Raw genomic sequence first — 57,671 nt, forward strand, 5'->3', positions numbered from 1 at the left:
ATGACTCTGAAGGCCATAATGCGGCACTGAGCGAAGGATTGGGCCGGTTTCCCCGCGTTTCAGACCTGGCTGCCGCCGGGCGGAATGTTTTTTTGCGGGGGAAAGATTTCATGGCTCTTGACGGGTGTCCCTTTTGATTTTCCACCGTGTGCCCCGCCTCTCCTCCGGTGCTTTCTTCTTCCCCGGGACATGGTCTCGCAGAAACTCCTCTACTTCCCTGTGCCTTTCAAAGGCTTCCCGCATACCCCGGCAATCCATCATATTCGCCGCCATGCCAGGGATCGGGAGCAGAAAGAGTTTGATAGCATCGACCGGGAGCCCGATTGAATAAAAGAGCGGTTATCTTGGTATCATCTTATAGTGATTATGCAGGAGAGAGATGTGAAGAACAGTTTTTTGTGCTGAAGCAATTAATCGAGAAGTATGCGAATGAGGTGCAAAATGGAAGATAACAGGACAGGAGTAGCAAGCATAGTATGGACTGTGGCTCTTTTTGTCATTCTCGTGATGTTTGCCGGCTGCGGATGCTGAGGAGGAGGCGTATAGATCTCATTGCGGGAGGCTCATTTTCAGGAGGAGTCGCAGGGGTAACGGGGAGCGACGGCCTTTCCCGGCATGACGCGCTGCCGTAATGTGAACAGAGCAGTTTATGGAAGGCATTTCCTTCATAGAGGTGGAATGATATATCGCCGGTACTGATACCGGCGATATATGCATTAAAGGGGGAAACTGCAATGAAAACCATGAAAGCAGTGCTTCATGTAAACGAGAAGCCCATAGAGCTCAACGAGTTCGCCGGGCATTTCCTCGAGAACATCGTGCTCTCTGCCGCTGCTTCACTCAAGGGCCCCGAGGATATCAAGACCCTTGAGTTTCACTACAAGGGAGGGAATTTGACCCTCACTGTCAACGGGGCTCCCATCCCGCTCTCTGCCTTTCCGGAGAAAGTCATTACCGGTACGCTGCTTGGCCTCATCAGCTCCTACAAAGGAGTGGAGAAAATAGAGCATTTCACGGTGGCTATGAAGCAGGGGAAAGGGTCTGTTCCTGCCTGCAAGGGATCATGCAAGTGAGGCTCCCTTTCTCCTGCCGCCTGCCTCAAGCCACTCAGTGGTAATACTGCTTCATCTTGGCATAGTTGGGCTTCTGCTTCCACGAGTCCACGGGGAACTTGCCATTGCTGGGATTGATGCCGCCAGCCACGTCGATCTTGTTGCAGCCGAAAGTGGCCTCGGTCCCGCTTTTCCAGTGGGCGTTCACCGCCTGGTGGACACAGGTCCCCATGAAGGGTCCCAGGTCATCGTTTCCATGGGCGAAAGGCATCACGGCCTTGAGCTGCTCCTCGTACTTCGCCGCCTGGGCCTGCTCCGCGGCATCGTCGGGGGTTCCGTTGATCTGCCACCCCATTTCGGTGAGCATGAAGGGGATGACCTTCCCGCCGTTGATGGCTTTCATGGCTGCGGGGAAATCGGTTCCTATCCACTTTGAGAAAGCGCTCCCGTCCTGGAAGCCCTGGACAGCGGCGATAAAGCGGTTCTGGAACACCGTGGAGAGCCCGTTGCTCTCGAAGAGCTCCTTCATCTTGTTGGTTGCCCCTGCGCCCATCGTGCCGTTATTGTACCACGTCCCCGTGGTGACGGGGGCGATGATGGCGATCCTTTCGCTGTCAGGGATGCCTGCCGCGTCCTCGGCGGCGATAATCTTTTTCACCACGTCCACGACCGCCTGGGCCTTGCCGTTCCTGTAGGAGTCATCGGTATAGTTGTCCCACTCGTTGCCGAAGTCCCACATGAGCACGGCAGGGTGGCGCGTGCCTCCAGGATAGGCCTCGGCGACGAAATTGGGCCACCACGCGTCGTTGCCGCTGTCATTCCTGTGGTCCAGGTACCAGTTCGAGATGGGGACCATGACATAAATGCCTTTGTCCTGGCAGTACTTGAGGAAATTGGTGTGGATCCTTCCCGACCCCTTCTGGTTCCAGTCGTAGAGGTGGAGGAAGTTCACTCCCGCCTGGGCGAAGGTGCCGATGTCGTCGCGGCTCTTCGTGCCCGTGCCCCAGAGGTCCTGGCAATCGTTGTTCCAGAAATCTGAGTCGGTGAAATAGCCGGTCCCATCGCCCTTGTAGTCGCTGGGGCCTGGAGTATAGCCAAGTCCTTTGAGGGGCCTGAGGTCATAGACCCGCTGTATGGCTGAAGGATAAGCGCCTGTCTGGGCCTTCCCCGTCATGGTGACCTCAGTGACTTCTCCCGCCGTTGGCGTATAGGAGACGCTCTTTGAGCCCTTTGAAGAGGTCTGGCCGTCGAAGACGTAGCCGGCCTTCTGTGCATAGACAGTGTATTGTGATCCGGGGACCACTTTGTAAAAGAGGGCTCTGCCGTTCTCTGTTGTTTTATCGAGGGACCAGTCCACCGAAGAGCCGCTCATATGGCCAAGATCGGAGAAGTCGGCAGGGTAGTGATCGACATCCACCCCTGAAAGAAGCGCCTTTTTCGCAGAATCAAGCACCTCGACGACCACGTAGCCGGTATTCGGATCATAGGGATGGTCACCCCCGGCGAACTGGCTCCACTCGCTCTGGCTTATGATGCTGCAGTTCTTCGAGGTATCGGAGCTCACGTCCACGCTTGTGTTGAGGGCCACGTATGAGTTTTTCGATACCCTGAGGCTGTAGGAGCCTGAAGAGATTCCCGTCATGGTATACTTTCCTGCGCTGTCCGTCGTAGCAGAGAAAGAGCCGCACTCCGTGCAGAACGACTTTGGTGAAAGTGAGCACTGGGCACCCTGGACGGGCGTGACGCCGTCCCTGCCATAGACAGTTCCCGACAGGGCGTAGGTTGTGCCTCCCGTGGTGCCGTTTCCTGATAATGAAGGGAAGTAACCCTGGGAGGAGTCTCCGCCCGTGCTGCATCCCGCGCCGCAGAAGAGCAGCATCCCGATAAGCGCCAGTGTCAGAACCCCCTTGCCGTTTCGTTTCATAAAACCTCCTTATAGTGGTGCAGAAAATGGGGATAGCCGGGAATCGGAGAGGGCTGCAATGGCTTATCCTTTTCGGGAGGGTCTGAGCTTTTCTGGTGCAAAGCACAGTTTCCTCCGGCTCAAAAAGCATCTCTCCTTTTCCAATACCTTATAGATTAATTGCCCATGGCAGCTCTCCCTGCCTGTTCTCCGTTCTTTTCTCTGTCAGCAGTGCCTCCTTTCCTTCAGGTGTCCATGTCCTCCTTGACGCTATTATAGTGATCATTTGTGAAGGCTCCGTGAATGAAATGAGAAGGCCCGGTGAAGGCCGGCACCGTGGGTAATGAGGCCGCGGTGAGGGCCGTGGCAAAAGCGAACGGCGATAACCGCATCGCCATCATCGTACCCTGCCACAGGGTAATTGGAGAGGACGGCAGGCTTGTAGGCTATGGCGGGGGCGTATGAAGGAAAGAGTTCCTTCTCCGCCTCGAGCAGGAGCACCGCTCAAGGTAAAAATGGGGACAATTGACAATCTGCTCACCAAGCCGGGCTCTCCGGGAAAGCTTCATTTGATGATAAAGCCTGTCGTATACTGCCAGGTGGCGCGGTAATCCTTCACCTGGAGCACCGCGCGGGGCCCCCGCCATGGCAGGCTGCGGGAATAGCCGAGGGGAGGCAGGCTCCCCTCAGGCTGCCAGTAAACCCAGCCCCTGATATAAGAGCCGTCATGGACCACTTCGACAGTGGTGCGGTCCGATGTGCCGCTCCAGCAGTTGGGTGTCTCAAGGTGGAAATCCTTCACCAGCCCTGGAATCTGCACATAGGGGCCTCCATCGGTGAAACAGGCTTCGCTCAAAGGGATTGCGAAGCAAAGGGTCATCTCCAGGAGGTATGGCCTGTAGAAGAGCTCCATGGGGTGGGTGCAGGTAAATTCAAAAGTCACGGCAAGAGCCTCAGGGTATTTCACCTGCGGTGCAGTGCATTTAAGATCCACCTTGGTGATGCAGAGAGGGTGGTAGAGATAGAAGTCCCTCCAGGGGGGGCAGTCGCCGCCGGCAAACTCATCCATTGAAGGCCGGGGCTCAAGAGAAAGCGCTGGAGGACGCCCGGAGCATTTATTCACGGACTTCTCCGCTGCGAACAAGCCCCTCATGGCCTCTCCTGCCCTTTTGGTGAGATACCTCGGGATATCGCCGGTACTTGAAGGCGCCATCGTGGGGAGAATCGGCGGCAGGGGCGGGGCAGGGGGAAGGGACTTGCGGGAAAGCCTGCCCTGGATCTCATGAAGGGCACTGATTATCTCGAGGACATCGGGAAAGCGCTTCTCCCTGTCATTCTCAAGACATCTGTGGACAAGGGCCGAAAGCTCCTGGTCAATGCCTGGCAGGACCTCCTGGAGAGGCTTAAAGTGGAAAGGGCTTTCCTGGGGGTCTCTGCCCGTGAGAAGCTGGTGCATCGTGGCGCCCAGGGAATAAATATCGGAGCGCCTGTCGCTCTGGTCCTTCCCGTAGAGCTCCGGCGCGGCATAGCCGGGGGTGCCCAGAAGCAGGGTGTCCCGGGCCTGCCCCGCCTTGAAGTACCGCGCTATGTCAAAATCCACAAGTTTTATGTTCCCGTCAGGCACGAGCATGATGTTGGCAGGCTTCAGGTCTCTGAATATGATATTGTTCCGGTGGAGTGTCTTGAGGATGTCGCAGAGTTTGAGAGCCCAGCAGATCACCTCCCCCTGGCCGGGCAGGTTTTTCTCCAGGTGCGATGAGAGGGGGAGGCCTTCCACGTATTCCTCCACAATGAAGTAGCAGTTCTCCTTGGTGAAGTAATCAAAGACCTTTGGCAGGGAAGGGTGGGAGAGGGTGGTGAGGATGGCCACTTCCCTCAGGAACTTGTTATGGGCTTCCGCGAGGTCCGACTTGAGCTCTTCAAGAGGCCTGGTGATTTTAATGGCATACTGCGGACCTTCCGGAAGCTTTTTCACGAGGTACACTATGTTCATCCCCCCCTCGCCGAGGCGGGAGAGAACCTGGTAATTCTCCGCTATGAGGTCTCCGGGAAGGTATTCTTTCATCGTTTTCTACGGCGCCTGCGACAATGCTTCTGCGAGACTTATAAGCCTTTTGATATCGATGCGGAGCGAATCAGGGTTGAAATATGCGCTCAGGTCGGGGTAATCAAAGCTCAGGCATACGGCGCCCTCGTGCACGTCAATGCAGGAATACCCCACATGGAACAGGCCGTCAACGATGTCTCTCGTGGCCTGGGGAGAGAGAGCATTGGCCACTTTCTGCCTGGCGGCGGTTTCAATAAGATAGCGCTCGTCAAAATCCGGCTCGCCGATTTCCACTTCGCTGAGGAGACGGCAGTCTTTCCCAAGCTTCTGCAGGCCACCCTCGGGAGAGATTTTCATGCTGAACGGCGTCGCCGTGAAGAGAGTGACGGTGATGAAGAGAGGCTGATTCCTGCCTTGTTTTGATATCTCGATGCTGAGGCTGTATCCTTCAAATTTCCCCATGATCCTTGCAGGGCTCAATCCCTGGATCTGGGGGCTCTCAAGGAGGGGAGCGATGCGCGTCAAAAAGCTCTTGGCGGAAAGTGATGTCAAGGCAGAAAGAGTATATCCTGCCGCGAATACCGCCAGGGCAAATAGCAGGAATCCTATGTCAGTCATGACCGCTCCAAAAAGTAGTGACAGACTCCTCTCTTTACCAATTTTTACAAAGAGGAGCTATTCCCCTGCTGGTCCCTCTATCGGGAAAGGCCCTTTTCTGGTATAATCACCTCAAAGCGCCCGATTAATTGAATGGGTCGATAAAAAAGAGGGCAGGGGCAGCCTCCCTGGTGCGCGGGCTGCCATAGAAAAGCTAAAAGGGGAAATGCCTGTGCATGCAGCAATGCTCGTTGTGTTCGCCCTTGGCACGGCGGCTATCTGTTATTACTCCTGGTGGCTCTCCCTCAGGGCCCGCCGCTACCACGGCATCCCCCGCTTTGTCGCCTTTGAGAGCCTTTTATTGATGGTGCTCCTCAACGCAGGATCGTGGTTCAAGGATCCCTTCTGCCTGCGCCAGATTGTCTCGTGGATAGTCCTTTTTGCCTCTCTCTACCCTTCAATGGCGGGATATCTTCTTCTGCGCGGAGCAGGCAGGGCGGAAGGAACCTTTGAGAACACGAGCGTCCTCGTGAAATCGGGCGTCTATAAGTATATAAGGCACCCTCTTTACACCTCCCTGCTTCTTTTGGGCGTGGGGGTCTTCCTGAAAGACGTGACCATTCTCACTACAATCCTTATGCTGGTGAGCACGGCTGCTCTTTTCGCCACTGCATTGATGGAGGAAAGAGAGATGGTGCGGAAATTCGGCGGCGAGTACGAAGCCTATATGAAGGAGACAAAGAGGTTCATCCCCTTTCTCTACTGAATGATACTGGGAAAGCAAGTCTGTCGCCTAATTTCCCGAACAGGAGAAGGGTGCTCACGAGCACCAGCAGGTACACCAGGGTCACCTGGACCACTTCGCCGGGAGCGGCGTTGAATTCCCTGGATCCTGCAAAATGGCTCCGGTGCTCTCCCGGGAAAGGGTTTCTAAAGGAACTTGAGAATGTTCGGGGTGTAGAGCTCTTTCACGGCAGCAATGCGTGCCTTGATCTGGCTCTTGTTGGGCAGGAGGCTGATGCATTCCTTCTGGTATTCGAATACCTGCTGCACGGGAAAGGTCTCCCACAGGTTCCTGCTCTTCTCGTAGAACAGTACCACCGCGTCCACGCTGCTGGCGAGGATGGAGCTCTGGAGCGCCAGGTTGAGGCACGCCTGGCGGCGAAGCACCACGTCTTTGGAGGCACGCATGGTGGTTACCAGGAATGACTGCAGCTTGGTGCGTGTCCCGTCGGACAGGGCATTCCCCGTCGATGACCCGATGATGCCGAGGAGGGCCAGGCACTCCTTTTTCTGCTTTGAGCTGGCGTAGCCTTTTATCAACTGGTCGGCCACTGCATCGAGGGAGGCCGGCGCGATACCCAGGGCGGTGAAGATGCCCTGGCGGTGCGCCTCCTGTACGGGTGCCCACAGCACGCCGTCAAGACCGCGCATGTAGGCTACCTTCTTGTTGGTGGAATCCATGACCTTGAGCACCGAGGCCTGGTTGCCCACGCGGATGCGCTTCAGGTCGGCAGCAGGGTTGAAGATGCTCACCGCTCTCGGCTTAAGCTTTTTTGTATAGTCGATGACAGGCAGGCTGCTCCGGGCGCTCTCAGGCAGGAAGCGGCCCTCAAGTGCAAGTGCCGTATCGCCGGTGGCTTTATAGGCCTTTTGTGCACTCTCCAGGACTTTTTTCGCGAAATCTGCCTTGTTCGCCGCGTAAAAGGCGTCCACTATGGCACGGATGGCGCCGGCCGCCTCGAGATCGCCGCTCTTCCACTGAGGGCTGGCTATGAGCTTCAGGGCCAGGCGCTGCGCCCCGGCATAGTCCCTGGCGTCAATGAGCCGCAGGCACTCATCAGTCGTCGAGCTCACGAAGCCCGATATGGTCCTGCTTTCAGCGACCAGGGCCGCCTGCGGCAGCAGAGCGAAGGCAAGCAGCAGGGTAAGTACCAGGAACAGGAATCGTCTTGCATTCATCTGTCAGTCCCTCCTCTGAGAATCATTGATATGCCAGGACCTATAATATCATGATGCTGTCTGATATACTCTGGAGCATGAATAGATATTCCCTGAAATCAGCTCCGGCACCTCTGCGGGGAAAACCTGGGAGAGGCCTGATACACTCCCTTCCCTTGCCGTGCTGAGAATTATCTGCTAAAATCTTCAATGACAGGAGAATAGTCCTTATTCCATTGGCACAAAAGAGCCTTATCATTTCCCGATAAGGTTTTGCAGCACCTCCTGGCAGTGGGAATCATTCCATAAGGGGAAGCAGCAATGCAAGTGACATCACCGTCTCTCAGTCAGGAAAAGCCTGTAATCAGCGAAGAGACTGTCGCGAAGTGGCAGAATCTTGTGAACCTCATGGCCCGGGCCTGCCAGGTGCCGGTAGGGCTTATCATGAAGGTGGAGAAGCCTTATATCGAGGTCTTCGTGCGGAGCGCCACCGAGGGCAACCCCTATGAAAGGGGGGAGAAGGCCTCCCTCAATACGGGCCTCTACTGCGAGAGGGTGATAGAGCAGCGTGTACCTCTGCTGGTTCCCGACGCGCTGAAAGACCCCGAGTGGGATCACAACCCCGACATAAAGCTGGGGCTCACCTACTATCTGGGCTTTCCCATAGCGTGGCCTGACGGCGACATATTCGGCACGATCTGCATCCTCGATTACAAGGACAACCCTCATGCGACAGACCAGAAGGAGCTGATGGCCGAGTTTTCACAGGTCGTCGAGAGGGATCTGCGCATTATTATCCAGGGAGCAGAGCGTGAGAGGCTCCTCAGGGAGAAGGAGCTCCTTCTCAAGGAGATCCACCACCGCGTGAAAGGCAACCTCAATATCGTATCGAGCCTCCTGGCCCTCAGCGCGGCGGGGTACAATGATCCCCGCCTGCAGGAAGCCTTCAGGGAGAGCCAGAACCGCATAAGGTCCATCGCCCTTGTCCATGAGAAGCTTTACGGCTCTGCCGATCTTGCCTCCATCGATTTCGGATTGTATCTCAAGGCCATCGTGGCGGTCCTCTTCGAGTCGTCGGCCAGGAAAGGGATTTCGTTCCGCATGGACTGTGATGAGATAAGGCTTGAAGCCGATGAGGCAGTGCCCCTTGCCCTGGTCACCAACGAGCTCGTGTTGAATGCCCTCAAGTACGCCTTTCCCGGCGACTCGGAGGGGGAGGTGGCAATTGAGCTGCGCTCCGGTGATAAGGGAAAGATTGTGATGACAGTCCGGGACAACGGGAAAGGGTTCCCGGAGCACCTGGACTTCCGGAACTCCCCGAGCCTTGGCCTGCAGCTCGTGAACGACCTGGTGAAGCAGATCGGCGGCACCATAACCATGGCAGGAGAAAGCGGAACGGTTTTCACCATTCAATGGTGAAAACCTTATGCTACAGCTTCTTCACATAGACCTTCCAATAGTTCCCGTTGCTTTCGACGCACTGGTACACCATGTCATTGTAGCGGAGGTCATTTATGGTCTCCTTCACCGCCACGTCAATATGCCTGTCAGGGAATGCGATGGTGATCTGCTGATAGCCCATGCTCACCATGGCGTCTCTTAACTGCATGCTCTTGCGGGGCTCCACCACCCTGGCCTTCTCATAGCGCTTCTTGCTGATTCTGACGGTCCATTTCCCGCCGTGGAAGACAACTTCATCGTGCCTGTTGTCAATGCTTCCTATGGTGGCATACTGCGTCTGTTCCAGGTATTTTCCCTTGTGGACTGTCAAGCTGGTCTTGCTTATCGTCACCTCGCACTGACATTCCTTGCTTCCCTCCCAGGACACATTGGCATAAGTGCTCTTGTCAAGCTGGCCGTCCTCGTTGCAGGGAGTGTTGAGCTTCACCTGGTCATAGGGGTCGTCGTAGATGCTGCTCTGCGCCAGGCAGGTGCCGGTGCCCATGGACACCAGGAGTGCGGCAAGCACCGCCACAGAGGGAATCAGGCGGAGAATCGCATTCTTCTTCAGGCTCATATGATGCCTCCTTCGGGTTTTTGCAGGACTTCAGGGGCCGCTATTCTTCTCCTCGAAAGGCACCGCATCCTTCTCACAGACAGGGGATTACTCCCGCTCATACGGAGGGCAGGGCGGAGACAGAGGGAGAGCCCGGTCCAATGGAGAAGAAGATCTTCGGGAAACCGGGGCGCATCTCCTACGTCATTGCCGTCGCCGACCCCCACAAAGTAGAGCCCCGTTAAATATCGGGGACATCAAGATGAAAGGAAATCTGCCATGGAGCTTATAACTGTCAACAATGAAAAATGCACAAAGGATGGCCTCTGTATCAGAGAATGCCCCGTAACGCTCATTACCGCAGGCCCCGAAGGGTTCCCCGCCGCCGTCGAGAACGCCGCCGAGCTTTGCATAGGCTGCGGCCACTGCGCTGCCATCTGCCCTCATGGGGCCCTGGTCCTCAAAGGCACCGATCCCGGCACCCTGCTCCCGGTCCAGGAAGAGGGGGCCATCGGCGGTGACGCCCTTATTCACCTGATGAAATCAAGGCGCTCCGTCAGGCAGTATAAAGAGACGCCGGTGCCCGCGGAGGTGCTGCAGAAGCTTCTGGACGCCGCGGGATATGCCCCCACGGCAAGGAACCAGCAGACCCTGGGATGGATCGTGATGGAAAGGCGGGAGGTTGTCCATGACCTGGCGAAGCGCATCATCGAGGGCTTGAGGCAGGCCGACTTCATGCCGGCGATGGTGAAGGCCTTTGACGAGGGGCGCGATGTCGTGTTCCGGGGAGCGCCCCATCTCGTCATAACCCATGCCCCCTCCGAATCGGTGCTGCCGCAGGTTGACTGCGTCATCGCCCTGACTTACTTCGAGCTGGCCGCATGGGCCTCAGGCGTGGGCACGTGCTGGGCAGGCTTCCTGATGAAGGCAGCGGAGATGAACCCCGCCATTGAAAGGCAGCTTGGAATACCGGAAGGCCGCAGGCTTTACGGCGCCTTGATGGCAGGATACCCGAAGATCCGCTACCGGCGGGTTCCTGAGAGGAAAGCAAGAGAGCTGAGGTGGCTCTGACCTTCCATGCCCGTGATTGATCATATCCAGGAAAACTGAGGAGGACTATGAAGAAACTGCAGGCGCCGTTAAAAGCTCTCGGGGTGTTTTTTCTGGTTGCCGCTCTTCTGATGACGGGAGGGTGCGGAGGCAATAATGGCTCTGACCTGTCGAACTGGAACTATGGATCTTCCGGCGATGAGCAGGCAGCACAGAGCTGTTCCATCTCGGGGACCCTCCGCGATATCTCCACAAGCCTGCCAATAAGGGGAGCCACCTGCACGCTCGGCCAGGCAAAAAGCGGAGGCCTGCTGAAAGGCTTTCTGAGAGAGTCAGGCCGATCCATAGACACAGGCACCACCACCACAGACAGGAGCGGCAGTTACACCTTTTCCGGAATACCTCCGGGAGACTATCATATACGCTTCAGCCATGACAGCTATATCAGCAGTGTATGGCGCAGCGTCGCGGTAAAAGACTCCGTCACCGTCAAAGATCATCACATGGTGCGGCGATCATTCTGGAACAATTTCGCAGGCTCCGATCACTCCCATGACCAGGGCAAAAGCCATCTGATAGTGGAGGTTCAGTCATCATCGCCCGGAGAGTCACATCCTGGAATCAAGGCGGCAGTGAGCCCCTCTGATGGCGTTCTGATAGGCTATTTCACCGACAGCAGGTATCCCTCCATCGACTGGAGCGCAACAGAAACCAATAAGAACGGGAGGATCCTCCTTTTCAACCTGACTCGTGGAACCAGTTATACCCTCACCTTGAGCGGATCCCAAAGGAGCACTCCCCTTTCAATTGCTCATACCAGCACCTCAGGTGACGCGGTAGAGCACTACAAGGTAGCACCCCAGGAGATCACGCCCTCTCCCATGCCGACTCATACTTCGACGTCCACACCGACCCCCTCCCCCACGGTGTCAGGCACTCATATCGATATCCTTGCTGATCAGCCAGTGTACGCCATGCACGAAGGCTATGGAGCAAATGTGACATCGATGAACACTAGCATTGAAATAGAGGTGTTTGAAAAGTGGGGAGGAAGAGTGGGCAGCGCTTACTGTGCATTGCCGGAGCCTGATGATGAAGCCCATTGGAGCTCGATTTTCAGCTTCATGAACTGGTCAGGCCTGGACTGGATCAGGCTGAATATGGAGATGAACGACTATGAGCCCGGGAAGGACCACTTCACCTGGGACAGCGGAAATTTCAGGAGGCTGCTGAAAATCCTGGACTGGGCGCAGGCACATGACGTGGATGTGCTGCTGCAGCAGCAGGATCAGGCAACCCAATGGAACTTCATCCAGATGATCAATCCCGCCTTCAGCGCGCCAAGTGACATGAATGCCTTTGCAAACGGCTTTGCCACCATGGTGGATTATCTTGTGAACACGAAAAACTACACCTGCATAAAGCTTCTCAACATTACCAACGAGCCGATGAACTGGTGGGGCTGGTGGGCAGGCGGCTGTGATATCTCCGTGGGCTACCAGATGGCCAGAAGCGCTCTCGATGCAAAGGGGATCAAGGTGCCTCTCTGTGGCACTGAATATTTTGACAGCGGCGGATACACTTACAACTGGGACGCCTGCAAGGCTTACCTCGGCGCCTTTGAGAATCACTGCTACGGCTCCGGGGCCTATGACAGCCCGGCATACAGGCCCATAAGCGATCCCGATTACCCTGTATTGTGGGGGGAATTCGGAGGAGGCGACAACACCGGTTATGACTGGAATATCTTCGTGGCGAAGTGGTACCTTGGAGGGCCCGCTAACGGAATTGACGGCTTTGCGCGGTGGAGCTATCTCAACCAGAATGATATTGACGGGATTTTTTCCTTCATACAGACCTATGATACCGTCAACAAAAAGCTGCTGGATACCTACACTCCGACAGAAAACCTCTACTGGATTGACGGGATCGTGTCGCGCTTCACGTCAAAGTACTCCACTGCCCATGCAGTCGCCTGTGATGACCAGGATTTCATGGCCACGTTCCTGAAAAGCCCTGATGGAGCATATACCCTCATAGTGGTAAACGGGGAAACGTCTGGATATGGCACTGAATGCAGTTATACATTCCAGGGGCTTGAAGAAAGCAAGACCTTATACCGGTATTCGGTGACCCCGCCAGAGGTGAAAGACAGGACAGGAGGCGTCACAATATCTTCCAGCGGGAGCTTCACCGTGGGTCCTGCCTCGCCTTCCTTCAATGACATGGTGAGCTCGAACAGTATCTTTGTCTATTCAACGTACAACCTGCCTCACGAGGCCAACGGAATCGTAGATGACGGCCCTTTCGCACCGATATCCACCAGGTATCCTATTTCATATAATACCGAGGTATGGGGCTCAGGGAATGCCAATATCACCTATCAGGGCGCCTGGGCCACTGCCGCTGACCCCCGCTCCTACGGCAAGGTGGAAAGATATACCAGCGCCCCGGGAGCATTCTATCAATTTTCCTTCACCGGCACGAACTTCAGGCTCTATGGCCATCAGGACAACGGATCGTGCCTGGCGACGGTGTATATTGACGGCCAGCGTGCCGGATACGCAAACAGCTATGCTCCCGTCACTCTCTACCAGATGATGACATACAACAGCCCTGCGCTGAAGAACGGGACCCACACGGTGAAGGTGGTATTCGAGGGAAAGAGCACTGTCACGGCCGGCGGCGCTTATATCAATCTGGACGCCATCGGCTTCAAACAGGCTCCTTAAATCAGGGTTCGGCATCAGCAGAACCTTTTCAGCATCCCCCCTGAGCCACCGGAGAATCAGCCTCAGGCCTTTTCTGCAAAAAAAAAACGGGCCTGCAGAGCTGATCTGAAGCCCGGTTTTTTATCTTATCCCACTTTACTGCTTGTCAAAATACACTATGTCATGAGATCCCACTGAATCGCCGTAGTTGGTGTAGAGCCTTATGGTACCCGCCGACATGAGCACTCCCCCGATGTCGCCCACACCGTAGGTCTCTTCGGTGAGCTTGGTGCCGCTTGAGTTGACCATGGTGATATCAGTCATCTGGGCGGGCCAGGTGATCCCGTCCGTGGAGACCGCCTTGCCCTGCTTTTCCAGGAGATACGTGGCATACATCACGTAGGAGCTCCCGTCTTTCACTATGATGGGATCGTGATAGCTCGTGTAGAGCTTCTGAAAATTACTGAAGGTGAGCCCGTCGGAAGAAGTTCCCATGTAGAGGGATGAGGGATTGTTGTCTCCCTTCTGGTTTGCCGACAATACTCCCACGTAGGTGCCGTTTGAGGCGATATAGTAAGAGCCATGGCCTGCGAGCTGAAAGTAAGCGTTCTGATCATAAGGATAGATTTCTATCCTTATCCCTTCTTTGGTGAAATTGATTCCATCGGTGGATATGGCGCTCCTCACGTGGTGCTTGTAATCCTTGTTGTCTGAAGGCTGATTGCTGGCCTGGTAATACATCCTGTATCGTCCATCGGGAAGCTTCACTATACTGGGTCCTGAGATAAGATGCTCCCTGTCATTGACGTCCGTGGTTCCCTGCAGCACGACGCTCTTCACGGTCCATGCGCTGCCGTCCGGGGACTCGGCGTACTTGATGTCGGTCTGCGCCTGGGATGCATGGCCATAAAACATCCTGTAGGTGCCGTTGTCCAGCTTTATCACTTCGGGCATCAGCACGTTTCCTGACTCAGTCCCGTTGGTGCGGCCTATCGCGTAGCCCTTCATGAGCCATGTTTCAGAAGTCACCGGTGAAGGCGAGGGGCTTGGTGAGGGGCTGACCGAGGGGCTTGGTGAAGGCGAAGGCGTGGGAGGCGTGGGCTGGGGAGAGGGATTGGGTGTGGGGTTTACAGGCACCGATACCTGGTTGCTGCTCGAGCCTGCGCTTGTCACCACGATGACCGATACCCCCGTGGAGGGCGAGCTGTCGGGGACCCTGCACACCACCTGCGTATCTGACCAGGTGCTGTAAAGTGTCGCCTGCACGGAATTGATCCCGTCGGTAAAAGCCGCGTAGCCGCCCCTCGCCTGGCGGGTGGCGCCGAAGCCGCTCCCGTTCACCTGGCACCAGTCTCCGGACCGAAGTGGCTGGCCCGGGCTGTTGAGGTTGGAGAAGCTTGAAATCTGCGGTGCCGCCGTAGTGCCCCCTCCTCCTCCGTAATATGCGCCGGAGCCAGAGTCTCCCCCCCCGCCGCAGCTCGAAAGAATCGCCAGCGCTGCAGTAAAGAGAAACACCATCAGCAGGAGCACCTGAAACTTCTTACCCATACTTGACCCTCCTTCCAGAATTATCACTTCTAGTGGAGAGTTCTTTGCCGAGGAAAATTTCCCCTCCAGGGTGAAGATGAAAGAATAAAATCCATGGTCCTCAAGGCTTCAGCACGCAGTATGCCTCATCTTTTGCGAGCACCACCCGGGCCGGGTTTATGCTGACGACATAATATCCGGAAAGAAACCGGTCACCCTCGCGGAGCTCCTGGGTATCCCCCTTCACCAGCATATGGGCGGTATAGTGCTTTCCTGATCCGAAAATACCGATCACTGACACCTGGGGCAGGAAATCTCTCTGCCTCTCGACTGACGGGGGATAGGCTTTCATGGCCTTGATTTTTACCTCTTCGAGAAATCTGCGGGCTTCGGCACACTTATCCTCGTCTCTCTCCAGCAGCAGGTAGCGGTTCAGATAGTCCTTGGAAGTACGGTAATCCCCGGCCTCGCTCGCGGTGACTCCTATCTGGCGGAGGAGGGAGATCTGCCCGGGTTTCATCTTTTCGGCTGCCTTGTAAGCAGAGAGAGCATCTCCGAGGCTTCCTTTTCTGCTGTGGCAATCAGCAAGAAGAAGAAGGGCGGAGAGATGGTTGCTCTGAAGCCGAAGAGCCTGCCTGAGAGCAGCTATTGCCTTCTCATAGTCGCCATTCTGGTAATAACATATGCCGATGGAGAAAGCCCCGTCAGCGGTCCTGTTGAGCTTCTGCGCCTCAATGAGGAGAGGAAGCGCGTAGCTGCAGTCTTTTGAAGCCACGGACATCCCGGCGATATGGCGCAGCCTCTCAGGGTTTTTCGGCTTCCTCTTTATGTATTCCTTATAGGCCCTGAGGGCCTCATGGCCCTTTTCCCGGCCTTCAAGGGACTGCCCGATATACCAGTATGCTTCGGCGCATTTCGGATCATGGGTGAGCGCTTCCCTGAAGCATGCCTCGCTCTCGGTGAATCTGCCTTCGGTGAGCGATAATATCCCTTTTTCCATGAGCTTTGCCGCATCGGGCAGCGCTTCCGTCACGCCTGCCCGCGGTGATTCCGGCAGGGGAGGGGGAACCGGTGCCTTCGAGGGAGTTGCTATGATCACGGCAGGAGGTGGTGAGGATGGAGCTCCCGGGAGCGGGGGCTGCCGCGCTCCCGCAATAAGCTTCACGAGCCTGAACCCGCCGTAGGAAAACAGCAGGACAGCCAGGAGTGCCGCGGGCAGAAGCACCTTCCTGAGGAGCCTCCGGGGCATATCCCCTGGGCCTCTCGCCGCCTCAGGGCGGCGGAGCCTCACAGTGGTCTCATCTTCCACCGGGAGTCTCTCTTTCCGGGCGGGGGCGGAAGCGGTACCCTCTCTCTTCACGGCGCTTTCAATGAGTTTTTGTGTCAAGACCTCTCTTTCAGCGTCCTTTACGCTTGAGTCATTCTGTGAGCTCAACAGAGAGGTTCTCAATGCCTGATGCTCCCCTCTCTCATCCTTCGCTCCGAAAAAGGCTTCCCTCATCTCCGCTATGCTCTGGAAGCGATCCTGCGGCTTTATCTGCAGGGCTTTCTGAACGGCTGCCTGGGTTCTTTCGCTCACTTTCGGATTCATATCGCGCACGGGAGGAAATCTGAAGAGCGTCTCCCGCCACACCACGTTATTGGTGAGCAGCAGGTAGATCGTGGCTCCGATAGTGTAGATGTCGGACCTCGCGTCTGTCTGGCCTTCGCCGTAATGCTCCGGCGATGCGGTGATGATGGTGCCCATTTTTTCGGTATCTTCGGATTTCTTGTCCTTGTAGATCCTTGCAATGCCGAAATCGATCAGTTTCACCTTTCCGGTCGATGCTTCCAGGATCATATTCTGAGGCTTCAGGTCGCGGTAGATGATCGGGGGCTTCTGGCTGTGGAGGTATTCAAAGATATCCAGAATCTGGCCTGTCCATTCAAGCACCACTTTTTCCGAGAGGAACACCTTGGTGCTTCTCGGGATTTTTTTCAGCAGGTTCTCTCCTTCAATATATTCCATCGCGAGATAGAAGGAGCCCTCCTCCTCAAAAAGCTCTTCAACCTTGACGATCCCGGGGTGATCAAGCCGCTCCAGGAGGCTTTTTTCTGAAGTGAGGGATATCACCGCCTGCCCGTCACTGCCTGCCACCTCCTTGATGATGGAGAGCTTTTCCCCCGCTTTTGCACGATATATCACCGCCATTCCGCCGACGGTCATATACGTGACCGTATATTTCTCCTTCAATACCGTTTTGTCGGGAAGAATGGTGACAGGGAGGCCGTCGGGCCCCAGTTTCTTGTCAGGAGTGTGCACCCGGAATATCATATTGCCACCGCCAAGCTTAGGTAAGGATTCGGGAAAATGGGGACAGACTCCTATATTTACAAATTGTTCACAGGAACAGCGCAGCAGACATCCCGGGGCATGGGAGGAACGATGGGGGCTCAGGCTTTCCTGAATTTCACGGTGAACCTTGTTCTCTCGCCGCCCTCGCAGGTGGCTTCGCCGCCAAGCTGCATGGCCAGCGTGGACACCAGGTCAAGGCCCAGGCCTGGAGCATGGCTCAAATCGAAGGCCCCGGGGAGGCCCCCGCCGTCATCGGCCACTTCCAGCAGGATGAAGCCGTCATTCTCTTTGAGGCTCACGCTTACCGTTCCGCCCCGCTCCCCCGCGATCCCGTGCCTGAGGGCGTTAGTGACGAGCTCGTTGACGATGAGGCCGAGGCACGACGCATCTTTCCCGTCAAACTTCATCTCTTCAAGCGAGAGGGCGAGCTTCACAGAGCCTTTTCCGCCGGAACCGGACTTTACAAGCGACCGGGCAATCTGCTCGAGGTAGCAGTCGAGACGTATTTCCGCGCTATAGCCATCGGCATAGAGCATGCAGTAAAGGTCCGAAAAGGTGGACATGCGGTTAAGGATACTCTTCAGCGCGCTCCTGGCGGCGGGATCTTTTTCCTGATTCATTTCCAGGTTCACCAGCGAGGTGAGCATGATGAGGGTGTTCTTTGCGCGGTGCTGAAGCTCGCGAAGCAGCACGCTTTTCTCCTCCAGAGCCCTGCGCAGCTCCTTTTCGGCCCGTTTCTTGTCGGTGATGTCACGGACGACCGACACGGCGCCAATTATTTTCCCGGCGTCATCTCTGACAGGGGAGGAGCTTACCTGGCGGTGCCGCAGCTCGCCGCTTGCAGGACTCCGGATAATCTCCTCCAGGTTCCTGATGGATTCTCCTGCAAGAGCGAGAAGGGGCGGTGCCTCCTCGACGGGGCGGGGAGAGCCGTCGGGGCGGAAGACTTCCAGCGAGCCGGCAAGCTCCCTCACATCGATTTCCTTCCCGGGGGAAAGCTTGAACTCCTCGAGGGCACTCGGGTTGGCGAGGGTAAATTTCTGCCTTGTGTCGTTGAACCAGACTTCGTCATTGATGCTGTTGAGGAGCGATGAGAGCTTTTCCTTTTCCCCCTTGACAGTAGAAAGCAGCATCAGAGCTTCTTCCTCTGCCTGCCTGCGCCCCGTGATGTCCAGAATTATCCCGTCTATATAGCGCGGTTTCCCCTCATCATCATAGAGTGGCTGCCCCCTCTCAAGGCAGCAGTGAACCGATCCATCCCTGGCTTTGAGCCGGTACTCCACCTCGAAGGGTTCTCTGTTCCTGAGGGCTTTCTTTACTGTGCCGATTATATATTCCCTGTCATCGAGAATAAGAGGGTCTATCGAGCACACTTCGCCATGGGTGAGCTCCTCCAGCGCATACCCGGTTATCCGCATGATCTCCTCGTTGAAGAACTCCATCCTCCCTTGCTCATTGAGATGGACCCTGTATACTGCGGCGGGAACATTATGGGTGAGCGTGCGGAACGACTGCTCGCTCTTGCTCAAAGCCTCTTCATAATGTTTCTGCTCCGTGATATCCCCTATGAAGCCCTCAAGGTATTCCGGTGCGCCTCTCTCATCTCTCGCCAGCCGGACTTTCAGAGCGCCGTTAAAAGTGCTGCCGTCTTTCCGCCGGTAGAGGACTTCGGCGTGAAGGGGCTCCCTGCCGCCGCGGAGCTCCTTCACCAGCTCCTCGCGCCGTGCGGGATCGGCAAAAAACTGGCAGCCCTTCCCTGCCGCTTCCATGGCATGGGCAGGGCTCTCATAGCCGAACATGCGGGCAAACTCGGCGTTGATGTCCAGTATCGTGCCGTCGATTCGTGCGAGGAAAATAGCGATGGTGGCGTTTTCAAAGAGGCTGCGGTACCGGTCCTCGCTCTCCCGGAGCGCCTCCCCGGCCTGGGGCTCCAGGTCTTTTGACTTCATACCCTGGCTCCTTTAAGGCGGTTCTTTATACCGTCATGTATTCTCGCGGGCAGCCCTTCCCTGCCTGACTCAGTTGAAATCCGGTTCGAAGATGAATGCTGCGATGAAGGGAAGAAAGGGGGAGAGCTGCGCCATGATTATGCCCTGGTGAAGATTACTTATTCTTCCGCCTCTCCGAATCCTTCTCAAAATCAGGAAGAATTGCCCGTCTTTCTCTTAAATCAAGTGCCGCAAGCCCTCCGACAGAAGCGAAAAGCAGAGTGCTCCATAAGAAGCGATGCGACAAATGGTAACATTTGTTAAGTAAATATACAATCTGATACAATTTGTTACAGAAAAACGGCTTTACTATGGGAATTTGGGGGGGATAATAGAGACAAGGAAAGTTTAAGGCGAAAAACGGAAAGGGGATTCACAATGGATCAGATATCAGGACTGAGCGGAATGAGCAATTTTTACTCGCAGATGAGCGCCCTGAGCCCGCAGAGCATGTACGGCGGCATGAGCGGCATGAGCGGCATGGACATGAGCGGATTAAGCGGTATGAGCGGTATGAGCGGTATGAGCGGCATGAGCGGCATGGGCATGACGGGCCAGATGGACCCCCAGCAAATGATGCAGATGCAGATGATGATGCAGATGATGATGCAGATGCTGCAGCAGATGACGCAGCAGGGCCAGGGCGCCCTGCAGGGCCCCCCCGCCTCCTCCGAACTTCAACCAGGCCGACGCCGATGGCGACGGCAACATGACCAAGGAAGAGCTCGCTCAGGACATGAAAAACCATGGAATGAACGATGAGAGCAAGGTCGATGAGGTCTATGCCAAAATGGACGCTGATGGAAGCGGATCGGTGAGCGAGAGCGAATTCAGGCAGGGCGCTCCTCCCCCTCCTCACGGCGGCCAGCAGGGTCAGCAGTGCCAGCAGTGCGGGGCGATGAACGGCATGCAGAATTGCTTCCAGCAGTCCTTCGGGTTCTAGCTCCTGGAGCATGAGCAGTCAGCAGAAACAAGAGTGAGATGAGATTCGATATATGAAGGAGGTTTAAGGTTTCCCCCGGCCAGGTGGCGGGGGAAACCGCTATTTTATGAGTGACAGAACAGGTGATGAAGCGGTAAATCCATTGATAGAAAGCCTCAAAGGGGCATGGTTCGGCGCCACGGGTCCGGGAGACGAAGCCTCTGAAGGCCTCCCCCTTTCCAGGTCGCCTTATCTTAACGATTTCATCAGGACCTGGAGGAACATGGCCGACGGGAAGGCAACCAGGGAGGAGCTCCGCTCCCAGGCAGGGGAGCTGTCTTCACGGCTTCGCGGTGCAGAAAAGCAGTTCAAGGCTCTCTATGCCCCTGTGGAAGATGCTCCGCAGATGAAGGAGGTTGCCGGGAAAGCACAAAAAGCTTTTAAAGGCTATGAAGAGGCCCTTACTCTGATTGAAAAATATCTTCAGGGCGCCGATGAGACTGTTCTGGCGCAGGGTATCGATAGTGCGAGAGAATCGGTTGAAAGGCTCTTCGAGGTATATGAGGAATTCGGTGTCCTTGCCAGGGCGCTCTCCGTGAAAACCTGCCCGAAGTGCGGCCGGGAGAATCCCGCCGAGGCCAGATCCTGCGTCAGCTGCAAGAGCATATTCCCGGTGCTGGTGCCTTCGGTGAACACTGCAAAAACAGGCGCGGCGACCGATATTCTGACGGGAAAGTTCTCAATACCCTCCTCTTTTCTGAATATTTATGAGGCTATTGAGGGATTTCAGAAGAACGAGATCTCCGGTGACGAGCTCATCGCGATAATTGAGGCGCTGAGAGCCGTCTTTCACGAAGCAAGGCCCCAGGTTGAGCATATCCTTACGGTTCAGATGGATGGAATCACCACGCCGTCGCCCTTCAAGGACGAGGTGCTCGAAGCGGGAAAAACCCTTATAGAGGGACTGGATGAAGCGCTGAGCGGCATGGAAGGGCTGATGGCCTTCGCGGTCTCAAGAGACGCCGGGAAGCTTGCCTCTGCATGGGAGAAGATGCTGGAGAGCGGCCAGCAGATACTGACCGCCAGGTCCAGGTATGGAGAATTATCGGTTGTTCTCGGTGTTGAAAGAGCGAATCTCCATAGAAGAGCGGCAGATCCGCAGGGAGAAGCAGGCGGGACCCAGGAGGTCGTGACGATATCAGGAGAAGATTAATGGGGACAGGCAGTGCTGGGATGTCCTGGCCCGTCTCTTGACCAGACAATACCGATCACAGGAAACAAATCCTGCCGTCAGAGCAGTTTCCAGGTCAGGGTAGCTTCACGGCACGGCCGATTACGGTGTGTATCACCTTATTTTTCCGTGAGCCTGAGAAACCAGCCGATCCCCTCGTCATGGATTTTGGTGCTGGTGCGGTAGCCCATGTGACCGCCTTCAGGATCTCTCATCCACTCCACCACGCGGGCCCCTGCGCGGGGGAGAACCTTGCAGGCATGGGCCATCTGCCCGCTCATCGCCGCTCCCCACTCCTCGTCCCTGTCGCCGCTGTAAAGGAAGAAAGGGCAGCCGTGGTAGCTGTCAGGGGGGAGCTCGCCCCTGTTGAGGCGTGAAAAGAATGAATCGACATCGCGGCTGCTCCGGGGTGTCACGACGGCATCGGCGGGAACTCCGCCGGAATGGCAGATGACGAGCCTGAAATGGCGGTTCTCCTGAGCATCGCGCCAGGCCACCTCGTAGCTCACCGCCCCGCCGCGGCTGAACCCGCAGAGGGCCGCCCTGTCAGGGTTCGCGCCGTGCTTGCTCGCTGCATGGTGGAGAGCCCGGTGGATAAGGCCATAGACTGAAGAGGCATCGAGATAGCGCCCTGAGCGGGGATCGAGCCAGTTGAGCGAGATGAGCATATACCCATGAGAGCGGGCTGAGGAGAGCTCGTCCTTGATTTCCTCGTAGGCCGTCCCCCCTGTTCCATGAAGAAGTACCATGACGCGGCCTGATTTAAATGGGCGGGGGGTCCAGAAAGCCGCGAAGCTGCCTTTGTCGGGAAAGTCAACGATCCTTACGCCTGCCCGGGAGCATAGCCCGTAGCTCCGTGATTTTTTCCAGCACCCGAGTGAGTCTCGGTCGGCCTCGGTCAATTCCCCGCCAGCGATGGCTTCGCCAGTGGGATGGGCCTCCATGGCGGGCAAGGCGCCAAGGACCAGGAACAGCCCTGCCCACAGGGCGATGAGCAATACCGCTGAGACAGCCCGCTCCCCGCGAGAAAACACCTGCCGCTCCCCTCCCCGCCGCTGCAATGAAGGGATCAAATGAGGCTCCTTATCCCCTCAATGCGCCAAGGATATAAAAGGCCTTGCCCTGCGAGTCTTCGCCCCTCACCGGCAGCCTCACTCCCCCGATCATCACAAACCCTTCGCCTTCCTCGATTTTTTGGGCGGATTCCCCTTCGGGGCCCTGCGTGCCGAGTTCCTCCACAAGCTCCCTCGTGATCGCCACTTTCAAGGCTTTGACCTTGTGGTCATCGACGTAATAAAGGTAGCCCTCGGGGCTTATCTCGGCCGTCATCCAGTGTTTCTCGCAGGGCTGCGCTCCTTTGAGGTCGCCGTTCTCTCCGTTAAAGACCATGAGCTTTTTCCCCGCCATGTCATACATGTGAAGGGATCCGTCATCGCCTATGCCCACGGTCTGAAACTGCCGCCCCTGGCCGCGGTGCTCCCACTTTACCGTCCCCTTCTCGCCGTCGAGGGCTACGATCTTTTCCGGCGTCGTGAGGTAAAGGGTCCCGTCAGGAGCGATTTCAGGGACTCCCCCCATGCTCTCCTCGAGGGGGTGCTTCCAGAGGGGCTTTCCCGTGGCGCCGTCGAGGGCATGGAGCTTTTCATCCTTCCCTTTGAAATAGACGATTCCCTGGGGGCCCACGACGGGAGCCAGACTGTCGGCGACTTTTTCTGTGGGGAATGTCCAGCGGCTGTTTCCTGTCTTTGGATCAAGCGACACTATCCTGTCGCTCAGGCTTACCACCAGGGAGCTCTCATCGCCGCTCACGATCATCCTGCTCATGAGGTGTGAGGGGAAGGCCCTCTCCCACTGCATCTGGCCTGTCGAGGAATCAAGACGCCGCACTATTTTTTTCATATCGCTGCCCTGGCTTGCAAGGTGAGCTACAAGGAGGGCGCTGTCCTTTTTCAAGGCGATGTTGTCCAGGTGATCGTGGGCGCGGTCGCCCATTTTCTCCGAGGCCTTCCATTTTTCTTTCCCTGTGGCGCCGTCAACGGCAACAAGGAAGCCGTCCTTGACCTCGTCGAGGTACACTGTGCCGTCGGGGCCTACAGAAGGCCCGCTCATTCCCCCGCGCTCCTTGACAAGCTCCCACTCTTTTGTGCCGGTCTTCCCGTCCAGGGAGTAAACTTTTCCCTGGTCCTGGCAGATGACTTTTCCAAGAGGGGTAAGAGTCGTGCGGAGGATGCATGCCGATTCCGCGCTGAAAGACCAGGCTTCAGAGATGAAATCCTTCGCGAGGATATCGCTGGCTTTTTTAAGGACCTTGCCCATCCCGGGCGCCTGCGGCGGCTCCGATTTCTGAAAGGTCTCACGGGCGGCGTCCTGAGCCTTCTCCTGAAGCGGACCGAATGGGCCCGGCGGCTGACTGAGGGGTGCAGGGGGGGGCTTGATATTACTTATCTCCATGGTGGGCGCTCCTTTTCAATGTCTACCTGCTCCCTCTGCGGGACGAAGCAGGCGAAGCAGAAATCTCCCGGTAACTATTATAGCATATCGCTGCCAAAAGAGGTATCATCTTGAGGCGTGTCCGCATCATCGGGCAATGGCGAGGAAATTATACCCGCAGCAGTGAAGGATTCGCTCCCCGCTGCGGGGAAAAATGATCCGTGCCTCTCCCATCAACAAGGAGCGTCCGATGAAAAAAATATTCACCTCCCCAATCCCGCATTTTATAGTAATTCTCCTGGCGCTGCTCCTGCCTCTCTTGCTGACAGGCTGCGGCTCGGGCGGCAGTGATACTTACCTATACTCCGGCGGAAGCGGGGGAGGCGGAACCGCACCCGCGGCGGTGAAAGGCATAATCCTGAGCCAGAGAGGCATACCTCTCGAAGGTGCGAAGGTCACTGTGGATTCAAGCCAGAAGGACGTATTCTCAGAAGGCGCCAGGGCTTCCGGGGAAGCATACACCGATTCCGACGGGCTCTTCCAGATCCAGGGCCTCTCGCCGGGAACGTACCTCCTCAAGGCCGAAAAGACAGGCTTTGACGATTACTCCAACACGGTGGAGCTCAGCGAAAACGCAGTCACCTTCGAGGACATCACGATGACGGTGAGCACTCCCCGGGGAGTCGTCACGGGGCAGGTCACCGATGAGACGTCGGGAAAGCCCCTGGAAAATGTGACAGTCACTGCCGGATCAATTGGCACCAGGACCGGCACCGAAGGCTATTACCTCATTACAGGCCTTACACCGGGCACCGTGAGCATCACGGCGAGCAAGGCGGGCTATGAGCCTTACACCGGCACCGTCACCGTGGATCAGGGGAGCGCCGCTCTGAAATCCTTCACCTTGAAGGCCCTTACGACAAGCGGCTCCGTCGCGGGAATGGTGACGGACCAGAATTCCGGAGCGAAGCTCCAGGGGGCCACGGTCATAATAGGCCAGTCATCGGCTGCTACCGATGTGAAAGGCACATACCTTCTCACCGGCGTCGATGCCGGGCAGCAGACTGTAAGTTTCACCAGGACAGGCTATAAGCCCGCAAGCGCCACCGTAACAGTCATTGCGGGCAAACTGGCGGTATGCAACGTATCCATGGCGCCTGAAGGTGGCTCGCCTTCAGGCGCCATCGTGGGCCTGGTCACTGACAAGGATTGGGGGATGGATCTTGAAGACGTGATCATCTCCATCGGCGCCCTCAAAACCTCGACAAATGACAGGGGGCTCTACCTTCTCAACGGTGTGCCGCCCGGATCTTATACCCTCACGGCACAGAAGACGGGCTATCAGAACTATTCCGGCACCGTGGAAGTGAAGGCGGGGGAGGTCACCAGCTTCCCCATCGAGCTGGTCCTCAAGGAGAGGACAGGGTGGGTCTATGGGGATGTCACTGTCAAGGGCACCGGGGAGCCGATCCAGGATGCACTGGTTACCATAGGCGACCATAATACGACGACCGATGACTATGGGTTCTATGATCTCACCGGCATCCCCGAGGGTGAGCAGGAAATAATGGTCATTGCGGCGGGATATGTGAGTTATCAAGGGAAAGTGACTGTCCCTGCAGGTAAGCAGGGTGTCGCCTGCCGCATAGAAATGACTCCGAACCCCAAGACCGCAAAGGTATTCGGACGGGTCACCGATTTGAGCACCGGCGAGGTGCTGCCCGATGCGGTGGTCACAATCGGCGCAAAGCAATGTCTGAGCGGCAGTGACGGGGAGTATGCAATTGACGGGTTGGATGAGAAGTCCTATGAAATAAGCGCGGTGAAAAACGGCTATGACTACACCCCTGAGACCATCGTGGTGACAGCCCCGGCAACAGAAAAGAACATAAAGATGACCCCCCGCTCGACGACAGGTGAAGTTGACGGTACAGTCATTGATACCTGGAAGAAAGAAGCCATTCCGGGAGCCATCGTCATCGCGGGATTCGAGGTGGCCACGACAGACAGAGACGGCCGTTACCGAATAGGAGGCCTCCCTGCAGGCACTGTGAAGATATATGCCATCAAGCATGCCTACTGGATCTATTCCAGTGAAGTGAAAATTGAGGCAGGCAAGACGACCTCCAGGAATATCGACATGACCCCCCTTACCCTCAAAGGCACTGTCGCCGGGCAGGTCACTGACAGGAATACCGGCGCCAGGCTGGAGCGGGCCCTTGTGTTTATCGGCTGCACCGATTGCAGGAGCGATGCGGAGGGAAACTACTCCCTCGACGTGCTGGCCGGGCCACGTCTCATCTTCGCCCTCAAGCATGGCTACGACCCTTACGTCGATCTCGTCTGGGTCACTGCAGCCGATACGCTCACCTGTGACATCAGGATGACGCCTTTCTGGGATACCGGCGAGGTGACGGGCGTGGTCACCGACAGCCAGTCCGGCTCGCCCCTGGAAAACGCCAAGGTCGCAATCGGCGCCACGAGCGTTCTCACTGACGGGCGCGGTTATTTTGAGCTGGACGGCATAATCGCGGGAACGAGGACCATCATAGCCTCCAAGGCGGGATACGCCGGTTACACGGGCTCGGTGGCAGTTCAGGGCAGTGCGGCGACCTCCTGCAATTTCTCGATGACGCCTTACCCTTCAGCGGGGAGCGTCTCTGGAACGGTAACCGACAGTGTCACGCAAAGGCCTGTGGAAGACGCCACAGTTTCCATCGAGGCCACGAAGGCATACACCGACAGCGAGGGGAGGTATAGGCTCGCCGGCATCGCCATCGGAAGCAGGACCATCAGAGTTGTCAAAACTGGCTATCAATCATCATCTACCATGGTGACCGTGGTCTCCGGCACGACTACCTGCAATGTGACCCTTGCTCCCGAAAGCACGTCAGGCTCCATAGAAGGCACGGTAACTGATGCAGCCACAGGGCAGCCGATAAGGGACGCCGAAGTGAGGGGGGACGATGCCGCAGCCACCACCAGTGAGAGCGGAAGGTACAGTCTTGCCGGCCTGCCGGCAGGGGAGTGCATGATCACTGTCACCAGGGAGGGATACACGGACGGTGCCGCAACAGTCACCGTAAGGGCGGGGGAGACGGTCACGAAGGACTTTGCACTCAGCCCATCGCAGGGATCAGGCACCCTCCAGGGCACCGTGACAGATTCAGCCTCAGGCAAGATCCTCCAGGGGGTCCTGGTCGTCGCCAGGGGGCCCGATGGAGGTCAGGCCTATACCGACAAGAGCGGCTTCTATAAAATCACCGGCCTCAGCGCGGGGACCTTCACCGTGGAGGGCACCCTCAGCGGTTACAATGCATACTCGGGCAGCGTGAGCGTCGCTTCAGGGAGCACGGTGACCCATTCCTTCACGATGACGGTCCTTTCCAACAAGGGGACCCTCAAGGGTACGGTGACGGACTCTTCCACCGGCGCTTCCATTGCCGGTGCGAGGGTCACCTACGCCGACAGAACAACTGAGACCGACACCAATGGGAATTATGAGCTTGTCGGCGTGCAGCCGGGAAACAGGGATTTCTCCGTCACCAGGGCGGGTTATGCCGACGTGAACGAAATACTCAAGGTGCAACCGGGCGAGACTGTCACCAAGAACGTCCAGATGACACCGCTTCTGAGACAGGTCCTGTACCGGTGGTGAGCAGCATCTCCATCACGGCAGTCTCCTTTCTATTTTTGGTGCCACTTTTCGGGCCATTTCAGCATGGGCTCCACAATCGCCTTCGCAATGAACCCCGTGCCGATTGTCACTGCAGATACTACTGGAAGCGCGACTCCGAGCCCTCCCGCGGCCTGGGCCGCTGCGCCCATAAGCCCGTAGCCTGCCCCCCAGAGAAGCCCGCCCCTGAAGGCTGCCGACTTCTCTTCCAGGTCGGAAGTGATGCCCTGTATTGAGCTCACCAGCGCACCCGCACCGACTCCCAGAGCTATTCCTGAAGCTCCTGGAAGCAGCGCTGCCACCGCCAGCCCCGTCAGCGCGGGGGCTGCGAAAAACGCGCACGGAGAGGCCATGCTTTCAAGGTATTTTCCCGCCTTTGATTCGGCAAATCTCTTGAAGAGCGAGGGCTTCGCGACAGGGGCCTCTTCGCGGGGAGACAGGCTGAAAGTGTCGCGCGGCTTCTCTGATGCATGCTCTTCGGAAAGTGGCTTCCCGGCAGCGGCGGGCATGGTGTTAAAGGCTTGACTGCCTATAATTATGGAATTCATCGACGGCACCTCCTTGGCAACCTCATTACCGGCATTCCCATGGTTTAATGGTACAGGAAGGCCCTCAAAGAGCGCTCAAGGAATACTAAAAAAAGACTCAATGAGTGTTAACTTTTTGTGACACGGAGCTTCAGCAGGGCCCGGGGATATCTCACATGAACAGCCTCTGCAGGGTCTGGAGCAGGAAGCACACCAGGAATGCGATTGCCCCGCAGAGGGGGAAGGTGAGGAGCGAGGCGTAGACGATGCGCCTCGGGTATTTCCATCGGACCACGGCAGGCGACCTGCTCATGCCGGTGCCGGTGACGGCCGCCACGATGGTGTGGGTGGTGCTGAGGGGAATGCCCAGAAGCGATGCGCCGAGGATAGTGGTGGAAGCCCCCGTGAGGGCAGCGAAGCCCTGCCACGATTCTATTTTCGCAATCTTCTCGCCCAGGGTCCCGATGATCTCCTTGCCTCCAATGGAGGTGCCCACTCCCATGGTGATGGCGCAGAGCAGAATCACCCACACCGGGATATGGAATTCCTTGAGCACTCCCCCCATCACGAGTGCCAGGGTGAATACACCGACGAATTTCTGGCCGTCATTGAGGCCGTGATTGTAGGCCATGAATGCCCCCGACAGTATCTGGAGCCTGTCGAAGAGCTTCTTTGAAGGCCCGGGGAGGCGCTTCGCCGCAAGCCTGATGATGATCCTGCTGACAATCCACGAGCCTGCAAGGCCCAGGATCACCGCCGAAGCCACGCCGATGAGCACCTTGGACCAGCCGGCCCATTGAAGGGAGCCGGGGCCTGCCGTCGCGAGGGCGGCGCCTGAGAGCCCCGCCACCAGCGCGTGGGACTCGCTTGTGGGAATCCCGTAGCGGGCCGCCACTGCCCCCCAGGCGATGATCCCCACGAGGGCGGCGGAAATAGTCAGCAGGTTGATGGTGGCCGTCGAGACTATCCCTTTGCCCATCGTCTCGGCCACTGCCGTTCCCGACAGGGTTCCCAGCACGTTCATCACCACGGCGAGGGCGATGGCCTGGCCTGCCGTCATCACCCTGGTGGTGATGAGGCAGGCGATGGCGTTGGGAGCGTCGGTCCAGCCGTTGACGAATTCCGACGAGAGCACCAGGAAAAGGACGATGAGGAGGGCCACAAGGGTCACAGTCTCCATCAGTGACCTTCCTTGCGCGCAATGGACATCAGGGTATCGGCGGCATCCTGGCAGTGATCCGTCACACTTTCAAGCAGGTGAAAAACCTCGCTCCAGAGCGCCATGGAAACGGTCACCGGGGCATTGAGGTCGTTAAAAAGGCGTGCAAGCGACTCGTCCAAGAGGTCGTCGGCCTTGTCTTCGAGCGCATTGATCTTCAGCACCGAGGCTCTCAGCCCGTCATGATCGAACCTGGGAAGCTGGTCAACCACTCTGAGCAGCTCAAGGGTGGCCTCTTCTATGCACTGGCAGAACCTGCGGGCCACCTCGAGGCAGCTCTCTCTCTCCTTGCTCTTGTCGAGGTTGAAAATCACCATCTTGCGCCCGATGGTCTTCATCGTGTCGGGGATGTTGTCGAGGTAATTTGTGAGGGCGAGGATGTCGGGCTTGTCGAAAAGGGGAATGAAGGTACGGTCCACCAGTTTGTGCACGTCGGTGCAGAGTTTGTCGCCCTCGTGCTCAAGCTTGTCGATGAGCTTGAAGGACTCGCTCCCGCCGCCGCGGAACAGGGAGCTGAGCGCCTTGGAGCATTCGACGCCGATCCCGGCGTGGCGCTTGAAAAACACGATGAAATCGTCTTCCTTCACCTTTGAGCTGAATAGTTTCACCGGCTCCTCCTTTCCGTGGAGTGAAAAACTAGGGACAGCTCCCTAATATTTGCAATTCATTCCCCTTTTTCCTCCCTGGAGCATCGGCAAGAATCACTCGTTTCACTATCAATGCATCAGAAGCTGGGGAGGAGGGACCGCCCCGTCCCTTGTCAGAGAGCAGAATCTCTCCCTGCCTATAGGAATATTTTGTCAATGAGATGAATTCATGGTATCATAGTGATATGCTGGTGAGTATAAACCCTGATAACTCCATCCGCGCCTCGGACCGAGGATGAAATGAGAGAAAGGATCCTGCTGCAATGGAAATTCCGAAAACCACCGCGGTACCTCCCAAAACGAGAAAACCAAAGGCTTTAAAACCTCCCGCCACGCAAAAAGGCCACTTCGAGAGCATCACCGATTCCTTCAGCAAGTCCGCGAAGCACGCAGCCGCGCTTCTGGATACTGACAAGGCCAGGGAGATACTTCTGGGGAAAGACCGGATAGGGAGCGAGAGGATAAACTGGGTGACCAGTATCGGCAAAGAGAGCCTTGGCATCAGGCCCTCCATCGGCGCCGATGGCACTGTTTACGCGGGGGTGAGTCTCAAGCGTCTCACGGCTCTGAAAGGAGAGAGCGGCGAGGAAAAATGGAGTCACAGGACCAGGATCTTCTGCTCTCCCCCCATGGCCTGCCCCGACGGCACCCTTGTATTCTGGGGCGGTTCCCGCGCGGGAGATTATCAAATCTACGGCGTGGACGGCGCCACGGGAGAGAAGAAGTGGAACATCCCCACCGATGAATATGGCATAGAGGAGATGGCCGTTACGGAAGACGGCACGGTCTTCGTGGCCATGGAGTCATCAAAGGACCTCATGGCTCTTGACGGCTCAAGCGGCAGGGAAAAATGGAAGGCTCCCATCGAGGGCCGCACGGAGGCTGTCACGCGGGGACCCGGGGGGACGCTCTTTGTAAAGCAGAAGAATAATGATAAAATTCTGGCTTTGAGCGAGAAAACAGGAAAGAAGAAATACGAGTTTTCCATGGAAACAGGGGGCTTCACCCCGGTGTGCACTCCTTCAGGAAACCTCTGTGTGACCGACACCTCGGGAAATGCAAAGGCCTTTGACAGCAATAAAGGCTCCCTGTTGTGGGAAGCTCAGGGCCCCATGCTGGGGGGCATGTACCCCTCTCTCACCGTAGGGCGCCGCGGCACGCTTCTGTTTTGTCCCCATCAGCAGGGGGTGAAGATCCTCGATGAGAAGACGGGGAAGGCGAAATGGGAGTTCAATCCCGGCACGTCGGCGACGGCGCCCCCGGCCGAAGGCGATGACGGCACCGTGTACGTGGCATGCCACAACCCCGCCCTCGCCGGCTCTCCAAAAATGACGGGCGTGCTGTACGCTCTCGAGGGGGAAACGGGCAAGAAAAAATGGGAGCTGTGGTTTGATTCTCTCCCGCAGCACGTGTCGGCGGGCCCCGGCAACAGCCTTTTTGTCGATGACGACAAGGGCAATGTCTATTCTCTGATCTGCGATGATGCAAAAGTCGCCGAAAGAGAGAAAGAGCTCCCCGCCATGGGCAGAGAGGCCATCATCGACGAAGGGGAAGAGATAAATATCGGCGGCGTGAAGCTTTCCAAAAATCTGAAAAGCGGAGTGAGCCATGAGCGATCCCATGTACACCATTCCCCCTAAGGGCTGCCGACCTGGAAATACACTGCTGCCGTCGCCGCGGTGCCCTGCACCGAGGGATCGACGCCGGGGCCGGGGTCGGTGCCGTTCACTATGGTGACCCTGAGCTGGTAATTCCCCGCGGTCTGGGGCGCATTGAAGGTGACGGTATTGGTCTGGGTGCCTCCCGAGGTCACCGTGTTCTGAGACACGCCGGCAGGGGGATTTGACGCGGTCCCCTCGTAATTCTGAGGGCTGTAATGGTTGGCGGTGTCATCAACGATGTACCAGGTATAGGTGAGGGATCCGCTGAAATTCACCTTGACCGATGCAGTGAGCGGTGCGCCCGGGCTCACGGCGGAAGGCGACATGTTCTGCTGCGTGGCTTTGAAGGAGCAGGAGATCCCCTGGGGATCCTGGTCGGCACCAAGGACGATCTGCGGGTAGGCCGTGCCGGGAGAAGTCCCTCCCCAGGCGCTTATCATCTGGTCAACTGCCTGAAGCCTGTACCTCCCGTTGGGATTATAACTCGGCGTTTCCAGGGGGCCTGAGACCACCATCTCGAAAAAATACGCATAGAGGGCTGAGTACACCGGGTTCTCATAGACGTAGCAGAAGGAGCCCACGCAGCCCGTGGTGAGAGCGGGAACTATGTAGGTCTGGTAATTGTTGTAATAGTCGGCAGCAACGAGGGTGGAATTAGCCTCAAGGGCGTAGATCCCCTGGGGAACATAGGCAGGGGGAGGAGGCAGGGTGATCGTGGGCATGTTGAGGCCCCCCAGGTCATAGGAGCCGAACTCGGAGACGATATAGGGCTTCTGCCATCCATTGGGATCCTGCTGCGAAGCCGTCATGGTGGAGGCGAGGGTGTTCAGGAAGCCTCCACCCGAGGTCGTCCCGAAAGTTCCGTAATAATCGTTGATGCCCAGGATCTGCAGGTCGGGGCAGTTCGCGGCGATGACCTCAAGCTCTGCGGTGGTGACGGTAGGGACGGCCGTCATGCAGGGGAGGTTGCTGCCGCCTGCCTGTATTATATTCTTGGCAATATAATCGATCTCTGTGTACACTGCCGCGTGGACCGCGGGATCGGAGCTCTTCACCAGCTCGTTCCCGATAATCCACAGAAGCTGCCGATCATTGTTCAGCGCAATGACCCCGTTTACAAAAGTCTGAATGTTCTGGCGCTGGGCCATGAGTGTCGACCCGCTCTGGGTATTGGTGTAATCAATGGCATTGCTGTCTCCCATCGTGATTCCCACGGCGACGAACATCGGGGTCCCGTTTGATGTCGCGGATCTTGCCCAGGTGAGGGCTGCATCGACATCATTGGCCTGCTGGGCAGGAGTCTCGTTTGCGAAGGCGGCGCCGTAGAGGCGCACGCAGTTTGCGCCGCTCTTGTTGGCAAGCAGGTACATATAGGGATAGGTGAACTGCTGGAGGCCGTACGGCGGCTGGCTAATCCCCTGGAGCCCCGCCCCCTTGACGGTGAAATCCGGGTAGTTGTAAGAAGATCCATCGGGGTTGGTGCCTTTCACGTCCATGGCATATCCCGTTATGGTGACGTCGGCTTTTGCACTTCTGCTCCTTATGGTGACGAGGGGCTCCTCGGGGTTGAGGGGGTTGTACGGAGCATTTGAGCTCCCCGTATTGATATACCCGGCGTTGGAATCGCTTGTTCCGGAGCATCCGCAGCCGATGAGGGCGGTGACGGTGACAGCTGCAAGAACCAAAGCAATGACGGTGTAAAGATTTGTCTTCATGGGTTCCATCCTTTCTTTTTCGGCCTCACAAGAATTTTACCAGAAAATATTCCCCAAGGCAAGAAGAGGAGTGCGAAAAATTTACCTCTTGGTAACACCCATCCTGGCCCTGGTATGCTATAATCTGTAGAGGAACCCGGCAGGCCGGGCGTTTTCGCTATTTACCCTCAGAGGAGTGAAGCATGGATACCTCACCAGTGAGGAATGTCTTTCCCGACAAGCTGAAGTGGACTCCGGGAGCAGAATTCAGGGAGACGGCAGAGCCTCCCTCTTTTCCTTCTCCCCAGGACAGCTTTAAAGCCGGGGAAGGAACGCCTCAGAGTGAAATAATGCCTTCCTTCCCGGAAGAGAACACTGAAAGCCGCCTCACCGTCTCCCAGAAGGCAATGACAGGGCTCCTGCTGGGCCTTTCAGTTCTCGGCGCAGCAGGGTTCAACGCGGTGCCGGCGCTGGCCGCGCCCTTCGGCAGCCAGTATTCCCGCGAAAAGGTGCTCCCCTTTGACGATTCCGGCTCCTTCCCCCACCACGGGAGCGGCTTTGAGGATCCATCGCCCGATGAGGGCGGCAGCCTCTTCAAGAAGGGCTTCCAGGGCCACACCTATGCCGATTCAAGGAGACTGGCCGCCGAGTATGGCAGAAAGCTCTATGAGAGAGTGAAAAAGGAAGGCATGGAAGACCAGGCAAAGGTCCTGAATTTCCATGACAGGGGCGCTGAAGGCTACGACTATGAATATATCAGCGTCCCTGATGCTCTTTTCAGCGAGAGTGCCTCCGTGCTCCCCGATCACACGGGAAAAATCGGGCACTTCGCCTTTCAGCTCGACGGAAATCTCCGGGGCAAGGTGAAGGAGCAGGTCCTTGAGGCCTACAGGACATATCTTGAGACGGCCGATAAAGACGTGAAATTCACCTTCGTGGTGGAAGCCTCTGAAGACAGGGCCGCCCTCGAGAAAACCATAAAGGACTTGAAGCTCGAGAACCCCGGCAGGATAAAGGTCGTTCCCGCGGGAGGGAATGTGTCCCTCTGGATCCGGGACTCCATGATACCAGCCCGGAACAGTGACGGCTCCCCCGTGATTCTCCGCCAGGACAGGGATTACTGGTCGGCAGCCTCTGACAGGCTGGTTCCTCAGAGGGTTCAGGAGGGCCAGGGTCTGCCTGAAGTGAAGGATCTCCCCTTCATCAGGATTGACGGGGGAAACATGGTGGCCGCGAAGGATGCGGTCTTCATCGGCGCTGAATCGGTGAAAGAGACGGCCGAACAGCTGCAGTTCTACCGACTCATCAACAAAAGCTTTGACAGGAAAGTCATGCGGTTCTATGAGAACCGCACCGGCACGAAGCTGGAGAAAGGCCCCGACTTCGGGCAGCTCTTGAGAGAGGTAGTCCCCGAGGTATTTCACCAGACTTTCCAGAAAAAAGTGTTTGTCGTGGGGATGGACAACCCCGCCACCCCGCAGAAGGAGCAGCAGCCCACTTTTCATATAGACATGGCCCTGACCCCCCTTGATGACTCCACGGTGCTCGTGGGCGATCCCTCTCTCGGCGTGAGGCTCCTCGAGGGAATGTCAAAAGAAGAATGGAAAGGCGCCGTGAAAAGCCTCCAGGCCTCCTGTGACTGCAGCGAAAACGCCTTGACGTCGATTCTGGAGAAAAACCGGGAAGGGACAAGCTCCCGGGAAGGGGCAGAAGCATTTCAGCATAACTTCGACGCCGTGGCGAAAGATATGGAAGCCCGGGGATTCAGGGTAATAAGGGCTCCGTATCTGCGCCAGCCTTACGTGGGGGTTCCAATTGTCACTTATAACAACGTCATGATGGAGAGCTATAAATCCCCGGACGGCTCGCAGGTGAAAAGGGTCTATCTTCCCGTGTACGGGATAAAGGCGCTGGATACCTTTGCTCAGAGTATCTACAGGGAACAGGGCTTTGAAGTGATCCCGATCCCCTCCTCGGCAATATCCGGTATGCAGGGAGCAGTGCGCTGTCTCACCCAGGCCATTGAGCGCTCGCCTTCCTGAGACGGAAGCCGCCCGCAGGTCTTTGAGTCACCGCCGGTCAAGTTTCTGCACCCAGATGATCTTGCACGAATGGTCACCGAAACCGCCGGGAGTCACCGAGGTGCGCCACGAGAATCCCTGTTCCCCCGATACATCGACCAGCAGCCCCTTGAGGCTTATCAGGTCGCCCTTTCTGAGGGCCATCAGCTTTTTTTCAATCTCCCGGTCTGCCGGAATGATATGGGTGTTCACGGCAGACCCGCCCACCTCATCCATGGGGATGGGCCACTCTCTCCCCCTGGGCATGCAGAACCAGTGCCTCGTGTTGTCCTGCCAGATTCTGATCCCGTCAAGCACTTTCTGGTCCGACATGGCCCCCCAGCCCACGACGATGTCCAGGGGCCCTATCCGCACGTCGTCATATTCCTTGTTGACGGAAAGGACACGGGCCTCCATGGCGAACTGGGCCCTCGGGGTCAGGGTGAACTCCCTTGTTCCGGCGCGGTAGGACCAGGACTTCGCCCCCTCGAGCATTTCCATGCGGGGGGTGCTCTTGATCAGCACCCCGGGAGGATAGCGCTTTCCCGAGGGCCAGAGCAGGTACGCCGCGATGATCAGCGCCATAAGGATGATCCATTTAAGGTTGATGCCCCGGATCACCCATGGGTTTCTCATGCTCATCTGCCTCCTCTTCTGAGCCTCTCTTTTCCCTGAATGAAGATTCCAGGTACTTTGCTTTTCGTATTATAGCATGAACCGCGGAAAAGGGACAGACTGCGGCCTCTCCCCGGAGGAATAGTTACGGAAATCAAGAACTCTCCTGGAGGTGCCCCTCGCAGGCACCATGGCCAATGAAGCCCGGGGAGGTCAGCACCGAGGCAGTCATCACAAAGGAGGTACCATGAAAAACAGCTTCATTCTCTGCAGTATTCTTTTGGTGGCCCTGATGTTTCTGCCTGGGTGCTCTACCGGCGGCGGCACAGAGAGCTCCATGATCCTGAGCCCCGCTGATACTTCGTCACCTGCGCAGACGTACCCGGAGTTCACCGCGGAGTCAGTGCTCCTCGACGATGATGACACAAGCGATCCGCAGGGAAACCTTGTGGTTGTCATCAGCGACATTCACCTCGGCGACGAGCGGAGCATCAAGGAAGGATACGCCTGGTTCAACAAAAACGAGTCGATCCTCGTGGATTTTCTTAAGACCCTGGCCGGCCGCCAGGCAGTCAAGGAGGTCGTCATCGACGGCGATATGTTTGATGAGTGGGTGATCCCCATGGATCACGACACCTTTAACGGCTTCGGCTCCGGCCAGGAAGGGGAGTCCAGGTTCGTGGACTCCATCGCCCAGGCGCATCCCGATATCATTAGCGGCATAAAGACTCTCATCCAGTCGGGGAGAAAAGTGACCTATGTGCCTGGGAACCACGATATGCTCGTCACCAGAGAAGACATAGACAGGATTTTTCCCGGCATCAGCCAGCAGCGTGATGCCGCCGGCCTCGGCACCTATTCTCCCGGAGGGCTTGCCGGGACGGTCATCGAGCACAGCCACCGCTATGATTTCTTCAATGCCCCCGATATGCTCTCAAACCGCATTCCTTATTCCCCGGAGAACTATACCACCAACAGCGGCGCAATAATCCCCCCGGGCTTCTTCGTCTCGAAGATTGCCGCTTCCAACGGCTACCAGAGCGTGGGCTTTGAAGGCTCTCTGGGGCTCAACAGCAATTCCATGATCGGCCCGTTCTACTACTGGGCTGCCTGGAAGCTCATCCTGAGCCAGGTGAAGCCCACCCAGGATTACAATGCGAAGATCATCAAAACAGGGATTGACGGCTATACGGGCGTCTATGCCATCAACGACCTTGTGCCCCAGGTTGATTTCATCACCATAAATCAGCCCCTGCTTTACCGCTATATCGAGGACAACTGGCAGAATCGGCAGGCCGAGAACCTGGTGCCGAGCTCAATAAGCGTTCTCAGCGGCCTTCTCGTGGGCTCACTGAGCGTATGGTGCGACTTCCAGTCGAGAACCCAGTACTTCTCCCGCGACACCGGCACGCGGGTCGTGGTCTTCGGCCATACCCACAAGGCGACGCTTGGCGCAAGCTATAACGCCAACAATGATAAATGCATCTATGCCAATTCCGGCACCTGGATTGACAAGGGCGACCCTGACTGCACGATGGTGATCATTGACCCTGATTCTCAGCTCGACGGCTCTGTCAAAGAGACAGTAAGCGTCTATCAGTTCACCGATAAGGGCACGATGAAACAGCTTTACACAGACAGCATCACCCTGAAGAACTGAGCGGGGGCAGAGGGGGTAAGCGCCCCCGGGGCTTATTATTCCCCCTTTGCGGGGCCATCGCTTCCGCCGCCGGGAGAGGCTTTCCCGGGCTCAGGGCTGCTCAGCGGCTCAGGGCTGCTCACCGACTCAGGGCTGCTCAGCGGCTCAGGGCTGCTCAGCGGCTCGGGGCTGCTCAGCGGCTGATCTGCGGGAGCCGCGGGGAAATGGAGGGCTGACAGGTTCCTCAGGAATTGGCTCAGGAACCCGGAGTCATCCATGAAGTATTCCGGGTGTGCGCGCAGACAGGCAGCCATATCGGCGTCTATCTTCTCAATCTCTCTGAAAGTCTCTATGATTCCCTTGAGGCTTTCAGAGGTCTTGACAGCCTCTTTTATCCGCTGCTCATCGGTGGGGTGGGTCCGGAACCACTCGGCTCCCCGGTTTTTCAGCTTGCTCCTGTCGCCGAGCTTTTTCATCACCACGGTGAACTCCCTGGGATCGAGGCCTGCGGCGGTCATGAAGAGCATTGCCTTCCGGTCCGCCTCTGTCTCGAAGCCCCTGCTCCAGCCGCTCACGAAAAAGCTGTTGGTGAAGTCGGTGAGGAGCTGTGCCCAGGGGCTCCCCGTGGCAATGACGACAATGGCCCCGAGGTAAGAGTTGGTCCGGGCCCTCCTGTACATCTTGACGGCATGGTGGCTTTCAGTGTGGGCTATCTCGTGGGCGATGATGCCTCCCAGCTCGTCGTCTGATTCCAGGATCCCCAGAAGCCCTTTCGTGATGTACACGCCCCCTTCAGGGACAGAGTAAGCATTCACCACGTCGGTGTCCAGCACGCGGAAGCGGTAGGTATAGCGCTTCAGGTCATTGCCCTTCACGACGGCATGGCCGAGGCGGACCACACGCTCTCTGTATTCGGGATTGTCGGAAACGATGAATGAGCTCTCTACAATGGAGGTGAGCTCCCGGCCCAGGGCTGCCTCGAGGGCATCATCGGAGTAGTAGCGGGTTTTCTCGGCATGGCATATGGGGCATGGCTTATAGCCCCCCTTCTTCGCTATCCTGGAGTTGGCGAACTCCTGCCTTGTCCCCTTCCCGGTAATATGCTCGGCATCTTTTTTATGGTAGAGCTTTCCCACGTCGCTTCCTACGACAGGCATCACGAGTGTTTCCGACATGAGCTGCACGGCCGCAGGCACCTCAGCGACCACAAGGTCCATTGCCTTTCTGCGGTCCTTGCCAAGTTTCACCCCGAGGAGCTCAATGTCCCCGTTCGAAATTCCATAGGCGGTAGTCTCGGCAGCCCACTTGTTGCCGGCTTTGAACAGCCTCACCAGGAAGACATAATCGACGCTGAAGAGGTCCCCGGCTTTTTTCGACGCGAGAAGGGCCCCGGGGAAGCGGAGCAGCTCCGCGCGCCCCTCGGGAGTGACGGTGGCGAATGTCTTCCCGTTCAGGGCCTCCTTCGGGCTTACAAGCCTGATGTTCCCGGGAGGGGAGCCGGCGCCTTCCTTGGCCTGGGGAAGGCTGATCCCGAAGGAGTATACCTCCTCCTCGGCGCCGGGCGACCACTTTCCATTTTCGTCAGTGATGACGACGGCCACCCGCGTCTCCAATGACGCCCATGAAAATGCACCTGAGTAAAAGGCGAAGACAAGCGAAAGCACGATGATGCCCAGTGCCTGGCGAAAAGGAAATCTTGATGATTTCATAGATATGGCCTCCTTTTTGGCTTCCGCGGGTGTGCCGCGGGACGGAACGAGGGTCTCATGTGAATGATACCATGGCGCCGTCATTTTATTCCCGCGCTTCACCGGAAAGAAAGAAAGGGACCTCACCTGCCTGCCCTCCCTTCCTGCAGAGCATCAGGTGCATGATATAAAAGAGGAACATCCGGTGCTCGTAACGGGCTCCGAAAGCCATATTCTCCTCCTTCACAAGCGTGTAGGGCCCTGAAAGGAGCCGCCGCCATTCGCGGCCCGCAAGAAGCTCCCGGAACAGCTCCTCGTAAGTGGGATAGCTCTTCTCCAGCTCCCCGAGAAGCTCATCCCTGAGAGGGGCCTGCCAGTTATAGGTTGACGCCAGGACAAGGAGGCCTCCCGGAGTCAGCATGGCATCGGCATTCTTGACAAGAAGGGTAGGGCAGGGGAGCTCGGTGAGGACGTTGAAGGCAAGGGCAAAGGAGAGCTTTCCGCCTCCGAACAGGGGGCTGGTGCAGTCAGCGGCAATGAAGTCCACGTTCTCACCGGCGGCAGGAGGAGCCTGCACGATGGCATCCCGATATATCGTGCCGCTCATGGGGAGTGAGAAAGCCCATTTCCCCGTTTTCATTATGGTGCGGGCGATCTCAAGGTAATCAAAGCAGCAGTCCACGCCGATCATCCACTCGACGAAGGGCGCAAGCTCAGCGACGAAGCGCCCGCAGGCGCACCCGAGGTCGGCGCCGACTCCGCGGAGAGCAGCCCCCATCATCTCTCTCAGGTATTCCAGGTGATAAAGGGCCGTCGCCGAGGTGAGGGGCACCATTGACGCGACGCTGTCGTCGAGCGTGATCCTGTCGTGGTAATGCCTGCACAGATAATAGGCCAGGGTTTTTCTGTAGGCATCGGGCGGGGAGGAAGGAGCGTCCAGGGCCCTCACCTGCAGGGACCAGTGCTTTTCCAGGGCGCGGTACATCCTGGCGTGCAGCGCCCCTGATCTCAGCTTCTCAGCCAGCAGGTGATTGGAGGCACAGTAACCTTTTAGGTCGCTGATGAGGAGAGGGATGCCGCTCACAATGGGATAGAGTTTCCGGCACCGCATGGAGGTGCATGCGAGGAGGCCCTCGTCCAGCTCGCCGCCGCGGACCATGAAAGTCTCCGACAGCGTGAGGTCATTGCCGCAGAGGGGACAGAGCAGGCTGACCCGGGATAAAAGTCTGTGCTTCATAGTCTTTCCCGCTGCGCTATTTCCCGGCGCCGGAAGCCTCAAGAAGGTCTATTATCTTCTTATTTCCTGTCTCCCTGGCAAGATCAAGCGCTGTTCTCCCTGCTTTATCGGCCACGTGAGCCCTGGCTCCCCTGGCGAGGAGAAGCTCCACCGTTCCGGCATGCTCCGAGCTCACCGCCCTGTGGAGTGCCGTGCTCCCGTTCGATGATGGCTTGTTTACCCCGGCTCCCTTTTCGATGAGGATATCAATGACACTAATGTGGCCATGGAGAGCCGCCGAATGGAGGGGAGTGATGCCGTTCATGTCGCTTGCGTTGATGTCGGCGCCCAGCGAGATAAGGAGGTTCACCACGTCGGCGGCGCCTGCCGCCGAGGCCCAGTGGATGGCCCTCTCGCCCAGGCCCGCGTCAACGATGGCATTGACATCATCGATGAACCCGTAGACGGAATAGCTGTCATTTGCCTCTATGGCGTCAAAGAGGTTCCTGTGGGCAAGCCTGATTTCATCGACCGGCGCCTTTTTGGCCGTGCCTGCCGCACCGTGCTCCACAGGGGCTCCCGGGTGTCCCCTCTTCTCCTTGAGAGCGGCACTCTGGCGGGCGGTGAGCTCCTCCCGCTTTCTCAGCTCGTCTTCAAGGCCCTTCAGTTCTTTTTCCCTCTTTCTCAGGCGCTCTTCCTCGAGCGTCGTGCTTTTTTCGCCTGACAGGTATGTCCCCAGAAGCACGCCGCCCCCGAAGAGTGCCGCGGTGCCCAGAAGCTTGATGATGACTCTCCACATGGTGAAGCCCCCCCTCTTTTTAATAGGGAATAGTTTCAACATCTCCCCGCAGGATACCTACTCGAAAGTAAAGGCACCTTGCGATGAGCGCTCCACTTTTTCCATTAAGTCGCCGCCTTTATTCCCCGACGAGTTCCTTTCCTGAGCTTATCTTTTCTATGGTTTTCTTCGCGTTGGTGCCGTGGATTGCCCAGATGCTTGCCGCCCCTTCGGCCCTGGTGAGCTTCTCCTGGGGCATGAGAACCCTCGTGGTGCCAAATACCGAGCGCAGGACAATGAAGGCATTGTCCATGTCCTTGTAATAGCCGGCTATATAGCGGTGGGTGATTTTTGAGGCGTCGTTGAAGCGCTCCTCGAGATCTTTCTTGTAGATGTCAAGGTTTTCCTCGTACCGCCTGATGTCTTTCTCGGTGATGTTGTATTCCAGGCTGCACCTTATGGCCATCATCTCCTCCCGTGAGAGCTCCTTGTCCGGCTTGAAATGCTCAAGGTCATAGCCGATGACATATCCGGCGTTCGCCATGGCCTGGATCCATTTCCAGTCGGGATGATCGAGGGGGACATCCTCAAAGGCTGAAGTTTTCACCTCAGGGAGCTTGATGAAGTTGCCCGACTCGACGGGGAAGTATATGTTGTGAGCCTTCACCAGCCACTTTACATACAAGGCCCGCGTGATAGGCTTATCGGGCTCAAAGGGGCCCGAAATGCTCTCAAAGACGCCGAGCCTCGCGATGTCCGTTATCTGTTTCCTGAAGGTGCTCTCGGAGATGTCGGTGTAGGCTATCTCATCGAGGCCGAAGATTTTCATCGACGGCTTTTCGGCGCTCACTGACGGACTGGCCGCCGGTGAAGGAGAGGGAGGGGGAGTCGGGGTGACTTCCGCCACAGAGGGAGTCGGCGCGGGAGTCTGAGCCTGCTCGGCGCGCTTTCCCGGCCCGAAGCCATAGAACCACACAAGAAACATCGCTGCGACAAAGGCAAAAGAGAGGGCGCCCCACAGCACTCCGGCTGCAGCAGCGCTTTTCGGGGGAGTCTTGGGAGGAGGAGCGGCGGCGCCTGCCGGCGGCTTTTCCGTCATGGCTGCCGGCCTGTCAGGTGAAGCTTTGCTGTCACCGGGAGCGGTCAGGGACCCTTCCGCAGCGGCGAGGGGCTCGGGCTTCACCATCGGTGAGCTTCCGGGAGCGCTTTCCGCGGCGGCCGGCCCGGGAGGCGGGGGAGCTTCTTTATCGTCCTTTCTGCCTTCTTTTGAAGGGGCCTGAGCCGCGTGAGGATCGGACCCGGGGCGCGGCGCAACCTTCTCCGGCTCCTTCTCGATGAAATTCACCAGCGGTGCGGCCAGGGCGGTAAGCTTCAGCGAATGGTCAATGCTCTCCATAAGAGTGAGTATCCTGTCGTTTTCTATCAGCACCGCGGCCCCCGCGCCGAGAAATATCAGGGCGATGAGGCTCGCCACGGGCGTGATGCCGAAGTCCTCCTTGTTGAGCACCATGTTGATGAACACGAAGAGCAGGATATTGCCGAGTATGAGGAGCGCAAAGCACCAGAGGCCATAAGAGAGTGCGCGCCTCAGGGGCTTCTGGCTCCGCGTGGGGATGACGAAAAGGAGAAAGGCGAAGAGGCAGAGGAGCATCGTTATCCAGAAAAGCTCCGTGCAGAAGAACTGCCTCTTGAAAGTGCTCACTTCCACCCTCCACTTGTCAATGGTGTAGTAGTAGGAGATACAGGCCCCGTGGATAAGCCATGCGAAAAGGGATATGCCGCCGGTGACGGCAAGGCCCGCGGGGCTTCTCTCTTCGGGAGGCATCTGGAAATACGAGAAGAGCTTGAAAAAGAAGGAGATCCCCGCGGCGACGGATACCAGGGAGAAGAAGAGCGACGAGATGACGCCGGCGAAGCTGAAGCTCAGGAAGCACAGTCTGTTGAGATAGTGCGCGGCGACCTCGAGGGGGTTCAGGGAGAAGGTGAGCATCTTGAGCTCGACACTCATGAAGAGCACATCAATGGCGACCAGGAGTATCCCGATAAGCACGAGGGCGGTGCCGTAAGTTTTCGCGAGCTTTCCCGTCATGGCTTTATCTCCTTTGCATGCTGCAGGATTACTTTGTTCTCTTCCTCAGGGCTGCGAGGCGGAGGGGGACCCAGGAAGGCACGGCCCCATGCTCCTTCTCCATATGCGCGGCAAAGGCGAGCAGCGCCTCCCGCGCCTCTTCCGTCTTTCCGCTCATTTCCAGGGCATCGGCACACTCCAGGGCGAGGGAGGGATCGCCCTGGTTTTTCGAAACCCTGTCCCTGAGCTCTGCCGCGAGCGCCTCATACTCTCCCTTGATAAAACGGATTCTTCGACCGTAGAACTCCCTTTCACCGTCATTCTTCTCACCGGTTATCTCAAGGGCGGCAGGCTTCACAAGGATGCGCAGGGACTCGCTCCCCTCCTTCACGAGGAGCGTTTCAGGGATTTCCATCTCGACGCGGTATTCCCCTTTCGCGAGGCCGGAGCGGGCCCCCCAGGAGAGAGCGCATGACGATCCCGGGGGGAGCGTGGCCGGTGCTCCCCGCGAGATAAGCTCCCAGGAAATCCCGGCAGGAGTCCCGCTCCCGTCCTTCACAAGGGGGGAGAGCCCCCCGAGCCCTGAGAGATCGAGGGCTTTCCCGCTGAGGGTATTGGTAAAGACAAGAGTCGCATAGAGGGGCGTGCCGGGTCCGAGACGCTGAGTGAAGGCGCCGTTGATGCTCAGAGAGAAATAAAGCATGCCCTTCTGTGCTGAAGGGACCGGTGTTCCCTTCGGTGTCCCTGCGGGCTCACCCCTGAAGCTCTCCCTTATTATCAGGGCTCCCAATATGATGCCTCCCAGCAGGAAGAGCGCGAATATCAGAAGCGCCGTCTTTCCCTTTTTCACCTCGTCTTGTTCCTTTCTCTCAGTAGCTCTTCACCTTGAAGTGGCCGATGCAGTTCCCGGCGCCGCTCGTCGCGTCCCTGCAGCACCCGCCGCTGTTCACCCCCGTGCCCTCCGGGCTCCTGCAGAAGAAGCCGCGGTTCCCCGCTCCCGCCGTGTATTTATTGAGCGAGAGAGGGAGCAGTGAGCCCTCGGGGACCGAGGTGTCGTCAATCCAGTAATCGGCGCAGTTGTATTTCATGATGCAGTCGAAATTGCCGCTGTGCTGCCCTCCCACGGCGGCAACCCAGGCCTCCTTGCCATTGATTTTCCTGGTCTTATCGGTTTGGCCATGGTGGGGCATGCTGACGTTGTGGCCGATCTCATGGCGCACCGTGCTTCTGAGGCACAGGAGCCTGTAGTCATTGTAAGTGGTTCCCTTGTCATCAACGCTGAGAACGTTGCCAAGGTAACTGTCATAATAATTGATGAGCACCGTGTTCGCGTCCCTGCAAGGCGGCCCCACGTGCGAGGCGAGGCCCGCGGCGTCCATGACAAAAGGCCTGAGCTGGCTTGGCAGCATGATGACGAGGATATACTGACTCCCCTTGCAGTGGTCGCCCCCGAGGTAGTTGACGACGTCGTTGCGAAAGTCCAGGTCATAGAGCACGTTGAGCTTCATTCCCTCATTGGCGAAGACCGTTTTCGCCTCCTGGATGGCGCTGTGGAAATAAGCCGAGTAGTCGAAGACAAAGAGGTCCATGCGGCGGGGATCAAGGCGGGTCAGCACATTTTCCGTGAGGACGCCTCTGTATTCCTCAAAGCTCGTGAGGCCGTCGCCCCTGTTCGGGCATCCCGCGAGAGAGTCGCTGTCAGCGTCGGGATCGCTCGCGGAGTTGTCCTTTTCCCATTTGTCGTGGATGCCGTTCTGGTTCCTGTCAAGGGGCAGCATCAGCTCGCCGGCCTCTTCATCGGCCGTATCGCCCTTCACCTTGGCGGGGAACCAGATCCCTCCGTACATCACCTCGGCCTTGAGGCGCGCCGAAGCCGCCGAGTCCTTCACATACACCTTCACCCTGTTCTCTTTCTCTGTCACGTCCTTTTTCGTGATCTGAAGGCCTGCCCGGTACTTGAGGTTCCCGGCGAGAGACTTCTCGCCGATGTCGTATCCCGCGTTGTCACCTTCACGGAAGAACATGTCCTCAAGGGTATCAATGGGGCACTCGTTGTAATGGCAGTATTTCCGCGTCACCTGTCTTCCTGCGAAGGAGGTGACATGGCTGTAGTCGTCACTCTTGTAGCCCCCGATGCAGTCAGGGCATGGATTGTGGGTGCAGTGGTTTCCCCCGTTGGTAAAGATGCCGGGATTCTTGGAGGTGTCAAGCAGGGTGAAGCGTATCTCCTCGATCTCCTGGGGAGGGGGATTGGTGAGGGTGAGCCTGTATTCCCTCACCGCATCCACTTCAGGGTACCACTGCGACTCCTTCGAGTCCACCGCCTCGAGGACCGCGTCAATCTCCTTTTTAGGGGCGAGGCTCCAGTCAAGGGAGAGCGTGAACTTCGTGTCATCGCTCACTTCCCTGAAGCCGGGGCTGAAATTGACGGTGCAGGTGGCCTGCTGGGTCCTGGAGCCTGACAGGAAAAACTTGTCAAAGGAAAAGTCGTCGGCGAAGACAATCTTGTCCTCCTTGATATCGGGACTGTAGGCCCCGGTGTTGGACATCACCGTGTAATGGGTGGTCCTTGAATCGGTGAACCTGAAGCCCGCATAGAAGGGGCATTTGTCATCGCGGTCCACATCTTTTGTGCCGCTGCCGCTGAAAATGGAGGTATGGATCCTTGTGCCTTTGCTCTTCACTCTCACCTTGATCTCAAGCTCCATCTTCCCGCCTGCGATCCTGTGATCCGTGAAATGCATGCGCCACTCAATGTTGTTCTTATTGAGAATCTCCATGCACTCCTTTTCCCACTGGAGCATCTGCTGGTAGTTCTTGAGAGTGTCCCCCTTGACAGGCTCCGGCGGTGAGGGAAAGGTGAGTATCTTGGAATCCGACATGGAAGTCTCGTAGGTGCTCGTATTGGTGTCCCCGCTGCGGTAAACCCATACGCCGCGCTCTTTCGAGCTTTCCCCTGCCGCGTAGGTGAGCTTCATCGGGATAAGGGAATAGGCGGTGCCCGGCGCATGGGCCAGGATGGAGAAGCCCTCCAGCTCCCAGCGGTACGAGCCCCTGGCGGACACGTCGCCCTCCATCGACAGGTCGAAGTATCCCCGGTACTTGTCAAACCTCAGGACTGTGCCGGGCTCGGTGTGATAGGCGGGGAGCCCCGCCTGGGCCCTGCCGGCGAGCACAGTGAAGGCCCAATAGATGAGAACGGCGAATACTGCGGCGATGACAAGCTTCGTCACGGATTTCATGCTCTTCACCTCTCTTGTGAGGCGGTAATCCCGGCTCTCGATCATCCATTGCCGGCGATGAGGGTGCGTCATCTCACCTTTTCTCCCCTGGCGCGGTAATTCCCTCTCGGATGATGAACCCGGGGCAGGGCTTCCTTCCCTGCAAGGAGGTATTCAGGAGAGGGAAAGGCCCTTCGAGGTGTCGAAGCTTTCAGCACTGCCCATTGAAGCCAGGGAGCGCCGGCACATGAGCCATCTCAAGTCCGCAGCAGGAAAAATTGTCTATTTTTTCATTGATCTGCTCTACTTTCTCGTCTCGAAGGTCCTGACCCTGGCGGGCAGGGCCGGGGAGATAACCCGGTTTGCCTCGTGGATGCTCTATTTTGCGCCCGGGAGCACTTTCTTAAGGCTGCTGCAGGGACACACCTTTATGTGCAGCAAGAGATATGATGAGGCGATAGCGGTTTTTGACAGTATCAGAGACAAGGTCCCCCCTTCTGAGTTCCCCTTTGCGGCCCGGGCCTACGCCTGTCTCGAGAAGGGGCTTTATCACGATGCCGTGGAAGACTATACCCGGGCTATTGAGCACTCTCCCCATGACTACAAGATCATTGGCATGCGTGCCGTCACCTTTGAGAAGTGCGGGCTCTTTGAAGAGGCGATAGGAGACTACAGCGCCATTATAGCTCTCAAGCCGAAAGACCCGGTGCTTCTGTGGATGCGTGTCAATGCGTACAAGCGTTGCGGGCGGCTCCAGGAAGCGATAGAGGACTTCGGCAGGATGATTACCATGAAGCCCCGGGCCCCGGGCCTGTTCGTTGAGCGCGCCAAGGTGCTCGCCCAGATGAAGCGTTACCGTGAGGCCCTTGAGGACTATGACAGGATGGTCTCGATGAAGCCGAAGGACCCGTGGGCGATCAGCATACGGGCCGGAGCCTGCCTGGAAATGGACTTCGTTGACAAGGCGATAGAAGACTGCAGCGCAATGATTCCCATGAAGCCCCGGGAAGCCGGTTTTTACCTGCAGCGGGCCAATGCCTTTATGCGGAAGAAGTCCTATCAGGAGGCCATCCTTGATTTCGAGAGGGCGCTCTCGCTGAAGCCCGCTAATCTCAACGCGCTCGCCGGCATGGCCGAAGCCCTCTTCTGGAAGGGGGCCTTCCGGGATGCCGTCAATGCCTATGCCCGGTTGATGACGGCAAATCCCCGGAGCGATATTGCTGATAGATCGCTCCTCTTGATAAGGGACCGCAGGGAGTTGTTCTCTCAGGCGATGGGGGAGTTTGACCGCCTGGTCTCCTCGTATCCGGCCTTTTCATGGCCGTACCGACTGCGAGGCCACTGCCATCTCGCCCTGGGAGATACTTCCGCAGCGGCGGCGGACTATACGAGGGCCATCGAGATCGAGCCCCGGGGGATGAACGCATATTTCTTCCGTGGATTTGCCATGCTGGAGGAGGGGGATGAAAAGAAAGCCCTCGCCGACTTCTCGAAATCACTTGAAAGGCCGCCCTGCAGCGATATGTTCTACATTGCAGCCCTTGTTGAGCGGGGAGCGCTCCATAGCAGGAGAGGCCGCCATGAAGAGGCTCTCGCGGATATATCCAGGATCATCGAGGTGCGCCCCGATACTCCCCTCTACCTTTCCTTGCGGGGATTCACCTATTATTGCCTGAATGCCTGTCATGAAGCCCTCGCTGACCTCTCAAAAGCCATTGAGCTTGATCCCTCCGATGGATTCACCTGGCAATGCCGGGGGAACACTTACGGGAAGATGGGGAGACCCGACCTTGCGGTGAGGGACCTCGAGAGAGCCCAGGAGCTCATGATTGCACCCGAAGCGTCGGAGATTGAATTGAGTGCCCTCTCGGCGCTGGTTCGGATCGGCCGCGACCCTGAGAAGCACCTTGACAGGATAAATGAAGCGCTGCAGAGCTATGAAGGAGAATCACTGGAGCTGCTGCTGAGGATAGCGGAGCTGGAGAACCCCGAGCCGCCACCCGGGGAATGAAGGCAGGGGACCTGATCTGCCGGTATCTCCTCTTAGAAGGCGGAAGGCAGAGTGCTGCTCCCCCGCTGAAGTGACTATTTCTTAATAGAACGTTAACAATGCATATGTTGAAGTGGATCCTGCCATGGCTTATAATACCATGGGATGCTGTGCGCGAGGATAAGCATGGACAGGATACTGGGAAATATCGGAAACAAGTTCATAGAAAAGTACCAGCAGCACGTCTCGGGTGACCTTGCCGACGAGCGCGACTATGACTGCAGATACACGCCGTCATGCTCCGAATACACCCATCAGGCCGTAGATCAGTACGGCCTGATTAAAGGCGGAGCCATGGGCTTCATGCGCATCATGCGCTGCCACGGAGGCGCCGAGGGCGGCTTCGACCCCGTTATTGCCGGGGGCGGGGAAGGCGACGGCTTCGTCCCAGCCCATAAGAACTACCAGTATGAGTCAGCCGAGAAGATAATGGCCTATTCGAAAGCCCCGGCGGCCTCACACCACACCACTAAATCCGATGAAGCGCTGCCTGAGAAGAAAAGCGAGCCACAAGGCTTCAGGGAGACTGTGAAGAAGGCGTGGCGCTCATCGGTGGCGGGGGCCTGCAGCGTTGCAGGGGGAATTGCAGGGGGCATGCTTTTTTCGCTGTTGGGAGCCGGGCTGGGCGGATGGCTGGGGACGGCGGCCGGCCGTGACAGGATCGATGACGTCAACGCGAAGATTGCGAAAAACTATTCGCCCGAGTCGGTCTATGGCTTTGCAAAGATAGAAAATGCAGTGGCCAAGCCCTCCTATCTCCTTAATAAATTCATTGAAGCTGAAACGGGAAGCGCCACGGCGGCCCGTGTCGCAGGGAGCTTCATGGGAGGGCCTCTGGGAATTGCCGTAGGAGGCTTTAAGGGTTTTCTGAAGGGCATGAAGACAGGAAGCCAGTATGGCCGTCTCTTTGGCCGCTCACTCACAGGCCGTCATAAGGCCGCTGAGACAACCCCGACGGCAGGGCGCGAGGGCTCTCCGGCGCCGGAGCGCGATGCTTTTACGCCGGCGTCTTCTTTCCTTAAGGAGAGGCCTCTCTTCAGGGTGGGCGGTACCACGGTAGCGCCCCTCGTCAACGGCGATGCCGCCACGGCCATGGCAGAGCTTGTGAAGGAAGCGAAAACCTCGGTGGACATCGAGATCTTCTCCATCAGGAGCGAGGAGATGGTGAAAGTCCTGAAAGAGAAGCTCGGCGAGGGGGTGAAGGTCAGGATCATCAACAATCCTCCGGGCCGCAATGCCGAGGAGATTGAATACCACAAAAAGGCCATAGACGAGCTGAAAGGCGCCGGCGCCGAAGTCATGGAATATCCCCTCTTCAAGTCCGCGTGGCAGTTCAACCATACCAAGCTGATCATAGTCGATGACCATGCGGCCCTCATGGGGAGCAAGAACTGGAGCGACGATTTCAGGATGAAGAAGGATTTCGACGTGGCCTTCCTTCTCACGGGCGACACCGTCGATGAGGCCCGGAGGATTTTCGCCGGGGACTGGAAGGCCTGCGGTGGAAAAACCCCGGAGGTGGCGCACCGCGACGAAAGCCCCGGGGTGGAGCTTCAAGTGAGCGAGCCCTTCCGCTACGATGCAGGAGAGGCTGTCAGGAAGAGCATCAGGGAAGCGGCATCTTCCATAGACGTGGGAATGTACTGGCTCACCGACAAGGAAGTCCTCGGTGAGCTCGTGGAAGCGGCAGAAGAGCGGCATGTGAAGGTGAGGGTCCTCCTCTCCCGGTCTGATGAGAACCGTGCCGCGAAGGAGATCCTTGAGCGCGCCGGCGTCGAGGTGAGAGTGTTCTCGCCGCCCGGGGGGGACGGGCCCCAGAGGGCCTCGTACCACACCAAGATGGCTGTCTTTGACGACAGGAAGGTCGTCGCCGGCTCATGCGACTGGACCACCCAGGCCTTTTACCTCAACCACGAGCTCAACATCGCCATAGATGACGCCGGGGTGGCCCGGCACATGAAGGAGGCCTTCCTGAAGGACTGGGACAGCTTCGGGAAGAAGGACGGCGATTTTGACAGGCGGTTCGAGATGAAGGGCCTCGCCCGCGTCAACGAGCTCCAGAGAAAGATCTCGCAGAAGCTCCCGTCGAGCCTTGCCAAGACCGGAATGATGCTCGCAGGCATCGTGGGATCGGCGAAGCGCCTCTTCCGCAGCGGTCCTGCGATCCCCGGCCCGTCAGAGGGCTTCAGCACAGAGGCGCCGGCTCTCAGGGCGGCAGGAAAGCTTTCCCTGCCGGAGCTCCGCGAGCCCATAAAGATGCAGGCTGTCTCCGGGAAGGGCGCTCTGGAAGCCACGTCCGCCCTCACGAAGATGGAGCTCAACCCCATGATGATGGGAGTCTCAGGCAATGTGCTCGTAAAAAACGCGTCGGGCGGGGCAGAGCTCACCATCCCCGAGGCCTCGTCGATTGCCCGCCAGGTGGCGCGCCAGCTCCTCATCGGGAAGCTCGATTCCCGGAGCGTCACCGAGATAGTCATCGTAGGCGACATGAAAGAGGTGAATGCCCTGCAGGCCAGCCCTTCGGGGAAGGTACACCGGCAGTCCGGCGGGGGCGTGATAATCGATACCGATCCAGAGCAGCCTTTCCGAAGGGTCTATCTGAACAGGAACCTTTTCTCAAAGGACAGGAAGCTCCCTGGCGGCCTGAATCTCTCGGTCTTCAGGAAAGACGATCCCGACAAGGTCACAATCGTGCCGGTCCTTGGGAAGCGCCCCCTGAGCCCCCCCATTGACAAGGATTCCTCAATGTTCTGCGGAGGGCTTGTCTCCATATCGGCAGAGCCGCCCGAAGGCTTCTTCGCCGGCTCGACGGCCCAGGAGATGGCCAGGGCGGGCCACAAGGCAAAGCCCGCCAGAGATGCCGACATCTGGCTTTACCGGGTGCCTGACACCCGGCAGCAGAATTACTTCCAGTTCACCTATCCCAGCGAGGACAGGCCCCTTGACACGCCCAGGGAGGGAAAGTTCAAGATAGCCACGGGCTTCGGGCCCGCAAGCAACCCCCTGTCGGCGGGCACTTCCGAGGCCGATCTGCTGTGGTTCGGCGACGAGCAGCACGGCACGCTGAAAGACTACATGGACACCATTGCGAAGCCCGGCCTCACCGTCGAGGACCTTTACCGGCACCAGGGCTTCGTGCAGCGCCTCTCGCAGAATGAGGTGCTGCTGGGAAGCCCCGATCTCACCCACACGCTCACCAAGCAGGGGTTCAGTGAGCTCGAGACCGATCCCCGGTACTACAGGAAGATTTACAGCCGCGAATACGACGCCTTCCTGAAGGGCCTGTTCCGGGAGTCGTCAGGCGGCCCGCCCGCCAGGACAAGCTACCTGCTTGCCACCTCGCGGGGATGCTCCCAGGGATGCACCATATGCTGCTCCGGCGGCGTCAAGTCATTTCAGTTTTTCGACGGGAAGCGCATCATGACTGAGCTTGAGAAGATCGCCGCGCTGGAGAAGCCGAAGGATGGAGAGATTATCGACATCTTTTTCCTGGACAGCAACCTGAACAACAACGCCGAGCGCATGATCGAGCTTGCCGATCTCTACGAGAAGAGCCCCCTGAAAGGCAAATTCCGCTTCTACTGCCGCCACAGCAGTCCCAACGGCTTCCTGACACCGGGCGAGAATGGCGGCAAGGAGGTCAACAGGGAGCTCGTGGCAGCCTACGGAAAGCTGGGGCTCAAAGAAGTCGTGATGGGCATTGACACTTATGACGACAACAGCACGCTTACCATGAAGACGCGGCGGAACGTGGTGGCCGAAAAAGAGGGAGAGACGCGCCCCACTTACATGGCAGGCGAGATCAGGGAGCTCATCAGGGCCCTCGAGAAGGAAGGACTCACAAGCCGCGGCTTTTACATCACCAACAACCCCTGGGTCACCGATATGGACCGCCTTGACTCCTATTACCACATCATGGCGCTCTGGCTTGAAAATCCCCACTTCTCCATCGACGCGAGAAACAGGGAGGTCCTCCAGCTCAAGCCTTTTGACGGGAGCCCCATCACCGACGTGGCCGCCGGGATGAAAACGAAGGTCCTTGAGAAGGGCCGTTTCGTCGCCAGGGGGCCTCTCGGCGAGCTTGACGAGATGATGCAGTGGAGCGCCTTGAATGACCCGCGGGCCAGGGGAGATGCCGGCAAGGCCGTCGGGCAGTTCAGGGAGGGCATCAGCTCCATCAGGCAGAAGGCCGGGGAGGTCTTCAATGACAGCTCCCGTTCTGCTGGCGACCGCCGCAGGGCCGAGCTCGTGATCCGCAAGATGATAGAGCGGGACAGGGAGCTCTCCGCGATGATGGAGGGCCTTAGCGGAGCAGGGCCGGCGTCGGCATTCCTGAAAGATGCCCGGGCCTTTGCGGAGGCTTACAAGGACCTGCCGCCCTTCAACCCCGCCGATCAGAAGAGCGATTTCCTCTCAGCGGCGCAGACGCTTTTCGACGGCCTCCGCCGCACCCTTCCCCTCAAGATGGAGATGCCGCCGCCTGCCCCTGATCCGGGCAAGCCTGGGTACCGCGGGGAGATTGCATCGCTTGACCCGGGGGATCCCCATACCATCAAGGACCTGGAGCGCTACCTGGAGGACAACCTCGGCGCCGCTGCGATGGAGGCCATAAAGTCCGGCAATGAGCCTTTCGTGATACTTCAGGGCGAGGGGAGCAGGGCTTTCGACGCCATGAAGGCCCGGGGCTGGAAGGTGCTGGAGAAGGTGGAGAAGCGCGAGGGCTTCCACCAGGTCTGCCGCGTCCAGGACGGGGCGGGGAAGGCCATGTATGCCGTCGTGCGCGTCAACGGCGATGACCGCGTCCTCCATATCCAGAGCCTTCTCAGGCTCGCGGGGCTCCCAGCGGACCGACTCAGCACCGCAGGCCGTTACACCCCCGTCAAGGACGATTTCCTGAAAGCCTTCGAGTCTCTTGGCCACGTGCCGGATTACGTGGTGTACGGGATGGGGAAGACGGCGGCGGCGGCCCTGATGACGGCAAAGCCTCTTCACAACGCGAAAGAGCTCGCCGGAGTCTTTTCCGGCAAAAAGCCCGCCGGGGGGGCAGCTCCCCCGGGGAAAGAGCCGGCTCACGACCTGAGCGGCCTTTCAGTGCACGTCATGGAGCTGGAGAACGGGAAGCACCTGTGGTTCCTGCCCCCGCTCTACGGCGATTTATCAAAGGATGTGATGGCGGCTCTCATCGAGCACGGTGCGAAGGACATCACCTTCATGGGCACCTGCGGCGCCGTCAATCCCTCCTATCGGGTGGGGCAGATAGCCACCCCCGTTGAGCGGCTCAGGCCTGACGGAAGCCGTGAGCGCCTCGACTGGCTCGCTCCCTCCCCTGGCGCCACGCCCGGCACTTACACGCGCGTCGCCACTCCCAACCTTGAGACGGTGCAGTGGGCACGGGACACGGTAAAAATCGGGGTGGACACCGTTGAAGTAGAGCTCGGCTATTGGCTCGATGAGCTCAAGAGCCACCCTGAAATAAAGTTTCGTGTGCAGAACGTGGTGAGCGATGTGATCCAGGGAGATCACCATGCCGACATGACCCAGTGGAACAGCCTGAACAATGTCAAGAGCATGGGCGCCATAAGGCGGAGCCTGGAAAAGGGTCTGGGCCTCCCGCCGGAAGAGCTCAGGGTGAAGAGCCTGGAATCCCGCACCATATGCTGATAGAATCGGCAGCCGGCCATTACAGTTGTTTTTCCTGGATCTTCACCCCCTTTTCATAGACCAGGAAGGGCTCGCCGTCTGAGAGGGAGCCGAATATGAAGGTGAGGCCGAGGGGCGCCTTACCTCTTACCGAGAGGGTTCCCAGGCCGTGCAGAAGGTGAAGATGGCAGGCCTCGCAGAGCGTGATGAGATTCCAGGGGTTGTCAGTGCCGCCCTGGGAGCGCCTGATGATGTGGTGCACGTGAAGGTTTCTGCGGCAACGGCAGCCGGGAGCCTGGCAGCGGAACCTGTCACGCCTGAGAATTCTGTGGTGATGGGCCGCCTTGCGGAATTCCCCTTCAGTGGCGAGGTAATCGGCAAGGAGGGATGCGAGGAATCTCTCTTCCGGGAGGATCAGGCCAATGGCAGTCTCGGTGGATTCCTCTGCGGCGGTATGGAGAAAGGCCAGGGCTGCCATGTTCCAGACCTCGTAGAGATCAGCGGGGAGAAAGAATTTGACCATCATGACGCTTGATGCTTTTTGGGCAGAAGTCCCTCCCGGGAGGATGTCCACGAGGAAGGTCTCCTCAGGGCTGGCACCCTGCGGGATAGTGCAGGCCTCCCGGGCTTTTTCGACAACTTCCGGTCCCGCACACAGGGTGGAGTTTTTTTCAATTTTCATCCCGGCCTCACAGGCGAGCATTTCATCGACATCGCTGAAATGTTTCCAGGGCTCCTCAAAGCGCCTGTCGCGGCTCAGCATGAGCTCCTCGTCGTCCGATGAGAGGGGCCATGAAGAAGCAAGCGAGGGGCCCATATACCATGACCCATCGCGTATGATGTCCTGCACCTCCGGAGAAAGGCTGTGGAACCTCTCGTCGGTGAGATAGCGGAAGCCGGGGAGAAGATTGTAGCTGTGGGAAACAAGGCAGTCATATTCCAGAATCCTCGCGCAGCGCCGTGCCTCTTCCCGGAGGTCCACCGTGGGAACACTCGCGGCATAGGCGATCCACTGCGATTCATTCCTGGAATCCACGAGGGGGAGAATGAGCCGCGCCTGCTCCCTGGTGATGGTGCCTTTTTTAAAGGCATCTTCCGTGAGAGAATGGCGGCCGAAGCCCTCGGCGAGTCTGATGAGCTGGCGGGTCTGGGCCATTGAGAAGCCGCACCACTCCCGGGCGTAATCCTCGATGAAGTCAAATCCGAACAGGTGATGGAGCTTCCTTGCCTCCATCGCCCTGAGGAGCATGCCGATTGCCGCATCAAGCCTCTGGCGTATCATTGCAGCCCTGATGAGCCTCCCCGCCAAATCTCTTACAGGGCCCGCATCTATGCTGAAACCGGAGGCTGTCCCTGCCACCTTAGGATGCGACATCCCTGCGCTCCCCATCTCTTCCAGCCACGACGGAAAAAAGATGCTCCACGGCGATTCCCAGGGGTTGTCACCGGTGGCCGCCTGCCTCTCGTCCACCTGCCCGTTGACGGCATCAGGATCGCTGATGTGGTGGTTTCTCATCCGCCTCGGTAAAAGGGGCACCCTGGAGAATATCGGGAGAGAGCCCTTGTCGTCGAGAGGTGACAGACAAAGAGCGGATTTCCCGGAGCCGATCCAGTTGGCAAGGAGCGCCTCGACAAACCCGGCGATGGGCCCGTCATAGTGCTCTTTGTCCCGGAAGAAGGAAAGGGTGAAATCCCAGGTGAGTGCCAGGGTGGGCGATACGCTGAAATGCATCATTGTGCCATCGGCTTCGTCGCCGTCGGAGGCTATTCCGCTCTCAGCGGTATCACAGTGAGCCGAGGAACCTTTTTCGCCGCTACAGGGCATCTGTGTGCTCCGAGAGCCCAGCGCCTTTTTCACATCTCTCTCAAGGCCGCTCACCGAGAGCTTCTGCGCCCTCTCAAGCCACTCCGCCTCGTTCTCAGGCGTGACGACCCTTAAAAGATGCCTGAGGGCGCTCCTGGCAATTTTCCCCTGGAGATATGCCTCCCTGGTGAGGGGAAGGCTGCTTAGAAGCTCGAAGTTGCGCATCAGCTCAGATGCGGTGCGCCCCGAGAACGAGAGATGCTCCACGGCAAAAGAACCGATGGAGCGATACCCTAAATGATCAACTCCTTTCGTCTTGAGATTCACAAGAAGGCCGCCGATGGTGAGGTCAAGCGCCAGGCGGCCGCGAACAGCTTCACAGAGGGTGAAATCTACGCGGGCTGCCCGTTCATCCCTGCTGATAGTGGAGATGGGGGGTCCCCAGGTGATATCCCCGGTGAGCCTTTCCGCTTCGGGAATGAGCCCCTCCCTGGTGATCTTCACGATATGCTCCGGTTTGTACAGGGTCCCCTCGGGAAGCTCATAGGGCTCGGGGAGGAGCAGAAGGTCCTCGTGGTCATGAAGACAGCAGGGATCCGCGAGGTAAAGAAGCTCTTCTTCATCCGGCAGGAACAATGAGTGAGTGGTGTGGGTCTCAAATGTATCCATGTAATAATAATAACATATTGAGAGAAAAAAAGCAAAAGGACCACCCCCATAAAAGCTCATAATGAAGGGGTTTTAAGACCATCGCAGGATACCCCGTGAAGGGCGGAAAAGAGGTGCGGATGACAAAAATGACCCTGAAGGCTCTCAAAGAATCGCCACGGCCTGTTTCTGCACTCTCCCGGTCATTGCCCACGCGGGTGGGGTCACCGTGCGCCCCTCTTGCAGCTGCAGAAAATAATTTTTCGATGGGGAAGCTCTCCCGGCCAACTGGATTTTAGCGTAAACAGTATTTGTCCATGTGGGTAAGAATAAGAAGCAGTGCCCTTGACAAGAGTAAAGGACTATAGAGAATGAGCACATTGTTGCAAAGACGATGTAGTTTCAATCCTTGTTTTTATGGAATCGGCTCTGGGACCAGCCACTCAGATAGATGGGTGCAGGGTAGCCAAGTTTCAATCCTTGTTTTTCTGGAATCGGCTCTGGGACTCACCCAGAGAGCCGGCGCCGCCGTGGATTTTCTGGGTTTCAATCCTTGTTTTTCTGGAATCGGCTCTGGGACAAGCATTACCAGTAGGGCATCCCCGGAGAAGTGGTGTTTCAATCCTTGTTTTTCTGGAATCGGCTCTGGGACAGGTGCACCCCCGCACCATACACCGAGATATGGTGAGTTTCAATCCTTGTTTTTCTGGAATCGGCTCTGGGACGAGAAGACCACGGTGAGCATCAAGGAAATAGATCAGTTTCAATCCTTGTTTTTCTGGAATCGGCTCTGGGACCATGCACAAGAACATCTATCTCGCCCACATTCATCTTGTTTCAATCCTTGTTTTTCTGGAATCGGCTCTGGGACCCCTGCAGTGGGAAACGGCCAATACAAACCCCTATAGTTTCAATCCTTGTTTTTCTGGAATCGGCTCTGGGACCAGGGTTGCCGATAGCCACCCCACTCTCCCGATGCTGTTTCAATCCTTGTTTTTCTGGAATCGGCTCTGGGACTGATACAGGCGGGGTGAAGTATAATATCACTGTCGGTTTCAATCCTTGTTTTTCTGGAATCGGCTCTGGGACA

Annotated in this window: 37 protein-coding genes and 1 CRISPR repeat array (1 of these 38 running past the window's edge); of the genes, 15 read left to right on the forward strand and 22 right to left on the reverse strand. The window is 57.6% G+C overall.

Going from position 1 to position 57,671, the window contains the following annotated elements:
* Positions 1-734: 734 nt before the first annotated feature.
* A complete protein-coding gene (locus RDV48_25160) occupies positions 735-1,073 on the forward strand; it encodes a hypothetical protein (protein MDQ7826116.1) in 339 nt (112 codons plus the stop codon).
* 34 nt (positions 1,074-1,107) lie between these two features.
* Here RDV48_25160 and RDV48_25165 read toward each other — a convergent pair whose 3' ends face one another.
* Complete coding sequence (locus RDV48_25165; protein MDQ7826117.1) at positions 1,108-2,976, reverse strand: carboxypeptidase regulatory-like domain-containing protein; 1,869 nt, start codon at positions 2,974-2,976, stop codon at positions 1,108-1,110.
* 300 nt (positions 2,977-3,276) lie between these two features.
* On the opposite strand from RDV48_25165, the gene RDV48_25170 reads away from it, so the two are divergent.
* On the forward strand, positions 3,277-3,420 hold the full coding sequence (locus RDV48_25170; GenBank protein MDQ7826118.1) for a methylated-DNA--[protein]-cysteine S-methyltransferase: 144 nt from the start codon (positions 3,277-3,279) through the stop codon (positions 3,418-3,420).
* Between the two features lie 100 nt (positions 3,421-3,520).
* Here RDV48_25170 and RDV48_25175 read toward each other — a convergent pair whose 3' ends face one another.
* Positions 3,521-5,020 (reverse strand): serine/threonine-protein kinase, encoded by a 1,500-nt coding sequence (locus RDV48_25175; protein ID MDQ7826119.1) that lies wholly within the window; start codon positions 5,018-5,020, stop codon positions 3,521-3,523.
* A gap of 6 nt (positions 5,021-5,026) precedes the next feature.
* A complete protein-coding gene (locus RDV48_25180) occupies positions 5,027-5,620 on the reverse strand; it encodes a hypothetical protein (protein MDQ7826120.1) in 594 nt (197 codons plus the stop codon).
* Between the two features lie 205 nt (positions 5,621-5,825).
* Here RDV48_25180 and RDV48_25185 point away from each other — a divergent pair, with 205 nt between their 5' ends.
* Complete coding sequence (locus RDV48_25185) at positions 5,826-6,365, forward strand: isoprenylcysteine carboxylmethyltransferase family protein (protein ID MDQ7826121.1); 540 nt, start codon at positions 5,826-5,828, stop codon at positions 6,363-6,365.
* 164 nt (positions 6,366-6,529) lie between these two features.
* On the opposite strand, the gene RDV48_25190 is transcribed toward RDV48_25185, so the two are convergent.
* Positions 6,530-7,561 carry a hypothetical protein gene (locus RDV48_25190; protein ID MDQ7826122.1) on the reverse strand — a complete coding sequence of 344 codons (1,032 nt, stop codon included), beginning with the start codon at positions 7,559-7,561 and terminating at the stop codon, positions 6,530-6,532.
* A 300-nt stretch (positions 7,562-7,861) separates the two neighbouring features.
* Here RDV48_25190 and RDV48_25195 point away from each other — a divergent pair, with 300 nt between their 5' ends.
* Complete coding sequence (locus tag RDV48_25195; GenBank protein ID MDQ7826123.1) at positions 7,862-8,959, forward strand: histidine kinase dimerization/phosphoacceptor domain -containing protein; 1,098 nt, start codon at positions 7,862-7,864, stop codon at positions 8,957-8,959.
* A 10-nt stretch (positions 8,960-8,969) separates the two neighbouring features.
* Here RDV48_25195 and RDV48_25200 read toward each other — a convergent pair whose 3' ends face one another.
* Positions 8,970-9,557, reverse strand: coding sequence for a hypothetical protein (locus RDV48_25200; protein ID MDQ7826124.1), 588 nt, complete (start codon positions 9,555-9,557; stop codon positions 8,970-8,972).
* Positions 9,558-9,815: 258 nt separating this feature from the next.
* On the opposite strand from RDV48_25200, the gene RDV48_25205 reads away from it, so the two are divergent.
* Entirely contained in the window at positions 9,816-10,607 is a 792-nt protein-coding gene (locus tag RDV48_25205) for a nitroreductase family protein (GenBank protein MDQ7826125.1), read from the forward strand.
* Positions 10,608-10,654: 47 nt separating this feature from the next.
* Positions 10,655-13,318: a carboxypeptidase-like regulatory domain-containing protein gene (locus tag RDV48_25210; GenBank protein MDQ7826126.1), complete on the forward strand. Its 2,664-nt coding sequence runs from the start codon at positions 10,655-10,657 to the stop codon at positions 13,316-13,318.
* A gap of 135 nt (positions 13,319-13,453) precedes the next feature.
* On the opposite strand, the gene RDV48_25215 is transcribed toward RDV48_25210, so the two are convergent.
* The 3 genes from RDV48_25215 to RDV48_25225 all read right to left on the reverse strand — a co-directional run bounded on the left by RDV48_25215 (position 13,454) and on the right by RDV48_25225 (position 19,108).
* Positions 13,454-14,845, reverse strand: coding sequence for a hypothetical protein (locus RDV48_25215; protein ID MDQ7826127.1), 1,392 nt, complete (start codon positions 14,843-14,845; stop codon positions 13,454-13,456).
* A gap of 100 nt (positions 14,846-14,945) precedes the next feature.
* On the reverse strand, positions 14,946-17,138 hold the full coding sequence (locus tag RDV48_25220; GenBank protein ID MDQ7826128.1) for a tetratricopeptide repeat protein: 2,193 nt from the start codon (positions 17,136-17,138) through the stop codon (positions 14,946-14,948).
* 119 nt (positions 17,139-17,257) lie between these two features.
* A complete protein-coding gene (locus RDV48_25225) occupies positions 17,258-19,108 on the reverse strand; it encodes a PAS domain S-box protein (protein ID MDQ7826129.1) in 1,851 nt (616 codons plus the stop codon).
* Positions 19,109-19,525: 417 nt separating this feature from the next.
* On the opposite strand from RDV48_25225, the gene RDV48_25230 reads away from it, so the two are divergent.
* The 3 genes from RDV48_25230 to RDV48_25240 all read left to right on the forward strand — a co-directional run bounded on the left by RDV48_25230 (position 19,526) and on the right by RDV48_25240 (position 21,282).
* Positions 19,526-19,909, forward strand: a complete 384-nt coding sequence (locus RDV48_25230; protein MDQ7826130.1) for a hypothetical protein — start codon at positions 19,526-19,528, stop codon at positions 19,907-19,909.
* Positions 19,884-20,090 carry a hypothetical protein gene (locus tag RDV48_25235; protein MDQ7826131.1) on the forward strand — a complete coding sequence of 69 codons (207 nt, stop codon included), beginning with the start codon at positions 19,884-19,886 and terminating at the stop codon, positions 20,088-20,090. The genes RDV48_25230 and RDV48_25235 overlap by 26 nt, the downstream gene beginning before the upstream one ends.
* Before the next feature lie 106 nt (positions 20,091-20,196).
* A complete protein-coding gene (locus tag RDV48_25240) occupies positions 20,197-21,282 on the forward strand; it encodes a zinc ribbon domain-containing protein (GenBank protein MDQ7826132.1) in 1,086 nt (361 codons plus the stop codon).
* Positions 21,283-21,419: 137 nt separating this feature from the next.
* Here RDV48_25240 and RDV48_25245 read toward each other — a convergent pair whose 3' ends face one another.
* Both RDV48_25245 and RDV48_25250 read right to left on the reverse strand, forming a co-directional pair.
* Entirely contained in the window at positions 21,420-22,334 is a 915-nt protein-coding gene (locus tag RDV48_25245; GenBank protein MDQ7826133.1) for a hypothetical protein, read from the reverse strand.
* A 49-nt stretch (positions 22,335-22,383) separates the two neighbouring features.
* Complete coding sequence (locus tag RDV48_25250) at positions 22,384-23,751, reverse strand: PQQ-binding-like beta-propeller repeat protein (protein ID MDQ7826134.1); 1,368 nt, start codon at positions 23,749-23,751, stop codon at positions 22,384-22,386.
* 229 nt (positions 23,752-23,980) lie between these two features.
* On the opposite strand from RDV48_25250, the gene RDV48_25255 reads away from it, so the two are divergent.
* Positions 23,981-27,388, forward strand: coding sequence for a carboxypeptidase regulatory-like domain-containing protein (locus RDV48_25255; protein ID MDQ7826135.1), 3,408 nt, complete (start codon positions 23,981-23,983; stop codon positions 27,386-27,388).
* A 29-nt stretch (positions 27,389-27,417) separates the two neighbouring features.
* On the opposite strand, the gene RDV48_25260 is transcribed toward RDV48_25255, so the two are convergent.
* From RDV48_25260 to RDV48_25270, 3 genes are all read right to left on the reverse strand, one after another.
* Entirely contained in the window at positions 27,418-27,954 is a 537-nt protein-coding gene (locus tag RDV48_25260; protein ID MDQ7826136.1) for a hypothetical protein, read from the reverse strand.
* 151 nt (positions 27,955-28,105) lie between these two features.
* On the reverse strand, positions 28,106-29,113 hold the full coding sequence (locus RDV48_25265; protein MDQ7826137.1) for an inorganic phosphate transporter: 1,008 nt from the start codon (positions 29,111-29,113) through the stop codon (positions 28,106-28,108).
* A complete protein-coding gene (locus RDV48_25270; GenBank protein ID MDQ7826138.1) occupies positions 29,113-29,760 on the reverse strand; it encodes a DUF47 family protein in 648 nt (215 codons plus the stop codon). The genes RDV48_25265 and RDV48_25270 overlap by 1 nt, the downstream gene beginning before the upstream one ends.
* Before the next feature lie 302 nt (positions 29,761-30,062).
* Here RDV48_25270 and RDV48_25275 point away from each other — a divergent pair, with 302 nt between their 5' ends.
* Positions 30,063-31,439 carry a PQQ-binding-like beta-propeller repeat protein gene (locus RDV48_25275; GenBank protein ID MDQ7826139.1) on the forward strand — a complete coding sequence of 459 codons (1,377 nt, stop codon included), beginning with the start codon at positions 30,063-30,065 and terminating at the stop codon, positions 31,437-31,439.
* On the opposite strand, the gene RDV48_25280 is transcribed toward RDV48_25275, so the two are convergent.
* A complete protein-coding gene (locus RDV48_25280; protein ID MDQ7826140.1) occupies positions 31,436-33,175 on the reverse strand; it encodes a hypothetical protein in 1,740 nt (579 codons plus the stop codon). The two genes, RDV48_25275 and RDV48_25280, sit on opposite strands and share 4 nt — an antisense overlap.
* 182 nt (positions 33,176-33,357) lie before the next feature.
* Between RDV48_25280 and RDV48_25285 the strand changes: the two genes are divergently transcribed.
* Entirely contained in the window at positions 33,358-35,196 is a 1,839-nt protein-coding gene (locus RDV48_25285) for a hypothetical protein (GenBank protein ID MDQ7826141.1), read from the forward strand.
* Positions 35,197-35,223: 27 nt separating this feature from the next.
* Here the strand turns inward: RDV48_25285 and RDV48_25290 are convergent, their stop codons facing one another.
* Positions 35,224-35,850, reverse strand: a complete 627-nt coding sequence (locus tag RDV48_25290; GenBank protein ID MDQ7826142.1) for a hypothetical protein — start codon at positions 35,848-35,850, stop codon at positions 35,224-35,226.
* Positions 35,851-36,076: 226 nt separating this feature from the next.
* Here RDV48_25290 and RDV48_25295 point away from each other — a divergent pair, with 226 nt between their 5' ends.
* Positions 36,077-37,489, forward strand: a complete 1,413-nt coding sequence (locus tag RDV48_25295; GenBank protein MDQ7826143.1) for a metallophosphoesterase — start codon at positions 36,077-36,079, stop codon at positions 37,487-37,489.
* A 35-nt stretch (positions 37,490-37,524) separates the two neighbouring features.
* Here RDV48_25295 and RDV48_25300 read toward each other — a convergent pair whose 3' ends face one another.
* The 6 genes from RDV48_25300 to RDV48_25325 form a co-directional block, all read right to left on the reverse strand.
* The gene (locus RDV48_25300) at positions 37,525-39,177 is read right to left on the reverse strand and encodes a M48 family metalloprotease (protein ID MDQ7826144.1); all 1,653 of its coding nucleotides are present in this window, start codon (positions 39,175-39,177) and stop codon (positions 37,525-37,527) included.
* Positions 39,178-39,262: 85 nt separating this feature from the next.
* On the reverse strand, positions 39,263-40,393 hold the full coding sequence (locus RDV48_25305; protein MDQ7826145.1) for a hypothetical protein: 1,131 nt from the start codon (positions 40,391-40,393) through the stop codon (positions 39,263-39,265).
* Positions 40,394-40,409: 16 nt separating this feature from the next.
* On the reverse strand, positions 40,410-41,171 hold the full coding sequence (locus RDV48_25310) for an ankyrin repeat domain-containing protein (GenBank protein MDQ7826146.1): 762 nt from the start codon (positions 41,169-41,171) through the stop codon (positions 40,410-40,412).
* A 118-nt stretch (positions 41,172-41,289) separates the two neighbouring features.
* Positions 41,290-43,239, reverse strand: coding sequence for an S-layer homology domain-containing protein (locus RDV48_25315; protein MDQ7826147.1), 1,950 nt, complete (start codon positions 43,237-43,239; stop codon positions 41,290-41,292).
* A 28-nt stretch (positions 43,240-43,267) separates the two neighbouring features.
* Entirely contained in the window at positions 43,268-44,068 is an 801-nt protein-coding gene (locus tag RDV48_25320) for a hypothetical protein (protein ID MDQ7826148.1), read from the reverse strand.
* Positions 44,069-44,087: 19 nt separating this feature from the next.
* Complete coding sequence (locus RDV48_25325; protein MDQ7826149.1) at positions 44,088-46,532, reverse strand: hypothetical protein; 2,445 nt, start codon at positions 46,530-46,532, stop codon at positions 44,088-44,090.
* A 106-nt stretch (positions 46,533-46,638) separates the two neighbouring features.
* On the opposite strand from RDV48_25325, the gene RDV48_25330 reads away from it, so the two are divergent.
* Positions 46,639-48,450 carry a tetratricopeptide repeat protein gene (locus RDV48_25330; GenBank protein ID MDQ7826150.1) on the forward strand — a complete coding sequence of 604 codons (1,812 nt, stop codon included), beginning with the start codon at positions 46,639-46,641 and terminating at the stop codon, positions 48,448-48,450.
* A gap of 165 nt (positions 48,451-48,615) precedes the next feature.
* Positions 48,616-54,150, forward strand: coding sequence for a membrane protein insertion efficiency factor YidD (gene yidD, locus RDV48_25335; GenBank protein ID MDQ7826151.1), 5,535 nt, complete (start codon positions 48,616-48,618; stop codon positions 54,148-54,150).
* Between the two features lie 19 nt (positions 54,151-54,169).
* Here yidD and RDV48_25340 read toward each other — a convergent pair whose 3' ends face one another.
* The gene (locus RDV48_25340; protein ID MDQ7826152.1) at positions 54,170-56,602 is read right to left on the reverse strand and encodes an HNH endonuclease signature motif containing protein; all 2,433 of its coding nucleotides are present in this window, start codon (positions 56,600-56,602) and stop codon (positions 54,170-54,172) included.
* Positions 56,603-56,980: 378 nt separating this feature from the next.
* A CRISPR array of direct repeats spans positions 56,981-57,671; the repeat unit is 37 nt; unit sequence GTTTCAATCCTTGTTTTTCTGGAATCGGCTCTGGGAC; it runs 1,226 nt beyond the window's last position.

The organism is Candidatus Eremiobacterota bacterium (assembly GCA_031082125.1).
Lineage (GTDB): Bacteria > Vulcanimicrobiota > CADAWZ01 > CADAWZ01 > Ess09-12 > Ess09-12.

Excerpts from the sequence above, each read along its gene's own strand:
- RDV48_25160 (MDQ7826116.1), top strand. The coding sequence starts at position 735 with ATGAAAACCATGAAAGCAGTGCTTCATGTAAACGAGAAGCCCATAGAG.
- RDV48_25165 (MDQ7826117.1), bottom strand. The coding sequence starts at position 2,976 with ATGAAACGAAACGGCAAGGGGGTTCTGACACTGGCGCTTATCGGGATG.
- RDV48_25175 (MDQ7826119.1), bottom strand. The coding sequence starts at position 5,020 with ATGAAAGAATACCTTCCCGGAGACCTCATAGCGGAGAATTACCAGGTT.
- RDV48_25180 (MDQ7826120.1), bottom strand. The coding sequence starts at position 5,620 with ATGACTGACATAGGATTCCTGCTATTTGCCCTGGCGGTATTCGCGGCA.
- RDV48_25185 (MDQ7826121.1), top strand. The coding sequence starts at position 5,826 with ATGCCTGTGCATGCAGCAATGCTCGTTGTGTTCGCCCTTGGCACGGCG.
- RDV48_25190 (MDQ7826122.1), bottom strand. The coding sequence starts at position 7,561 with ATGAATGCAAGACGATTCCTGTTCCTGGTACTTACCCTGCTGCTTGCC.
- RDV48_25195 (MDQ7826123.1), top strand. The coding sequence starts at position 7,862 with ATGCAAGTGACATCACCGTCTCTCAGTCAGGAAAAGCCTGTAATCAGC.
- RDV48_25200 (MDQ7826124.1), bottom strand. The coding sequence starts at position 9,557 with ATGAGCCTGAAGAAGAATGCGATTCTCCGCCTGATTCCCTCTGTGGCG.
- RDV48_25205 (MDQ7826125.1), top strand. The coding sequence starts at position 9,816 with ATGGAGCTTATAACTGTCAACAATGAAAAATGCACAAAGGATGGCCTC.
- RDV48_25210 (MDQ7826126.1), top strand. The coding sequence starts at position 10,655 with ATGAAGAAACTGCAGGCGCCGTTAAAAGCTCTCGGGGTGTTTTTTCTG.
- RDV48_25215 (MDQ7826127.1), bottom strand. The coding sequence starts at position 14,845 with ATGGGTAAGAAGTTTCAGGTGCTCCTGCTGATGGTGTTTCTCTTTACT.
- RDV48_25220 (MDQ7826128.1), bottom strand. The coding sequence starts at position 17,138 with ATGATATTCCGGGTGCACACTCCTGACAAGAAACTGGGGCCCGACGGC.
- RDV48_25225 (MDQ7826129.1), bottom strand. The coding sequence starts at position 19,108 with ATGAAGTCAAAAGACCTGGAGCCCCAGGCCGGGGAGGCGCTCCGGGAG.
- RDV48_25230 (MDQ7826130.1), top strand. The coding sequence starts at position 19,526 with ATGGATCAGATATCAGGACTGAGCGGAATGAGCAATTTTTACTCGCAG.
- RDV48_25235 (MDQ7826131.1), top strand. The coding sequence starts at position 19,884 with ATGAAAAACCATGGAATGAACGATGAGAGCAAGGTCGATGAGGTCTAT.
- RDV48_25240 (MDQ7826132.1), top strand. The coding sequence starts at position 20,197 with ATGAGTGACAGAACAGGTGATGAAGCGGTAAATCCATTGATAGAAAGC.
- RDV48_25250 (MDQ7826134.1), bottom strand. The coding sequence starts at position 23,751 with ATGGAGATAAGTAATATCAAGCCCCCCCCTGCACCCCTCAGTCAGCCG.
- RDV48_25255 (MDQ7826135.1), top strand. The coding sequence starts at position 23,981 with ATGAAAAAAATATTCACCTCCCCAATCCCGCATTTTATAGTAATTCTC.
- RDV48_25260 (MDQ7826136.1), bottom strand. The coding sequence starts at position 27,954 with ATGAATTCCATAATTATAGGCAGTCAAGCCTTTAACACCATGCCCGCC.
- RDV48_25265 (MDQ7826137.1), bottom strand. The coding sequence starts at position 29,113 with ATGGAGACTGTGACCCTTGTGGCCCTCCTCATCGTCCTTTTCCTGGTG.
- RDV48_25275 (MDQ7826139.1), top strand. The coding sequence starts at position 30,063 with ATGGAAATTCCGAAAACCACCGCGGTACCTCCCAAAACGAGAAAACCA.
- RDV48_25280 (MDQ7826140.1), bottom strand. The coding sequence starts at position 33,175 with ATGAAGACAAATCTTTACACCGTCATTGCTTTGGTTCTTGCAGCTGTC.
- RDV48_25285 (MDQ7826141.1), top strand. The coding sequence starts at position 33,358 with ATGGATACCTCACCAGTGAGGAATGTCTTTCCCGACAAGCTGAAGTGG.
- RDV48_25290 (MDQ7826142.1), bottom strand. The coding sequence starts at position 35,850 with ATGAGAAACCCATGGGTGATCCGGGGCATCAACCTTAAATGGATCATC.
- RDV48_25295 (MDQ7826143.1), top strand. The coding sequence starts at position 36,077 with ATGAAAAACAGCTTCATTCTCTGCAGTATTCTTTTGGTGGCCCTGATG.
- RDV48_25300 (MDQ7826144.1), bottom strand. The coding sequence starts at position 39,177 with ATGAAATCATCAAGATTTCCTTTTCGCCAGGCACTGGGCATCATCGTG.
- RDV48_25305 (MDQ7826145.1), bottom strand. The coding sequence starts at position 40,393 with ATGAAGCACAGACTTTTATCCCGGGTCAGCCTGCTCTGTCCCCTCTGC.
- RDV48_25310 (MDQ7826146.1), bottom strand. The coding sequence starts at position 41,171 with ATGTGGAGAGTCATCATCAAGCTTCTGGGCACCGCGGCACTCTTCGGG.
- RDV48_25315 (MDQ7826147.1), bottom strand. The coding sequence starts at position 43,239 with ATGACGGGAAAGCTCGCGAAAACTTACGGCACCGCCCTCGTGCTTATC.
- RDV48_25325 (MDQ7826149.1), bottom strand. The coding sequence starts at position 46,532 with ATGACGCACCCTCATCGCCGGCAATGGATGATCGAGAGCCGGGATTAC.
- yidD (MDQ7826151.1), top strand. The coding sequence starts at position 48,616 with ATGGACAGGATACTGGGAAATATCGGAAACAAGTTCATAGAAAAGTAC.
- RDV48_25340 (MDQ7826152.1), bottom strand. The coding sequence starts at position 56,602 with ATGGATACATTTGAGACCCACACCACTCACTCATTGTTCCTGCCGGAT.